This is a genomic window from Streptococcus sp. sy004, from assembly GCF_007859205.1.
Lineage (GTDB): Bacteria > Bacillota > Bacilli > Lactobacillales > Streptococcaceae > Streptococcus.
Genome location: NZ_VOHP01000003.1, coordinates 1 through 57,671, shown reverse-complemented (window position 1 = coordinate 57,671; position 57,671 = coordinate 1). Strand labels below are relative to the sequence as shown.

Annotated in this window: 52 protein-coding genes and 1 tRNA gene (1 of these 53 running past the window's edge); 44 read left to right on the top strand and 9 right to left on the bottom strand. The window is 39.4% G+C overall.

Features of this window, described 5'->3' with window-relative positions; all coding sequences use genetic code 11:
* The 7 genes from FRX54_RS03885 to FRX54_RS03855 form a co-directional block, all read left to right on the top strand.
* Positions 1 to 545 carry the final stretch of a proline--tRNA ligase gene (locus FRX54_RS03885; RefSeq protein ID WP_146461265.1) on the top strand. It extends 1,315 nt beyond the left edge of the window, so 545 of the gene's 1,860 nt are visible here — the last part of the coding sequence; its start codon lies off the left edge, out of view; the stop codon is at positions 543 to 545.
* Between the two features lie 108 nt (positions 546 to 653).
* Positions 654 to 739: transfer RNA gene (locus FRX54_RS03880), tRNA-Leu, on the top strand.
* Positions 740 to 876: 137 nt separating this feature from the next.
* Positions 877 to 1,758, top strand: a complete 882-nt coding sequence (locus tag FRX54_RS03875; RefSeq protein WP_146461263.1) for a class II fructose-bisphosphate aldolase — start codon at positions 877 to 879, stop codon at positions 1,756 to 1,758.
* A gap of 164 nt (positions 1,759 to 1,922) precedes the next feature.
* Positions 1,923 to 2,111, top strand: a complete 189-nt coding sequence (gene rpmB, locus FRX54_RS03870) for a 50S ribosomal protein L28 (protein ID WP_135029489.1) — start codon at positions 1,923 to 1,925, stop codon at positions 2,109 to 2,111.
* A gap of 142 nt (positions 2,112 to 2,253) precedes the next feature.
* Entirely contained in the window at positions 2,254 to 2,616 is a 363-nt protein-coding gene (locus FRX54_RS03865) for an Asp23/Gls24 family envelope stress response protein (protein WP_146461261.1), read from the top strand.
* A gap of 1 nt (position 2,617) precedes the next feature.
* Positions 2,618 to 4,282: a DAK2 domain-containing protein gene (locus tag FRX54_RS03860; protein WP_146461259.1), complete on the top strand. Its 1,665-nt coding sequence runs from the start codon at positions 2,618 to 2,620 to the stop codon at positions 4,280 to 4,282.
* A 95-nt stretch (positions 4,283 to 4,377) separates the two neighbouring features.
* Complete coding sequence (locus FRX54_RS03855; protein ID WP_146461257.1) at positions 4,378 to 5,277, top strand: SPFH domain-containing protein; 900 nt, start codon at positions 4,378 to 4,380, stop codon at positions 5,275 to 5,277.
* Between the two features lie 31 nt (positions 5,278 to 5,308).
* On the opposite strand, the gene FRX54_RS03850 is transcribed toward FRX54_RS03855, so the two are convergent.
* Complete coding sequence (locus FRX54_RS03850) at positions 5,309 to 6,049, bottom strand: amino acid ABC transporter ATP-binding protein (RefSeq protein WP_146461255.1); 741 nt, start codon at positions 6,047 to 6,049, stop codon at positions 5,309 to 5,311.
* Positions 6,049 to 7,602, bottom strand: a complete 1,554-nt coding sequence (locus tag FRX54_RS03845; protein WP_146461253.1) for an ABC transporter substrate-binding protein/permease — start codon at positions 7,600 to 7,602, stop codon at positions 6,049 to 6,051. The genes FRX54_RS03850 and FRX54_RS03845 overlap by 1 nt, the downstream gene beginning before the upstream one ends.
* 155 nt (positions 7,603 to 7,757) lie before the next feature.
* Between FRX54_RS03845 and FRX54_RS03840 the strand changes: the two genes are divergently transcribed.
* The 9 genes from FRX54_RS03840 (at position 7,758) to sufB (ending at position 17,255) form a co-directional block, all read left to right on the top strand.
* A complete protein-coding gene (locus FRX54_RS03840; protein ID WP_146461251.1) occupies positions 7,758 to 8,600 on the top strand; it encodes an undecaprenyl-diphosphate phosphatase in 843 nt (280 codons plus the stop codon).
* A 129-nt stretch (positions 8,601 to 8,729) separates the two neighbouring features.
* On the top strand, positions 8,730 to 9,956 hold the full coding sequence (locus tag FRX54_RS03835; RefSeq protein WP_146461249.1) for an MFS transporter: 1,227 nt from the start codon (positions 8,730 to 8,732) through the stop codon (positions 9,954 to 9,956).
* A gap of 162 nt (positions 9,957 to 10,118) precedes the next feature.
* On the top strand, positions 10,119 to 10,874 hold the full coding sequence (gene mecA, locus FRX54_RS03830) for an adaptor protein MecA (RefSeq protein ID WP_146461247.1): 756 nt from the start codon (positions 10,119 to 10,121) through the stop codon (positions 10,872 to 10,874).
* Between the two features lie 3 nt (positions 10,875 to 10,877).
* Positions 10,878 to 12,038, top strand: a complete 1,161-nt coding sequence (locus FRX54_RS03825; RefSeq protein WP_146461245.1) for a glycosyltransferase family 4 protein — start codon at positions 10,878 to 10,880, stop codon at positions 12,036 to 12,038.
* A 72-nt stretch (positions 12,039 to 12,110) separates the two neighbouring features.
* On the top strand, positions 12,111 to 12,881 hold the full coding sequence (gene sufC / locus FRX54_RS03820) for a Fe-S cluster assembly ATPase SufC (RefSeq protein WP_146461243.1): 771 nt from the start codon (positions 12,111 to 12,113) through the stop codon (positions 12,879 to 12,881).
* A gap of 27 nt (positions 12,882 to 12,908) precedes the next feature.
* Positions 12,909 to 14,171 carry a Fe-S cluster assembly protein SufD gene (gene sufD, locus FRX54_RS03815; protein ID WP_146461241.1) on the top strand — a complete coding sequence of 421 codons (1,263 nt, stop codon included), beginning with the start codon at positions 12,909 to 12,911 and terminating at the stop codon, positions 14,169 to 14,171.
* On the top strand, positions 14,171 to 15,388 hold the full coding sequence (locus FRX54_RS03810) for a cysteine desulfurase (RefSeq protein WP_146461239.1): 1,218 nt from the start codon (positions 14,171 to 14,173) through the stop codon (positions 15,386 to 15,388). The genes sufD and FRX54_RS03810 overlap by 1 nt, the downstream gene beginning before the upstream one ends.
* Positions 15,375 to 15,809 (top strand): Fe-S cluster assembly sulfur transfer protein SufU, encoded by a 435-nt coding sequence (gene sufU / locus FRX54_RS03805; protein WP_146461238.1) that lies wholly within the window; start codon positions 15,375 to 15,377, stop codon positions 15,807 to 15,809. The genes FRX54_RS03810 and sufU overlap by 14 nt, the downstream gene beginning before the upstream one ends.
* A gap of 27 nt (positions 15,810 to 15,836) precedes the next feature.
* Positions 15,837 to 17,255 carry a Fe-S cluster assembly protein SufB gene (gene sufB, locus FRX54_RS03800; RefSeq protein ID WP_146461236.1) on the top strand — a complete coding sequence of 473 codons (1,419 nt, stop codon included), beginning with the start codon at positions 15,837 to 15,839 and terminating at the stop codon, positions 17,253 to 17,255.
* 46 nt (positions 17,256 to 17,301) lie between these two features.
* On the opposite strand, the gene pbp3 is transcribed toward sufB, so the two are convergent.
* Positions 17,302 to 18,543: a D-alanyl-D-alanine carboxypeptidase PBP3 gene (pbp3, locus tag FRX54_RS03795; protein WP_146461234.1), complete on the bottom strand. Its 1,242-nt coding sequence runs from the start codon at positions 18,541 to 18,543 to the stop codon at positions 17,302 to 17,304.
* 196 nt (positions 18,544 to 18,739) lie between these two features.
* On the opposite strand from pbp3, the gene FRX54_RS03790 reads away from it, so the two are divergent.
* The 7 genes from FRX54_RS03790 to FRX54_RS03760 are packed head-to-tail and all read left to right on the top strand — an operon-like array spanning position 18,740 to position 27,441.
* Positions 18,740 to 20,710: a peptide ABC transporter substrate-binding protein gene (locus FRX54_RS03790; protein WP_398586808.1), complete on the top strand. Its 1,971-nt coding sequence runs from the start codon at positions 18,740 to 18,742 to the stop codon at positions 20,708 to 20,710.
* 60 nt (positions 20,711 to 20,770) lie between these two features.
* Positions 20,771 to 22,273, top strand: coding sequence for an ABC transporter permease (locus tag FRX54_RS03785; RefSeq protein ID WP_146461230.1), 1,503 nt, complete (start codon positions 20,771 to 20,773; stop codon positions 22,271 to 22,273).
* Entirely contained in the window at positions 22,273 to 23,199 is a 927-nt protein-coding gene (gene oppC / locus FRX54_RS03780) for an oligopeptide ABC transporter permease OppC (RefSeq protein ID WP_146461228.1), read from the top strand. Before FRX54_RS03785 ends, oppC begins: the two co-directional genes overlap by 1 nt.
* 9 nt (positions 23,200 to 23,208) lie before the next feature.
* Positions 23,209 to 24,270, top strand: a complete 1,062-nt coding sequence (locus FRX54_RS03775; protein WP_146461226.1) for an ABC transporter ATP-binding protein — start codon at positions 23,209 to 23,211, stop codon at positions 24,268 to 24,270.
* Complete coding sequence (locus FRX54_RS03770) at positions 24,267 to 25,190, top strand: ATP-binding cassette domain-containing protein (protein ID WP_146461224.1); 924 nt, start codon at positions 24,267 to 24,269, stop codon at positions 25,188 to 25,190. The genes FRX54_RS03775 and FRX54_RS03770 overlap by 4 nt, the downstream gene beginning before the upstream one ends.
* Positions 25,191 to 25,244: 54 nt before the next feature.
* Complete coding sequence (locus FRX54_RS03765) at positions 25,245 to 26,198, top strand: class I SAM-dependent methyltransferase (RefSeq protein WP_146461221.1); 954 nt, start codon at positions 25,245 to 25,247, stop codon at positions 26,196 to 26,198.
* A 55-nt stretch (positions 26,199 to 26,253) separates the two neighbouring features.
* A complete protein-coding gene (locus tag FRX54_RS03760) occupies positions 26,254 to 27,441 on the top strand; it encodes an acetate kinase (RefSeq protein WP_146461219.1) in 1,188 nt (395 codons plus the stop codon).
* Positions 27,442 to 27,496: 55 nt separating this feature from the next.
* On the opposite strand, the gene pepA is transcribed toward FRX54_RS03760, so the two are convergent.
* Positions 27,497 to 28,555: a glutamyl aminopeptidase gene (pepA, locus tag FRX54_RS03755; RefSeq protein ID WP_146461217.1), complete on the bottom strand. Its 1,059-nt coding sequence runs from the start codon at positions 28,553 to 28,555 to the stop codon at positions 27,497 to 27,499.
* Between the two features lie 91 nt (positions 28,556 to 28,646).
* Between pepA and FRX54_RS03750 the strand changes: the two genes are divergently transcribed.
* The 6 genes from FRX54_RS03750 to groL all read left to right on the top strand — a co-directional run bounded on the left by FRX54_RS03750 (position 28,647) and on the right by groL (position 32,411).
* Positions 28,647 to 28,937 (top strand): DUF4651 domain-containing protein, encoded by a 291-nt coding sequence (locus tag FRX54_RS03750; protein WP_146461215.1) that lies wholly within the window; start codon positions 28,647 to 28,649, stop codon positions 28,935 to 28,937.
* On the top strand, positions 28,924 to 29,238 hold the full coding sequence (locus tag FRX54_RS03745) for a thioredoxin family protein (RefSeq protein ID WP_146461213.1): 315 nt from the start codon (positions 28,924 to 28,926) through the stop codon (positions 29,236 to 29,238). Before FRX54_RS03750 ends, FRX54_RS03745 begins: the two co-directional genes overlap by 14 nt.
* A gap of 15 nt (positions 29,239 to 29,253) precedes the next feature.
* Positions 29,254 to 29,880, top strand: a complete 627-nt coding sequence (ytpR, locus tag FRX54_RS03740) for a YtpR family tRNA-binding protein (protein WP_146461211.1) — start codon at positions 29,254 to 29,256, stop codon at positions 29,878 to 29,880.
* A gap of 69 nt (positions 29,881 to 29,949) precedes the next feature.
* Positions 29,950 to 30,345, top strand: a complete 396-nt coding sequence (locus FRX54_RS03735) for a single-stranded DNA-binding protein (protein ID WP_146461209.1) — start codon at positions 29,950 to 29,952, stop codon at positions 30,343 to 30,345.
* A gap of 149 nt (positions 30,346 to 30,494) precedes the next feature.
* Entirely contained in the window at positions 30,495 to 30,779 is a 285-nt protein-coding gene (groES, locus tag FRX54_RS03730) for a co-chaperone GroES (protein ID WP_146461206.1), read from the top strand.
* Positions 30,780 to 30,794: 15 nt separating this feature from the next.
* On the top strand, positions 30,795 to 32,411 hold the full coding sequence (gene groL, locus FRX54_RS03725; protein ID WP_146461204.1) for a chaperonin GroEL: 1,617 nt from the start codon (positions 30,795 to 30,797) through the stop codon (positions 32,409 to 32,411).
* A gap of 24 nt (positions 32,412 to 32,435) precedes the next feature.
* Here the strand turns inward: groL and FRX54_RS03720 are convergent, their stop codons facing one another.
* Positions 32,436 to 33,311: an RluA family pseudouridine synthase gene (locus tag FRX54_RS03720; RefSeq protein WP_146461202.1), complete on the bottom strand. Its 876-nt coding sequence runs from the start codon at positions 33,309 to 33,311 to the stop codon at positions 32,436 to 32,438.
* Between the two features lie 94 nt (positions 33,312 to 33,405).
* Here FRX54_RS03720 and pbp2a point away from each other — a divergent pair, with 94 nt between their 5' ends.
* From pbp2a to dcm, 3 genes are all read left to right on the top strand, one after another.
* Positions 33,406 to 35,673, top strand: a complete 2,268-nt coding sequence (pbp2a, locus tag FRX54_RS03715) for a penicillin-binding protein PBP2A (RefSeq protein ID WP_146461200.1) — start codon at positions 33,406 to 33,408, stop codon at positions 35,671 to 35,673.
* Between the two features lie 102 nt (positions 35,674 to 35,775).
* Positions 35,776 to 38,277, top strand: a complete 2,502-nt coding sequence (gene leuS, locus FRX54_RS03710; RefSeq protein ID WP_146461198.1) for a leucine--tRNA ligase — start codon at positions 35,776 to 35,778, stop codon at positions 38,275 to 38,277.
* A 154-nt stretch (positions 38,278 to 38,431) separates the two neighbouring features.
* Positions 38,432 to 39,871 carry a DNA (cytosine-5-)-methyltransferase gene (dcm, locus tag FRX54_RS03705; RefSeq protein ID WP_146461196.1) on the top strand — a complete coding sequence of 480 codons (1,440 nt, stop codon included), beginning with the start codon at positions 38,432 to 38,434 and terminating at the stop codon, positions 39,869 to 39,871.
* A gap of 46 nt (positions 39,872 to 39,917) precedes the next feature.
* On the opposite strand, the gene FRX54_RS03700 is transcribed toward dcm, so the two are convergent.
* Positions 39,918 to 40,781 carry a hypothetical protein gene (locus tag FRX54_RS03700; protein WP_146461194.1) on the bottom strand — a complete coding sequence of 288 codons (864 nt, stop codon included), beginning with the start codon at positions 40,779 to 40,781 and terminating at the stop codon, positions 39,918 to 39,920.
* 325 nt (positions 40,782 to 41,106) lie between these two features.
* Between FRX54_RS03700 and FRX54_RS03695 the strand changes: the two genes are divergently transcribed.
* Complete coding sequence (locus FRX54_RS03695; RefSeq protein WP_146461192.1) at positions 41,107 to 41,667, top strand: TIGR01440 family protein; 561 nt, start codon at positions 41,107 to 41,109, stop codon at positions 41,665 to 41,667.
* A gap of 21 nt (positions 41,668 to 41,688) precedes the next feature.
* Here FRX54_RS03695 and FRX54_RS03690 read toward each other — a convergent pair whose 3' ends face one another.
* A complete protein-coding gene (locus FRX54_RS03690) occupies positions 41,689 to 42,246 on the bottom strand; it encodes a TetR/AcrR family transcriptional regulator (RefSeq protein ID WP_146461190.1) in 558 nt (185 codons plus the stop codon).
* A 151-nt stretch (positions 42,247 to 42,397) separates the two neighbouring features.
* Here FRX54_RS03690 and FRX54_RS03685 point away from each other — a divergent pair, with 151 nt between their 5' ends.
* On the top strand, positions 42,398 to 43,069 hold the full coding sequence (locus tag FRX54_RS03685; protein ID WP_222430371.1) for an HXXEE domain-containing protein: 672 nt from the start codon (positions 42,398 to 42,400) through the stop codon (positions 43,067 to 43,069).
* 252 nt (positions 43,070 to 43,321) lie between these two features.
* Here the strand turns inward: FRX54_RS03685 and FRX54_RS03680 are convergent, their stop codons facing one another.
* Entirely contained in the window at positions 43,322 to 44,131 is an 810-nt protein-coding gene (locus tag FRX54_RS03680) for a mechanosensitive ion channel family protein (protein ID WP_146461188.1), read from the bottom strand.
* Positions 44,132 to 44,283: 152 nt separating this feature from the next.
* Here FRX54_RS03680 and tig point away from each other — a divergent pair, with 152 nt between their 5' ends.
* The 8 genes from tig (at position 44,284) to FRX54_RS03640 (ending at position 53,189) form a co-directional block, all read left to right on the top strand.
* Positions 44,284 to 45,567: a trigger factor gene (gene tig / locus FRX54_RS03675; RefSeq protein WP_146461186.1), complete on the top strand. Its 1,284-nt coding sequence runs from the start codon at positions 44,284 to 44,286 to the stop codon at positions 45,565 to 45,567.
* Between the two features lie 136 nt (positions 45,568 to 45,703).
* Entirely contained in the window at positions 45,704 to 46,276 is a 573-nt protein-coding gene (gene rpoE, locus FRX54_RS03670; protein ID WP_146461184.1) for a DNA-directed RNA polymerase subunit delta, read from the top strand.
* Positions 46,277 to 46,399: 123 nt separating this feature from the next.
* Positions 46,400 to 48,007 carry a CTP synthase gene (locus FRX54_RS03665; RefSeq protein ID WP_146461182.1) on the top strand — a complete coding sequence of 536 codons (1,608 nt, stop codon included), beginning with the start codon at positions 46,400 to 46,402 and terminating at the stop codon, positions 48,005 to 48,007.
* 177 nt (positions 48,008 to 48,184) lie between these two features.
* The gene (gene ruvB, locus FRX54_RS03660) at positions 48,185 to 49,189 is read left to right on the top strand and encodes a Holliday junction branch migration DNA helicase RuvB (protein ID WP_146461180.1); all 1,005 of its coding nucleotides are present in this window, start codon (positions 48,185 to 48,187) and stop codon (positions 49,187 to 49,189) included.
* A 1-nt stretch (position 49,190) separates the two neighbouring features.
* Positions 49,191 to 49,637 carry a low molecular weight protein-tyrosine-phosphatase gene (locus FRX54_RS03655; RefSeq protein WP_146461178.1) on the top strand — a complete coding sequence of 149 codons (447 nt, stop codon included), beginning with the start codon at positions 49,191 to 49,193 and terminating at the stop codon, positions 49,635 to 49,637.
* A gap of 44 nt (positions 49,638 to 49,681) precedes the next feature.
* Positions 49,682 to 50,062: a hypothetical protein gene (locus FRX54_RS03650; protein WP_146461177.1), complete on the top strand. Its 381-nt coding sequence runs from the start codon at positions 49,682 to 49,684 to the stop codon at positions 50,060 to 50,062.
* Entirely contained in the window at positions 50,059 to 51,834 is a 1,776-nt protein-coding gene (locus tag FRX54_RS03645) for an acyltransferase family protein (protein WP_146461175.1), read from the top strand. Before FRX54_RS03650 ends, FRX54_RS03645 begins: the two co-directional genes overlap by 4 nt.
* A 101-nt stretch (positions 51,835 to 51,935) precedes the next feature.
* On the top strand, positions 51,936 to 53,189 hold the full coding sequence (locus FRX54_RS03640; protein ID WP_186652459.1) for an MATE family efflux transporter: 1,254 nt from the start codon (positions 51,936 to 51,938) through the stop codon (positions 53,187 to 53,189).
* 61 nt (positions 53,190 to 53,250) lie between these two features.
* On the opposite strand, the gene FRX54_RS03635 is transcribed toward FRX54_RS03640, so the two are convergent.
* Entirely contained in the window at positions 53,251 to 54,699 is a 1,449-nt protein-coding gene (locus FRX54_RS03635; protein ID WP_146461171.1) for a UDP-N-acetylmuramoyl-L-alanyl-D-glutamate--L-lysine ligase, read from the bottom strand.
* An 88-nt stretch (positions 54,700 to 54,787) separates the two neighbouring features.
* Here FRX54_RS03635 and FRX54_RS03630 point away from each other — a divergent pair, with 88 nt between their 5' ends.
* Together FRX54_RS03630 and FRX54_RS03625 are read left to right on the top strand one after the other, a co-directional pair.
* Positions 54,788 to 56,422, top strand: coding sequence for a polysaccharide biosynthesis protein (locus FRX54_RS03630; protein WP_146461169.1), 1,635 nt, complete (start codon positions 54,788 to 54,790; stop codon positions 56,420 to 56,422).
* 124 nt (positions 56,423 to 56,546) lie between these two features.
* A complete protein-coding gene (locus FRX54_RS03625; protein WP_146461167.1) occupies positions 56,547 to 57,395 on the top strand; it encodes a CHAP domain-containing protein in 849 nt (282 codons plus the stop codon).
* Positions 57,396 to 57,671: the final 276 nt, after the last annotated feature.

The following is a 57,671-nucleotide window of genomic DNA, read 5'->3' as shown; positions in this document are numbered from 1 at the left end:
TTGCTCGTGGTATTGAGATTGGTCACATTTTCAAACTCGGAACACGCTATTCAGCTAGCATGGGTGCGAATATCCTTGATGAAAATGGTCGCAGTGTCCCAATGATTATGGGGTGCTATGGTATCGGTGTTAGCCGTATCTTGTCTGCTGTTATCGAGCAACATGCCCGCTTATTTGTCAGCAAGACACCAAAAGGTGATTTCAAATACGCTTGGGGAATCAACTTCCCTAAAGAATTGGCACCGTTTGACGTGCATTTGATTACAGTTAACGTTAAAGATGATGAAGCACAAGCTCTGACAGATAATTTAGAGAAGCAGTTGATGTCAGCAGGTTATGATGTCTTGACAGACGATCGTAATGAACGTGTAGGTTCTAAGTTCTCAGATAGTGATTTGATTGGTTTGCCAATCCGTGTTACTGTTGGTAAGAAAGCCTCAGAAGGCATTGTGGAAGTTAAAATCAAAGAAACTGGTGATAGTATTGAAGTTCATCAAGAAAACCTACTTGAAACCTTGAAGATTTTGACAGAAGAAAAAGCATAAGATAACTAAATAACTCACTTGATTACTGATCAAGTGGGTTTCTTTTTAGAAAATATAAAAACCTATTGACAGAATTTGGGGAGTGTGGTAGAATAGTCTTTGTTGTTAGCGGGGATGGCGGAATTGGCAGACGCGCAGGACTAAGGATCCTGTGACCGCTTTAGGTCGTGTGGGTTCAAGTCCCACTCTCCGCAAAGTAAAAGGCTGAGGTAACTCGGTCTTTTTTATGTTTTCAGTAAAAATATCGGTAAAGACTAGAATTTTTCAAAAAAATGTGATAAAATTAACGTTGTAATGGGGAAACCCAAAATATTAGAGGAGGCCTGATTAAATGGCAATCGTTTCAGCAGAAAAATTTGTCCAAGCAGCCCGTGACAACGGTTATGCTGTTGGTGGATTTAACACAAACAATCTTGAGTGGACGCAAGCAATCTTGCGTGCAGCAGAGGCTAAAAAAGCTCCAGTTCTTATCCAAACATCTATGGGTGCTGCTAAGTACATGGGTGGTTACAAATTGGCTAAAGTGATGATTGAAATTCTTGTAGAATCAATGGGAATCACTGTACCAGTTGCAATCCATCTTGACCATGGTCATTATGAAGATGCACTTGAGTGTATTGAAGTGGGTTACACATCAATCATGTTTGATGGTTCACATCTTCCAATCGAAGAAAACCTTGAAAAAGCTCGTGAAGTAGTAGCTTTGGCACATGCTAAAGGTGTATCAGTTGAGGCTGAAGTTGGAACTATCGGTGGTGAAGAAGACGGTATCGTTGGTAAAGGTGAATTGGCACCAATCGAAGATGCAAAAGCTATGGTTGAAGCAGGTGTTGACTTCTTGGCTGCAGGTATCGGTAACATCCACGGTCCATATCCAGAAAACTGGGAAGGTCTTGACCTTGAGCACTTGAAGAAATTGACAGAAGCTCTTCCAGGTTTCCCAATCGTTCTTCATGGCGGTTCTGGTATTCCAGATGAGCAAATCCAAGAAGCTATCCGTCTTGGTGTTGCAAAAGTTAACGTGAATACTGAAGGACAAATTGCCTTCTCAAACGCAACTCGTCAATTTGCAGCAGATTACAATGCTAATGCAGCAGACTACGACGCTAAAAAATTGTTTGACCCACGTAAATTCTTGGCACCGGGTATCAAGGCTGTTCAAGATGCTATCGAAGATCGTATCGAAGTATTCGGTTCAACAAATAAAGCTTAATTAAGATAAGAAATAAAGGCTTATTCTTTAGAATAAGTCTTTTTTCGTTGTAAAAGCAGGAAAAATAGAAGATTTACTTGCCAAAGTACATAAGGTGTGCTATACTATCTAGGTATGTGGTGCTAGCACATCCCTTATATTTGATCAAATTAGGAGGAAAAACCATGGCTAAAGTATGTTATTTTACTGGTCGTAAGACTGTTTCAGGAAACAACCGTTCACATGCGATGAACCAAACTAAGCGTGCCGTAAAACCAAACCTTCAAAAAGTTACTGTACTGATTGATGGTAAACCAAAAAAAGTTTGGGTTTCAGCTCGTGCTCTTAAATCTGGTAAAGTAGAACGCGTTTAATAAGCAAAGGCTAGGAAATATCTTAGCTTTTTCTTTTGTCATCGACTACTTTTATAACGATAGTGATTTGTATGAGCTCCTTTTTTATAAGTCCTTGATAATATGGTAAAATGAAGTAATAAAAAGATTTGAGGTAGAAAGTATGACTGTAAAAATCAATACCAAAGATGGTCAAATTGAACTATTAGATGAAGTCATTGCAACAGTTGTTGGAGCATCTGCAACTGAGATTTTTGGCGTTGTTGGTATGGCTAGCAAAAGCACTTTGAAAGACAATTTTCAAGCACTTCTACGCAAGGAAAACTATAGTAAAGGTGTCGTTGTTACCTCAACTGAGGCAGGTATCACAGTGGATGTTTATACCATTATGAGCTACGGTGTTAAGATTAGTGAAGTGTCTAAAAATATTCAAGAACGTGTAAAATTTAACCTTGAGCATCAACTAGGCATCTCGGCTGACGTTGTCAATGTTTATGTTCAAGGCATTAAGGTTGTGGGAGAGTAAGATGTCAACGATTACAACAAGTTTATTACAAGAAATGGTACAAGCGGCAGCTACCCGTCTAAGCAAGCAATCTGAGTATGTTAATTCTTTAAATGTCTTTCCCGTTCCAGATGGCGATACTGGAACTAACATGAGCATGACCATGGATAACGGTGCCAAGGAAGTGTCTAATAAACTAGCTACAACAGTTGGTCAGGTTGGTCAGATTCTATCAAAAGGTTTGCTGATGGGAGCGCGTGGCAATTCTGGTGTAATCACATCTCAGTTATTCCGTGGTTTTGGTCAAGCGATTAAAGACAAGGAAGAATTAAACGGTAAAGATTTAGCTCAAGCTTTTCAATCAGGAGTTGAAGTTGCCTATAAGGCAGTGATGAAACCTGTTGAAGGAACCATTCTAACAGTTTCTCGTGGAGCAGCTGTAGGGGCAATGAAAAAAGCAGAAAGTACAGATGATGCGATTGAGGTCATGCGTGCAGCTCTTGACAGTGCTAAAATTGCCTTGGCTAAAACACCAGACCTTTTGCCTGTTCTTAAAGAAGTCGGCGTGGTTGACTCTGGTGGTCAAGGCTTGGTATTTATCTACGAAGGTTTTTTGTCTGCCTTAACAGGTGAATACTTAGTTTCAGAAGATTTCCAAGCAACTCCAGCAACTATGTCTGAGATGATCAACGCAACTCATCATCAATCTGTTGCTGGTCATGTGGCTACTGAAGAGATTACTTTTGGTTACTGTACAGAGATAATGGTTGCCTTAGGTCAAGGCCCAACCTATGCTAAAGAATTTAATTATGAGGAATTTCAAGGTTATTTGAGTGGTTTGGGTGATTCCCTTTTAGTTGTCAACGATGATGAGATTGTCAAAGTCCACGTTCATACTGAAGATCCAGGACTGGTGATGCAAGAAGGTTTGAAATATGGTTCTCTAGTTAAGGTCAAGGTTGACAATATGCGTGAGCAACATGAGGCTCAGGTTGAAAAAGAAAATCAGCAACAACCAGTTCAAGAAGTTAAGGATTACGGTTTAATCGCAGTCGTAGCTGGTGATGGCCTAGCTGACATTTTTAAATCCCAAGGTGTTGATTACATCATCTCTGGTGGTCAAACCATGAACCCATCAACAGAAGATATTGTTACAGCCATTGAAGCAGTTAATGCTAAGCAAGTCATTATCTTGCCAAATAATAAAAATATCTTTATGGCAGCTCAGTCAGCAGCCGATGTTGTTGATTTGCCAGTTGCAGTCGTTGAAACGAAAACGGTCGTACAAGGTTTTACTAGTTTATTAGCCTTTAATCCAACACAGTCTTTAGAAGATAATGTTAAAGCTATGACGGACAGTCTTGCAGACGTGGTCAGTGGTAGCATGACCTTGGCAGTTCGTGACACAACCATTGATGGATTGGAAATTCATGAAAATGATGTCTTGGGTATGGTTGACGGTAAAATCGTTGTATCAATGCCAGATATGGCTCAGGCTTTGCGTGCAACCTTGGATAAGATGATTGATGAAGATAGTGAAATCGTAACACTCTACGTTGGTCAAGATGGTCAAGAAGAGCTTGCTCAAGAGTTGACAGATTATCTTGAAGAAACTTATGAAGATCTTGAAGTTGAAGTTTATCAAGGAGATCAACCAGTTTATCCTTATCTCATGAGTGTTGAATAATGAAAAAGATTGAGGCAAACTTGTCTCAATCTTTTTATATTTTTATTTGCTAATTACTCAATTAAGGAGTATGATAAGAAAAAGGAGGTTTTGCTATGTTCTTGTTAAATTTTCTAGTACCTGTGATACTAATTTTTGTCGTTCTTAGTATTTTATTGAGTTGTTTGTATGTGGTACGTCAACAGACAGTTGCTATTGTTGAACGTTTTGGTAAATATCAAACAACACAACAAAGTGGCATTCATTTTCGTATGCCTTTTGGCATTGATCGGATTGCTGCTCGAGTTCAATTACGTTTACTTCAAACAGAACTTGTCGTTGAAACCAAGACCAAAGATAATGTGTTTGTAACGCTAAATATCGCAACCCAGTATCGTGTCAACGAAGCAAATGTGACAGATGCCTACTACAAATTGATGCGTCCAGAAGATCAGATTAGATCTTATATCGAAGATGCTCTTCGTTCATCTGTGCCTAAATTAACCTTGGATGAATTATTTGAGAAAAAAGATGAAATTGCTCTGGAAGTCCAACATCAAGTGGCTGAAGAAATGACCACTTATGGTTATATCATTGTTAAGACCTTGATCACCAAGGTTGAACCTGATGCTGAAGTTAAGCAGTCAATGAATGAAATCAATGCAGCTCAACGTAAGCGTGTCGCTGCTCAAGAATTAGCTAATGCAGACAAGATTAAAATTGTGACAGCTGCTGAAGCTGAGGCTGAAAAAGATCGTTTACACGGGGTCGGTATTGCCCAACAACGTAAGGCAATAGTGGATGGTTTGGCTGACTCCATTAAGGAACTCAAAGATGCCAATATTAGTCTAGATGAAGAGCAAATCATGTCTATTCTATTAACTAATCAGTATTTGGACACCTTAAATACTTTTGCAAGTAAAGGTAATCAAACGATTTTCCTACCTAACACACCAGATGGTGTAGCCGATATTCGCACACAGGTGCTATCAGCCCTTAAGGCTAATCAGAAATAACAAAAACCAAGTCAAACGACTTGGTTTTTTATTAACGTAAGAAACGTTGCAAGAATTCTTTGGTACGTTCTTCTTGTGGGTTTTCAAAAATCTGTTCAGGGGTTCCTTGTTCTGCAATAACCCCTTTATCCATGAAAATAACACGGTCAGAAACGTCACGAGCAAATTCCATTTCATGAGTCACGATAATCATGGTCAAACCTGATTTTGCTAAATCTTGCATGGTTTTAAGCACTTCACCAACCATTTCTGGATCAAGTGCTGACGTTGGTTCGTCAAAGAGAATAGCTTCTGGATCAACAGATAGAGCACGTGCAATTGCCACACGTTGTTTTTGTCCACCTGATAGTTGGCTTGGTTTTGCTTTCCAATATTGTTGTCCAAGACCAACTTTTTCAAGATTGGCTTTGGCAATTTTTTCTGCTTCAGTTCGGTCACGTTTGAGAACCGTTGTTTGAGCTACAACGGCATTATCTAAAACGTTTAAATTGTTAAAGAGATTAAAGGATTGGAATACCATACCGAGTTTCTCACGATAGGTCGTTAAGTCATAGCCCTTAGCCAGAACGTCTTGACCATGATAGAGAATCTGTCCTTCTGTTGGAGTTTCTAAAAGGTTAATGGAACGTAGAAAGGTTGATTTTCCAGATCCTGAACTACCGATGATAGAGATGACCTCGCCTTTTTTGACTTCTAGGGAGATGTCTTTAAGGACTAAGTTTTGGCCATACGATTTTTTCAAATGTTTGATTTCTAAAATGGTATTGGTCATTAGAGCACCTCCGTTTGCATTTGGTTAGCACCTGTTGTGTAATGATCCGTATCCATGCGGCGTTCAATGTAACGTAGGATACGGGTGACAGTGAAGGTTAAAACGAAGTAGATAATCGCAATGATGGTAAAGGTTTGGAAATATTGATAAGTTTGTGTTGCCACGGTATTTCCAGAGAAGTAAAGTTCAACAACGGAAATCACGTTCAAAACAGAAGTATCTTTGATGTTGATGACAAACTCATTACCAGTTGCGGGTAAGATATTACGAATAACCTGTGGCAGAACAACTTTTTTCATGGTTTGTGAATGTGTCATACCAAGGGCAGTTGCCGCTTCAAATTGTCCTTTATCCACAGCAAAGATACCACCACGAACGATTTCACTCATATAAGCACCTGTATTGATAGAAACAATAAAGATAGCAGCAAGTGTACGGTCAATAGAAATGCCAAAGGCTTGAGCTGTTCCGTAGTAGATAATCATGGCTTGAACGATCATTGGTGTGCCACGGAAAACTTCAATGTAGATATTGATTAACCAGCCAATGACTTGTTGAATAAGAGCAAGTCCTTTATTGGCAGCTTTTGGAGCAGTACGAAAGACACCAATCAAAAGACCAATCATGGTACCAATAACCGTACCCAAGATAGAAATTAAGAGTGTGATACCTGTTCCACGTAGGAATTGCTGCCAGTTTTTTGTCCAAATAGACCAAACTTGGTTGATAAAGTTTGTTTCTTCTGTGCTTTCTTCGACAGGTTGTTTAGCAATCATGTTATCCATCAGTGTTAGACGATCTTGATCTGAAATGGTAGCGAGGAGGTCATTGACTTTTCCTAGGCGATTATCATCTTTACGCATACCGACTGCAATACTGGCATCTGCTTCTGATACTTCAAAGCCAGTTTGAAGGTTAATCATTTTGAATTTGTCATTTGCCATTTCAGCAGACAGGGCTTCTGGGCGTTCAGATACATAGCCATCAATTACTCCTGATAGGAGGGCTTGACGCATTTGAGAGAAATCTCCCATAGCAGTTTGTTGATTGACTTCTTCGATTTGTGAAATGATACCATACAAGAAAGTTCCTTGTTGGGCAGTAATTTTAGCACCTGCAAAGTCAGCTAGGTTTTTAGCATTGGCATAATCACCGTCTTTGTTGACAACGACAACAGGTGAACCAGTGTAATAACTGTTTGAAAAGGCAATTTCTTGCTTACGTTCATCAGTAGGGCTCATACCAGCCACAATCATGTCGATTTTACCAGAAGTTAGGGCAGGGATCAAACCAGTCCAAGATGTCTTGACTACCAAGAGTTCTTTTCCTAAACTATCTGCAATCTTCTTAGCAATTTGGACATCATATCCGTTGGCGTACTGGTTGGTTCCCTCGATAGGAACGGCCCCATTTTCATCAGTTTCTTGAGTCCAGTTAAAAGGTGCATAAGCAGCTTCCATTCCGACTCTGAGAAATTCATCTGCTTGTGCAGGGGTCCAACTTGTAAAGAGGAAAAAGACCGCTGTAAGACAAGCAAGGAGTACTTTTCTCATATTTAATCTCCTATCTATTATAAAAGTATAACTATTTTACAAGAAAAGTTAGAAAATTTCAATACTCCGAGCCAAAAGGTAACGCTTCCATCCGAAAAATCACTAGATTTATGGTACAATGAAAAAAGAGTTTTAATAAAATAGAGGAGTTTATCATGTTTGAACTATTGAAGGCCATATTTTTTGGAATTGTTGAGGGGATTACCGAGTGGCTGCCGATTTCTAGTACAGGTCATTTGATTTTGGTACAAGAATTTATCAATTTCAAGGGTCAGAGTCAAGAGTTTATGGATGTTTTTAATGTCGTCATCCAGTTGGGTGCCATCATGGCAGTTGTGGTCATCTACTTTGACCGTCTAAATCCGTTTCGCTCAGGTAAGACAGAGCAAGAAGTTAAGCAGACTTGGCAATTATGGTTAAAGGTGATTTTGGCTTGTTTACCCGTCATTGTCATGGCCATGTTGTTTGATGATTGGTTTGAAGCTAAGTTTTATAATTTCTTTAGTGTGGCTTTGATGTTGATCATTTATGGGGTAGCATTTATCTGGATTGAAAATCGTCAAGCCAATCGTCAGCCAGAGATTACTGATTTAGCGAGCATGCCTTATGTGACAGCGATGCAAGTTGGCTTGTTTCAAATTCTCAGCTTAATGCCAGGAACTAGCCGTTCAGGTTCAACCATTATCGGTGGGATGTTGATGGGAACCAGTCGTTCAGTGGTGACAGAGTTCACTTTCTTCCTAGGTATTCCAATCATGTTTGGGGCGAGTGCTTGGAAACTTTTGAAGTTTTTCCTGGGTGGTAGTTTATTGACCTTGGAACAAATTTGTTTAATCTTAGTTGGTATGTTAACTGCTTTTGTGGTCAGTCTGTTTGTGATTCGTTTCTTGACAGGCTTTGTCAAACGCCATGATTTCAAGGGCTTTGGTTACTACCGTATTGCCTTGGGGATTTTACTGTTGATGTATTATGTCATCAAAGTACTATTCTTTGCTTAGATTTATCGAATAAAAAGGAGAGGGTAAGCTCTCCTTTTTAGTTGCAGTAAATGACAGATAAATTGATAAGTAAAACAAAATTTGTTATCATTATAATATTCAGAAAAAATAGATTGCAAAGAGAAAATAATGAAACAATACGGTTTATTAGTTAAGGAAAAAAATTTTTTAGTCTTTATCACAGCAATCAGTCTAATTTACCTAGCACAATCCATTGTAGATGTCGCAATCATTTGGTTGGTTTATGAAAAAACGCAGCAACCCTTATTTATTGCCTTATCAGTGTTTATCACACAAGTACCGTCCTTGATTTCTGCTCCATTTTTAGGAGGGGTGATGGATAAGATAGCAGTGTCTAAAGCCATATCATTGGCTAGCTTGGTGAAGGCTTTTGTCTTTATCGTTTTATGTTTACTGTCAACTCATATCAATAACCTTGTGCTAATAGTCCTTGCTCTCTTGCTAATACTAAATAGTGCTGTCAGTCCCTTGATTTCGGCAGGCAGTATTGCAATCGTTAAGGATCTTTTAGAGGACGAGCAATTTCATACTGCCAATGCTCTGGTCAATATTTCATTTGATGTGTGTTATTTGTTAGGGGCTTTTCTTTCAGGGCTAATTATTGCTCAGTTTAATCATCAGCTTATTTTTCTTTGCTCAGCTTTGTTATTCTTTTTGGCAACACTGTTGTTGTCTTTGATTCCATTAAAAAGGCATCAGGAGCAGGAAGAAGACAACGGAAAGAAAAGGCCACTTCTTCACGCTCTTCAATATCTGACATCAACTCCTAAGTTATTGTCACTAGTTTGTTTAACGTCCTTATGGAATCTACTGATATGGGGAGCCTTTCCCATCGTTTTTCCAATTTTCGTAAAGACGATTTTACAAGAAGGTGCAGCAACCTATGGCTTAATCAATGGTGTGCAATCGTTTGGTATCATTATTGGTTCTTTGATTGTAGGTGGTATCCCTAAGCATAAGAATAGCTTTCATTTAACCTTCTTATTTTTGATGGCTCATTGTGTCCTTATTGCGATTTTTTCCTTGCAAAACAATGTGCTATCGTCGATGATTTTGCTGATTGTAGCAGGAGTCATCTCATCTCCTGTTATGATTTATAAATCAACCTTTTTTCAAGAAACAATTCCAGATCAACTAAAAGGGAGAGTTTTTAGTATCATTGGTTTGTTGGGTACAGTGACTTATCCGATTGGTAACTTTTTGACGGCATTGCTACTCAATGGTATTTCTGCTGAAAATGTGGGTACCTTGCTCTTTACTTATGCAATTACTCTATTACTACTTTCGGTTGCCTTATTTGCTGTATTTTATCGTAAAGCTAATCATGAAACCTAAGAAAATAGCACTGTTTGAGTGCTATTTTTGCCTTGGTGGATAATTCAGAAAACATGTAGGCAACAGGAACAGTAAATAACAAGACAGACTAGAGTAAAAATTGTATTTTTTTGGCTTTTTCGATATAATGATAAGAATGATGACTCGTATGAGGTAAATAAAATGGAAATGAAACAAATTAGCGAAACAACGCTAAAAATCACAGTTAGTCTAGATGATTTAGAGCTTTATGGCATGGAGTTGAAAGATTTTCTTGTTCCCAAGGAAAAAACAGAAGAATTTTTCTATACCATGCTAGATGAGGTGGATTTGCCTGACAACTTCAAAAATAGTGGCATGTTGAGTTTTCGTGTGACGCCGCGTAAGGATCGCATTGATGTCTTTGTGACCAAGTCCGAGTTGAAAGAGGATTTGGATTTTGAAGATTTGGCAAACTTGGATGATGTTTCTCAGATGGATCCCGAAGAATTTTTCAAATCAATTGAGAAAAATCTCATGAAAAAAGGAGATACCAAGGCCCACGAGATGCTCAAGCAGGTTGAAGATATGGTGGATGGCATGCTGAATAAGTCAGATAGCCAAGAAGATATGGCATCGGATCATGCGATAGATAAAGATGTTGTGGAACAGTATGTTCACTATGTTTTTCGTTTTGACGATGTTAAAGAGGTGGTCGATTTTGCAACGGCAGTGACCTATGATTTAGAAGCGTCAGAACTGTATAAAGAAGAAAAAACTTATTATCTGACAATCTTACTAGACTTGGAGAATAAACCGAGCTACTATGCTAATCTAATGTATGCTCGTATGTTGGAGCATGCACAGGTCAGCCTAAGAACTAGGGCTTATTTGCAGGAGCATGCGACCTTACTCCTATCTTACCATGCAGTTGATGAGTTAAAACAATTAGGAGAATAAAAAATGGTACCTTTTACCATTGAATACGTCATGATTTTAATTGGGACTTTTCTGCTCTCCCTCATTCTGACCCCTATAGTCAGATTTATAGCCTTTAGGGTGGGAGCTGTTGATCAGCCCAATGCTCGCCGCATCAATCAAGTCCCAATGCCAAGTAGCGGTGGTCTAGCAATCATTTTGTCTTTTCTACTAACTAGCTTGATTATTATGCCGTTTATTGTGCGGTCACTTTTGTCAACGCAATCCTATTTTGATTATATTTTACCAGTGGTAGTGGCTGGTCTTGTAGTTGGTATCACTGGTTTTATTGATGATATTTATGAATTATCTCCTAAATTTAAGATGTTAGGGATTATTCTAGCAGCCATCGTGGTTTGGTATTTTACAGACTTTCGTTTTGATAGTTTTAAGATACCCTTTGGGGGAGCCTTGATTTCATTTGGTCCTGTGCTGACTTGTTTGTTGACGGTTTTGTGGATTATTTCCATAACCAATGCAGTCAATTTGATTGATGGTTTAGATGGTCTAGTTTCTGGGGTATCTATTGTCAGCCTTGGTACTATGGGTTTGGTTTCTTATTTTTTCTTACCCAAGTCAGATCTTTATCTAACCATGACCATTTTTGTTCTACTGGCAGCCATTTTGGGCTTTTTCCCTTATAATTACCATCCAGCCATTATCTATCTCGGAGATACAGGAGCCCTGTTTATTGGCTTTATGATTGGTGTCCTATCTTTACAAGGGTTGAAAAATGCCACGGCTGTGGCAGTAGTGACGCCAGTGATTATCCTAGGTGTACCGATTATGGATACGGTGGTCGCGATTATTCGTCGGAAATTATCAGGTCAAAAAATAACGCAGCCAGATAAACGCCATCTACATCACCGCTTGTTAGCGATGGGCTTTACTCATCGTGGAGCAGTTTTTGTGGTCTATGGGATTGCGATTCTCTTTTCTTTAACCTCTCTTCTCTTAAATGTATCCAGTCGTCTAGGTGGAATTTTGTTGATAATCGGATTAACCTTTGGTCTGGAAATTTTTATTGAGGGTTTGGGCATTTGGGGTATGAATAAAACGCCACTATTTAATCTTCTGAAATTCATTGGTAATAGTGATTTTCGTCAGACTACACTGCTGAAATGGCAAGAAAAATCAAAGAAATAGCAAGCTCTAAACAAAGCCTTACAAGGCTTTTTTTGTTATAATAAAGTCAAACTTAAAATGAAGGAGCCAATCATGTCTGTACTTGAAATTAAAAACTTACATGTCTCAATTGAAGACAAAGAAATTTTGCGTGGAGTTAATCTAACGTTAAAAACAGGAGAGATTGCAGCAATCATGGGACCAAACGGAACAGGAAAATCAACCCTGTCTGCCGCTATTATGGGCAATCCCAACTTTGAAGTGACCGAGGGAGAAATCCTTTTTGACGGTGTTAATCTTTTGGAATTGGAAGTTGACGAACGTGCACGTTTAGGTTTGTTTCTTGCTATGCAATATCCAAGTGAGATTCCAGGAATTACCAATGCAGAATTTATTCGTGCAGCCATGAATGCTGGTAAAGAAGATGAGGATAAGATTTCTGTGCGTGATTTCATCACTAAATTAGATGAAAAAATGGAATTGCTTGGCATGAAAGAAGAAATGGCAGAACGCTATCTCAACGAAGGGTTTTCAGGTGGAGAGAAAAAACGCAATGAAATTCTCCAACTCTTGATGTTAGAGCCTAAATTTGCCTTGCTTGATGAGATTGACTCAGGTCTTGATATTGATGCCTTGAAGGTGGTTTCTAAGGGGGTCAATGCCATGCGTGGAGATGGCTTTGGTGCCATGATTATCACCCACTATCAACGTTTACTCAATTACATCACACCAGATGTGGTGCATGTGATGATGGATGGGCGCGTGGTACTATCAGGTGGTGCAGATTTGGCTAAACGCTTGGAAAATGAAGGTTACGCCAAAATCGCTGAGGAACTGGGCTTGGATTATCAAGAAGAGGCTTAGTCTAAGACTGGATAAAAGGAGAACGAAATGACAAGGGAAAGCATTCTTAATTTTTCACAAGGTCATGCTGAGCCAAAATGGTTACAAGAACGTCGTTTAGCAGCGTTTGACAAGTTAGACGACTTGGATTTTCCTATGATTGAACGGGTTAAGTTTCATCGTTGGAATTTAGGCGATGGCACGGTGACAGATAGTCCAGAAGTTGCTAGTGTACCAGACTTTATCCAGCTAGATGACAATCCTAAGCTGGTGCAAGTAGGAACGCAGACTGTTTTGGAACAATTACCAGCCAAGCTCTTGGAACAAGGTGTGGTTTTGACAGATTTGAGAACTGCCTTGGAAGAAATCCCAGAGCAAATTGAGGCTAATTTTGGTCAAGCAGTTGCTTATGACGCTAATAAATTGGCAGCCTATCACACGGCTTATTTCAATAGCGGTGCCGTGCTTTATGTTCCTGACAATGTTGAGATTGAGCAACCTATCGAAAATATTTTTCTGCAAGATAGCGATAGCGATGTGCCTTTCAACAAGCATGTCTTGATTATCTTAGGTAAAAATGCTAAAGTGACTTATTTGGAACGATTTGAATCAATTGGGCAAAATACTCAACAAGCAACTGCTAATATCTGTGTAGAAGTGATTGCTGGAGCAGGTAGTCAAATTAAATTTGCAGCCATTGATCGCCTAGGTGAGAACGTGACAGCCTATGTCACACGTTGTGGTAGTCATGCCGATGACGCAACGATTGACTGGGCATTGGGTGTCATGAATGAAGGCAATGTAGTTTGTGATTTTGACAGTGAGTTAATTGGTCATGGTAGTCATGCCAACCTAAAAGTAGTAGCCGTTTCAAGTGGTCGTCAAGTACAAGGGATTGATACACGTGTCACCAACTATGGTCGTTCGTCAGTCGGTCATATTTTGCAACACGGGGTTATCTTAGAACGTGCGACCTTGACGTTCAATGGTATCGGCCATATCATCAAAGGGGCTAAAGGAGCAGATGCGCAACAAGAAAGCCGTGTGTTGATGTTGTCAGATAAGGCTCGTTCAGATGCCAATCCGATTCTTTTGATTGATGAAAATGAAGTCACGGCAGGTCATGCTGCCTCAATCGGTCAAGTTGATCCAGAAGACATGTATTATTTGATGAGTCGTGGTATCGATCAAATTACTGCGGAAAAGTTAGTGATTCGTGGCTTCCTAGGGACTGTGATTACGGAAATTCCAGTCAAGTCAGTACGTGAAGACATGATTGCCGTAATTGATGAAAAGTTGGACAAACGCTAATGCAAGCAGAATTTTGGCAAGATTTTCCGATTTTACAAGAGCAGATACAGGGTGAACCTTTGGTTTATCTGGACAATGCAGCGACCAGTCAAAAGCCTCAAATGGTCTTAGATGCTCTCAATCAATACTATCGTACCAGCAATGCTAATGTTCATCGTGGGGTTCACAGTCTAGCTGAAAGAGCAACGACAGCCTATGAGATAGCTCGCGACAAGGTGGCAGATTTTATCGGTGCTAATCGAAAAGAAATCATTTTTACCAAAGGGACTACTGCGGGTTTGAATATTGTTGCTACTTGGGCTGAACGACTCTTAAAACCAGGTGATGAGGTTTTGATCAGTATTATGGAACATCATGCCAATCTCATACCTTGGCAACAGGTTTGTCAACGAACAGGAGCTAAATTAGTCTATGTTTATCTAAAAGACGGACAATTGGATCTGGCTGACTTGAAAACGAAGTTAAATGCAAAAACGAAGTTTGTGAGTATTGCTCATGTGTCAAATGTCCTTGGTTGTGTCAATCCAGTCAAAGAAATTGCTGATTTGGCTCATCAAGTAGGGGCTTATCTTGTCCTTGATGCCGCGCAATCAGCAGGTCATATTGCCTTGAATGTGGCTGATTTAGCTTGTGATTTTATGGTGTTTTCAGGCCACAAGATGTACGCTCCTACTGGGATTGGTGTCTTGTACGGACGAAAAAGTTTGTTGGAACAATTGCCACCTGTCGAATTTGGTGGGGAAATGATTGCCAGTGTGAGTGAGCAAGAAGCTAGTTGGGCTGATTTACCGTATAAGTTTGAGGCTGGAACGCCTCCTATCGCAGAAGCCATTGGTTTGGGTGCTGCCATTGACTACCTTAACCAGATTGGCTTGTCTAAGGTTATCGCACATGAAGCGAATTTGATCGCCTATCTGTTGCCTAAATTGCAGCAAATTGATGGTTTGACCCTTTATGGTCCAAAAGATAGACAAAACAGACTGGGTGTCATTTCCTTTAATCTAGAAGGGCTTCATCCGCATGATGCGGCGACAGCTCTTGATTATCAAGGGATTGCAGTTAGGGCAGGTCACCATTGTGCCCAGCCCTTGATGACTTATCTAGGCACAAATGCCACAGTGCGTGCGAGCTTAGCCTGTTACAATACCAAGGCTGACTGTGACCGGTTGATTTCTGGTATTCAGGCAACAAAGGAGTTTTTCAATGGCCTTATCTAATCTTAATCAACTCTATATGACCTTGATAACTGATCATGCTAAAAGTCCTCATCATTATGGGGCTTTGGCAGATATTGAACCCATAACCTTACATAATCCGAGTTGTGGTGATGTGATTCATCTCTTTGTCAAATGGGGAGATGATAAGGTTGAAGACATCAGTTTTTCTGGTAAAGGATGTAGTATTTCAACGGCGTCAGCCAGTATGATGACAGATTTAGTCAAAGGTGAACGAAAAGATGACATTAACGAACTTTTGGAGTTGTTTTCTCAGCTAATGCAAGGGCAAAAGCTGGCTCAGTCAAAGCGTCTTGGCGATGCTGAATTTCTAGCAGGAGTGACCAAGTTTCCCCAACGGATAAAATGTGCTAATCTCGCTTGGCAAGCCATGACGAAGGTGTTAACAAAACAAGAAAATTGAACGAATAAAAAATATGAGGAGATAATTATGGCAGAAACAAATGAAATCGTTGAGCCAAAGCCGATTGATCTTGGTGAATATAAATTCGGTTTCCATGATGATGTTGATCCCATCTATTCCACAGGTAAGGGCTTGAGTGAAGCGGTGGTTAGGCAGATGTCAGCAGAAAAAAACGAACCTGAGTGGATGTTAGAGTTTCGCTTGAAATCCTTGGAAACCTTCCAAAAAATGCCTATGCAGAATTGGGGGCCAGATTTGTCTGATATTGATTTTGATGATATTATTTACTATCAAAAACCATCAGATAAGCCAGCTCGTTCTTGGGATGATGTTCCTGAAAAGATTAAGGAAACCTTTGAACGCATTGGTATTCCAGAAGCTGAAAGAGCCTATTTGGCAGGAGCAGCGGCACAATATGAGTCTGAAGTGGTTTATCACAACATGAAAGAAGAATTTGAAAAGCTGGGGATTGTTTTTACGGATACAGATTCAGCCTTGCGTGAGTATCCAGACCTATTCAAGCAGTATTTTGCCAAATTAGTCCCACCAACAGATAACAAACTTGCAGCTCTGAACTCAGCAGTGTGGTCAGGTGGTACCTTTATCTATGTGCCTAAGGGTGTCAAGGTCGATATTCCGTTACAGACTTACTTCCGTATCAACAATCAAAACACAGGTCAGTTTGAACGTACGTTGATCATCGTTGATGAAGGGGCTAGTGTACATTATGTTGAAGGTTGTACAGCACCGACCTATTCAACCAATAGTTTACATGCAGCTATTGTGGAAATTTTTGCCCTTGATGGTGCTTATGTTCGCTATACCACGATTCAAAACTGGTCGGACAATGTTTATAACCTAGTAACCAAGCGTGCTAGAGCTACTAAGAATGCTACTGTGGAGTGGATTGATGGCAATTTGGGTGCTAAAACAACCATGAAATACCCGTCAGTTTACTTGGACGGTGAAGGGGCTCGTGGTACCATGTTATCAATCGCCTTTGCCAATACTGGACAAAAGCAAGATACAGGGGCTAAGATGATTCATAATGCTCCTCATACTAGCTCATCTATTGTTTCCAAATCGATTGCCAAGGGTGGTGGCGAGGTTAACTATCGTGGTCAGGTGACCTTTGCTAAAAATTCTAAGAAGTCTGTCAGCCATATCGAATGTGATACCATCATTATGGATGACCAGTCTAAGTCAGACACCATTCCATTTAATGAGATTCACAATTCACAAGTCGCTCTTGAGCATGAAGCCAAAGTTTCAAAAATCTCTGAAGAACAACTTTACTATCTGATGAGCCGTGGGCTGTCTGAGAGTGAAGCGACAGAGATGATTGTCATGGGCTTTGTTGAGCCTTTTACCAAGGAATTGCCAATGGAATATGCTGTTGAACTTAACCGTTTGATTAGTTATGAAATGGAAGGTTCAGTCGGCTAGATAAAACTTTATCATAAAGAAAAACCAGTTAGGAAACTAACTGGTTTTATAATTTTTCATTAACGTAACGAACAAAGTGATTCCACCAAACTTTTAGGAAGAAGCTACGTTTGACTTCGTCAGCCGCGACCAATTCGGCTTGTGGTGGGTTATCAAGGTAGCCGACACCAACCAAGTCTTTGTCCTCAAAAGTAGCAAGAGCAACGACCTCGCCTTTTTTGATCGGAGCAGTGAGTTCATTGTTGGTAGAAATGGTGACGTTTTTGGTCAACTGGTCAGATTTTTTTTGCACGACATTGAAATCTTTTTTGGCAATTGCTAAGACGCTTTTTTGTTTACCATCACTAACAGGAACAGTTTGTTTTTTGAAAGGTTGACCAGCCTCAATGACAGTGGTCATTTCATAGGTGCTTCTGACATAGTCTAGTAGGTTTGTTGTGGCAATAAAGCGAGCAAAGGGATTATTGTCAGGGTTATCAGCGTTCAAAACCACTGTAATGACTCGCATGCCGTTTTCAGTAGATGTTCCCACAAAGGATGGGCCAGCCAACTCGGTTGTTCCTGTTTTCAGACCGTCAACGCCTTCACGACCATAGGTTTGCTGAGGTAGCATGTAATTGAAGGTGTTCATGATAGTACCATCAAAATCGGCTGTACTTTTACTAGTGATTTTGAGAATTTCTGGATAGTCTTGAATGAGATGACGAGCAATGATGGCTACTGACTTAGCAGACATCATGTTTTCGTCGTCATTATTAGACCCTGGATAGATATTGTTGCCAAGGGCACTATTGTTTAGACCAGAAGCATTGACCAATTTGGCATCTGTAATTCCCCACTTTTTCAGTTGTTTTTGCATCATATCGACAAATGCAGGTTCACTACCAGCAATTTTTTCAGCTAGAGCAATGGCAGCACTATTAGCTGAGGCAATCATACTGGCTTCTAAGAGTTGCTTAACGGTATATTGTCTAGCTTCCATAGGGACATTACTGGCTAGGCTGTTAGCAGTGAGTTGATAAGGATAATCAGAAATATCAACCATATCATCCATACTAAGCCTACCGGCATTGACCTCTTGATAGACCATATAAGCGGTCATGATTTTTGTGATAGAAGCAATCCCTGCAATGGTTTCAGCGTCCTTTTCATAGAGAATTTTTCCTGTGCTGGCTTCAACGGCAATGGCATGTTTGGCAGACACATCAAAATTATCTGCTGCCCAGACCTTGACTGATGAAGAGAGAAATGATAATATAATTATTACAAAACAAGCTATTTTTTTCATTTTTATACAAACCTTTCAAACTGCTCTAAAATCATTATACCATAAAGAAAGTCAGTAATAAATGGAAGAATAGCTGAGCAGGATTGAGTTTGTTAAAAATATAATTTTCTAAAAATTTATGGAAAACACTTTCCTTTTAAGAAAACTTTATGGTATAATGTAAAACAAATTATTAGAAAAAGAGGAGTCGCTTATGGTGAATAAGAAAAAATTATTCCAATCAGCAGGTGTGACACTTTTAGCTACATCAGTTCTTGCAGCTTGTGGTAAGAGTGAAAACACTGCTTCAAATCAGTCTATCTATAACTATGTCTATACAGCAGATCCAGATACATTAGACTACATCAAGGCCAATCGTGCCTCAACGGGTGATGTGGTAACCCAAGGGGTTGATGGACTTCTTGAAAACGATGAGTATGGTAACTTGGTTGGTTCCTTGGCTAAGGACTGGAAAGTATCAGCTGATGGTTTGACTTATACTTATACCCTACGCGACGATGCTAAATGGTTTACATCAGATGGTGAAGAGTATGCAGACGTTACTGCACAAGACTTTGTGACTGGTTTGAAACATGCGGCAGACTCTCAATCGGACGCTCTTTATGTCGTGCAAGACTCAATCAAGGGCTTGCAAGACTATCTTGATGGGAAGACAAAAGACTTCTCAACAGTCGGCGTTAAAGCACTTGATGATAAGACGGTTCAATATACTCTAAATAAACCAGAATCTTATTGGAATTCTAAGGTTACTTATAGTATCTTGTTCCCAGTAAATGAAGAATTCTTGAAATCTCAAGGTGAAGACTTTGGTAAGGTTGATCCATCAAGTATCCTTTACAATGGACCATTCATCTTGAAATCATTGACTTCAAAATCTTCTATCGTCATGGAAAAAAATCCAAACTATTTTGATGCAGACAAGGTCAGCTTAGATGGTATCCAATGGACATATTATGATGGTTCAGATTCAGACAGCCTTTATAAAAACTTTGCTGATGGTGTTTACAGTATAGCTCGTCTTTATCCAAATAAACCAAGTTATAAAGAAGCCGTTAAAAACTATGGCGATAACGTCGTTTATGGATTACAAGATGACACGATTTACTTTGCGAGATTTAACCTTGATCGTGGGGACTACAAGTTCACTGCCAAGGAAAGTGACAAGCAAAAAGCTGACACTAAGGCAGCTATCTTGAACAAAGACTTCCGTCAAGCCGTTAACTTTGCCTTAGACCGTGTTGCCTACAACTCACAGTTGGCTGGTGAAGAAGCAGCAACTAAGTCATTGCGTAACCTGCTTGTTCCACCGACTTTTGTATCAAGTGGTGACAAGTCATTTGGTGCCTTGGTCAAAGAGCAACTCTCTACTTATGGTGAGGAGTGGGCTGATGTCAATCTAGATGATGCTCAAGACGGCATGTACAATGCTGAAAAAGCTAAGGCTGAGTTTGCTAAGGCAAAAGAAGCCCTTCAAGCCCAAGGTGTGGAATTCCCAATTCGCTTGGATATTCCTGCTGACCAAGCAAATGAAGTTCAAGTGCAACAAGCTAGTTCAGTGAAACAATCAATCGAAGCAGCACTTGGTAAAGAAAATGTTGTGATTGATGTGAACAAGATGTCAACAGAAGAGTATGAGAATACGACTTACTTTGCTGAGTCAGCAGCTCAACATGATTATGATATCTACCTAGATGGTGGTTGGGGACCAGACTACAAAGATCCATCAACTTACCTTGACGTCTTTAATGTTGAAAATGGTGGTTTGATGAAGACAATCGGTATCGATCCAAAATCAACATCAGCAGCCGTTGCAGCGTCAGGTCTTGATGAGTACACGAAATTACTTAAAGAAGCTAATGCTAACACAACAGACTTGACGGCTCGTTACACAGCCTATGCGAAAGCTCAGGCTTGGTTGACAGATAGTGCTATCACGCTTCCATTGGTATCAAGAGGTGGTTTGGCTACATTGACTAAGGTTGAGCCAGCGTCAGGTTCTTATGGTGCTATCGGTGTCAAAGGAAATGACTACTTCAAATACGTTAAGTTGAGAGATGAGGCGGTCACAACAAAAGAGCGTGATGAAGTCATTGCTAAATGGCAAGAAGAAAAAGCCAAATCTAATGCTGAGTACGAAGCTAATCTAGCTAGTCACGTTGAAAAATAGAAAACGAAAAAGGGAGTGGTAACTTTGAGTCCCACTCTCTTTTGAGTATTGAGGATAGCTATGAAAAAATATATTATTGAACGATTATTGCGGTCGCTAGTTTCTATTTTTCTAGTGACAACCTTGACATATGCCATCGTTTTTTCTTTGGTACCAAGAAAGTTGATTTTCAAGCAGGACGCTAACTATAATAAACTAGCCAAAACCCCTGATATGAAAACCAACTATGAAAATACCATTTTTGAACGCATGGGGTATTTGGAATATTACACCAGTAAAGAATTGCAAGCAAAAGCAGTTAAGACGAATCCTACGGTCACGACAGAAGCTAATGCTAGCAACGAAAAAATCTACCAAGACTACATTAAATCTATTGGACGTGGTTGGCAATTAAAACGCTTTGAAGAAAGCAAGGAATTTTATGCGACACGTGAGATTCCACTATATGAGCGTGTGTGGAACTTCTATGCCAACTTGATTCAGATTGATCACCCATGGCGAGTACAAGATAAGTCTAACCCTGATTTGCCACGTTACATTCGCCTAGAAAATGATAAATCAGTCGGTTGGGCATTGGTTGGTTCAGGAACAATTCATAAATACCTTGTGTATGTCAATGGTCAGTTCCCTTATTTACACCAAAACTTGATTACGCTAAACCTAGGAACGTCTTACCCAACTTATGGCAATATCCCTGTTTTACAGGTCATTACGCAGGGTCAAGGACGAGCTAAGACCGAGCCGATCACTTTCCCAACAGGCGTTACTAAAACGTCTTCTGTCAATATCTATAGTAGAACCTACAAGTCACCAAGTCAGGCTGATGCACGTGACAAGGCTAACTATGGAGCAGACGATCCTTATACAGCGACACAAACCAACTTTACCGATCCATCAATGATTTCAAGTTCTTTTAAGATTGGGATTATCGGTGTGATTATCTCTTATGTTCTAGGCTTGCCACTGGGTCTTTTGATGACTCGTTTCAAGGGGACTTGGTTTGATTCGCTATCAACTAGTGCCATGACTTTCTTACTTGCCTTACCAAGTGTTGCCGTTATCTATATTGTGCGTCAGACAGGGTCTAGTATCTTTGGTTTGCCAAATGCCTTTCCAATCTTGGGAGCAGCAGATATGCGATCTTATATCTTACCTGCTTTTATCCTTGGTTTCTTGGCAGTACCAGGACTGGCTCTATGGTTCAGACGTTACTTGGTGGATCAACAAAGCAGTGATTATGTCCGTTTTGCTCGTGCCAAAGGCTTGTCTGAGGCAGAAATTTCTAAAAAACACCTCTTCAAAAATGCCATGGTACCAATCGTTTCAGGTATTCCAGGGGCAATCATTTTTGCCATTGCTGGAGCGACCTTGACAGAAACCGTTTTTGCCTTTCCAGGTATGGGTAAAATGTTGATTGATTCCATTAGAGCAGCCAACAATGCCATGGTCATCGGTCTTGTCTTTATCTTTACAAGCCTGTCAATTATCTCACTTCTTTTGGGTGATATTTTGATGACCATTATTGACCCACGTATCAAACTAAGTAGTAAAGGAGGAAAATAATGGCTAAGATTGATAAAAGTAAATTTGAATTTGTTGCCTTGGATAACTATGCGTCAGAAACGATTGACGCACCTGCTTATTCTTATTGGAAGTCTGTTTTTCGCCAATTTTTCTCTAAGAAATCAACCTTGCTGATGTTGACGCTCTTGATTGGCATTATTGTCATGAGCTTTGTCTATCCCTTGTTTGCCAATTATGATTTTGAAGATGTCAGCAGTATCAACGATTTTTCAAAACGCTATATTTGGCCAAATGGTCAGTATTGGTTTGGTACCGATGAAAAAGGGCAATCGCTCTTTGACGGGGTTTGGTATGGAGCGAGAAACTCTATTGTCATCTCGATTATTGCGACTGTTATCAATACGGTTTTAGGTGTTGCCATTGGTGGTGTTTGGGGTGTGTCTAAACGTCTAGATAAGATTATGCTAGAAGTTTACAATGTCATTTCCAATATTCCAGAAATGTTAATCATCATTGTGATGACTTACTCTTTGGGTGCTGGTTTTTGGAATTTGATTTTGGCCTTCTGTTTGACAGGTTGGTTGGGTATTGCCTATAGCATTCGTTTGCAGGTCTTGCGTTATCGTGATTTGGAGTATAACTTAGCCAGTCAAACCTTGGGCACACCGATTTTGAAAATTGTCAGCAAGAATCTTTTGCCACAGTTGGTGTCTGTGATTGTGACCATGGTATCGCAAATGCTACCAAGTTATATTTCTTATGAAGCTTTTCTATCATTCTTTGGTCTAGGTCTGCCTGTGACTGAACCAAGTTTGGGACGTTTGATTTCTAAGTATTCGACAGACTTGGTAAGTAATGGTTATTTGTTCTGGATTCCATTGACCGTTTTGATTCTAGTATCCCTACCACTCTTTATCGTTGGGCAAAATTTGGCTGACGCGAGTGACCCACGTTCACATAGATAGGAGATTAGTATGACAGAAAAAAATGTAGTATTAAGTGCCAAAGATGTGGTCGTGGAATTTGCTGTCCGTGATCGTGTCTTAACGGCTATTCGAGGCATTTCGCTTGATCTTTATGAGGGTGAGGTCTTGGCCTTGGTTGGAGAATCAGGGTCAGGTAAGTCTGTGTTGACCAAAACCTTTACTGGTATGTTGGAAGCCAATGGTCGTGTGGCAAAAGGCTCGATTACCTATCGTGGTCAAGATTTGACTCAGTTGACCTCGCATAAGGATTGGGAAAAAATCCGTGGTCAAAAAATTGCGACTATTTTCCAAGATCCGATGACCAGCTTAGATCCGATTAAGAGTATTGGTAGTCAGATTACAGATGTGATTATTAAACATCAAGGCAAGAGCAAGGACGAGGCTAAACAGATCGCCATTGACTATATGACCAAGGTTGGTATTCCTGAAGCAGACAAGCGTTTCAATGACTATCCTTTCCAGTATTCAGGTGGTATGCGTCAACGGATTGTAATCGCGATTGCCCTTGCTTGTAAGCCGGATATTTTGGTCTGTGATGAACCGACAACGGCTCTTGATGTGACCATCCAAGCACAAATCATTGCGCTGCTCAAATCCTTACAAGAAGAATACAATTTCACCACCATCTTTATCACGCATGACTTGGGTGTGGTGGCAAGTATTGCTGATAAAGTTGCTGTCATGTATGCTGGTGATATTGTAGAATATGGTAGTGTTGAGGATATTTTCTACGACCCACGTCACCCTTACACATGGAGTTTGCTGTCAAGCCTACCTCAGTTGGCTGATGATCAAGGTGTTCTCTTTTCAATTCCAGGAACCCCACCGTCTCTTTATAAGGAGATTAAAGGCGACGCCTTTGCAGCCAGATCGCCTTATGCCATGAAAATTGATTTTGAAGAAGATGTGCCTAGATTTGAAGTGAGTCCTAGCCATTGGGCAAAGACTTGGCTTTTGCATCCTGATGCACCAAAGGTGGAAAAACCAGTCTTGATTCAAAATCTACATGAGAAAATTTCACAAAAATACCAAGGAGGACTAAGGAAATGACTGAAAAATTAGTTGAAATTAAGGACTTAGAAATTTCCTTTGGAGAGGGTAAAAAGAAATTTGTCGCCGTGAAAAACGCCAATTTCTTTATCAATAAGGGTGAAACCTTTTCTCTTGTTGGCGAGTCAGGTTCAGGTAAAACAACCATCGGCCGTGCCATTATTGGACTGAATGAAACCAGTGGTGGTGAGATTGTCTATGATGGTAAGGTCATCAACGGCAAGAAAAGTCAAACAGAGCAACAAGAGCTTATCCGTAAAATTCAGATGATTTTCCAAGACCCTGCTGCCAGTCTTAATGAACGGGCAACCGTGGACTATATCATCTCAGAAGGTTTGTATAATTTTAACCTGTTCAAAGATGATCAAGAGCGTCAAGAAAAGGTTAAAGAGATGATGACTCAAGTGGGGTTGTTGGCAGAGCATTTGAGCCGTTACCCACATGAGTTTTCTGGTGGTCAGCGTCAGCGGATTGGGATTGCCAGAGCCTTGGTCATGGAACCAGAGTTTATTATTGCAGATGAGCCGATTTCAGCATTGGACGTTTCTGTTCGTGCCCAAGTCCTTAATCTTTTGAAGAAATTCCAAGAAGAGAAAGGGTTGACTTATCTCTTTATCGCCCATGACTTATCTGTGGTACGTTTTGTTTCTGACCGTATCGCTGTGATTTACAAGGGGGTGATTGTGGAGGTGGCTGAAACTGAAGAACTCTTCCAAAATCCAATCCATCCTTACACGCAGTCGCTCCTATCTGCCGTGCCAATTCCTGATCCGATCTTGGAGCGTCAAAAGGAATTGATTGTTTATGATCCAAGTCAGCATGATTATAGCACTGATAAACCTGAAATGGTTGAGATTAAACCAGGTCACTTTGTTTGGGGCAATAAAAAAGAGATGGCTAACTATCATGCAAAATTATAATTAAAAAGACAGGTCAACCTGTCTTTTTTGATATAATAGACTAAGGAGGACACCATGAATTTTGAGAAAATTGAGCAAGCCTATGACTTGTTGTTAGAGAATATCCAAACCTTGCAAAATGAACTGCACACCCATAGTTATGATGCCTTGATTGAGCAAAATGCTTATTATCTTGGTGCTGAAACCACTCATGAAACCATCTTAAAAAACAATCAAATCTTGCGTGAGTTAGCCTTGACTAAGGAAGAGTGGCGTCGTGCCTTTCAGTTTATTTTTATCAAGGTCAGCCAGACAGAAACCCTGCAAACCAATCATCAGTTTACTCCAGATAGCATTGGTTTTATTTTGTTGTTTTTACTTGAGAGTCTAAGTTCATCACAAGAGTTGAGCGTCTTGGAAATTGGCAGTGGGACAGGCAATTTGGCTCAGACCTTAGTTAATAACAGTCAGAAAGAGTTAGACTATATGGGTCTAGAAGTTGATGATTTGTTGATTGATTTATCAGCTAGTATTGCTGATGTTATGGATTCAAGCGTTAGCTTTGTCCAAGAAGATGCGGTACGTCCTCAGTTGATTAAACCAAGCGATGTGATTATCAGTGATTTGCCAGTTGGCTATTATCCCAATGATGAGATTGCCAGTCGCTACCAAGTGGCAGCCAGCGATGAGCATACCTATGCCCATCATCTCTTGCTAGAACAATCTTTGAAGTATCTAAAACCTGACGGTCTGGCAATTTTTCTTGCCCCTGTTAATCTCTTAACCAGTCCTCAAAGCGACTTGTTGAAGAATTGGTTGAGCAAGGAAGCTAGTATTTTAGCCGTGATTACCCTACCAGAAGATCTTTTTGGTTATTCAGCTAATGCTAAGTCAATTTTTGTCTTGCAAAAACGCACGGAACAGCCAGTCGAAACCTTGGTTTACCCACTAAGAAGTCTGCAAGATCGTGCTCACTTGTCGGATTTTATGGAAAATGTAAAAAAATGGGTATCAAAGCAAGCCATTTAGATAAAATTTTGGTATAATAAAGATAATAACGCAAACGATTTCAGGAGAGGTGTTTATGTCAAAAACAATTGCAATTAACGCAGGTAGTTCAAGCCTTAAATGGCAACTTTATAAGATGCCAGAAGAAGAGGTTTTGGCACAAGGAATTATTGAACGTATTGGCTTGGGAGATTCAATCTCAACAGTAAAATTCAATGGTAAAAAAGAATCACAAACGCTTGATGTGGTTGACCATGTTCAAGCCGTTAAGTTGGTTTTAGATGATTTGATTCGTTTTGAAATCATTGCTGCTTACGATGAAATCACAGGTGTCGGTCATCGTGTCGTAGCTGGTGGTGAACTGTTCAAAGAATCTGTTTTGATTGATGACAAGGTTTTAGAACAGATCGAAGAGTTGTCATCTCTAGCACCACTACACAACCCAGCTAACGCAGCAGGAATTCGTGCCTTCAAGGATATTTTGCCAGATATTACTAGTGTGGCTGTCTTTGATACAGCCTTCCACACAACGATGCCAGAAGTCGCTTACCGCTATCCACTAGCTGAAAAATATTATACTGACTACAAAGTGCGTAAATATGGAGCACACGGAACCAGCCACTACTATGTTGCTCACGAAGCGGCTAAAATGCTAGGTAAACCAATTGAGGAGTTGAAGATTATTACTGCTCATATTGGTAACGGTGTATCAATTACTGCCAACCTACACGGTAAGTCTATCGACACCTCAATGGGCTTCACACCACTAGCTGGTTTGATGATGGGAACACGCACAGGAGATATTGATCCGGCTATCATTCCTTATTTGGTTGAACATGTTCCAGAACTGAAAGATGCCGCTGATGTGGTTAATGTTTTGAACAAAGAATCAGGGTTAGCAAGTGTATCAGGTCTGTCAAGTGACATGCGTGACATTGAAAATGCCATGGAAGAAGGTCACCAAGGTGCTATTCTTGCTTATAACATGTTTGTTGATCGCGTTAAGAAATTTATCGGTCAATATCTTGCAGTGCTTGATGGTGCAGACGCTATTGTCTTTACTGCTGGTATGGGTGAAAACGGCTGGATGATTCGTCGTGATGTGATTAACGGCATGAGTTGGTTTGGTATGGGTGTTGACCCAGAGAAGAATGTTTTTGGCTTCAAGGGTGACATTTCAAGTGCTGATTCTAAAGTTAAGATTTTGGTTATCCCAACGGACGAAGAATTAGTGATTGCTCGTGATGTTGAGCGTTTGAAATAACATTTTATTTGACGATTAAAAAAGGTATGATGACAATCATACCTTTTATGTTTGCTTAATAAGATTTAATCAAGTCTAGAGTGCTTTTATCCAGTTTTTTAATCAAAGCCTGTAAAAACGCTTGAGCTTCTAGGAAGTCATCAAGGGCATACAGGGTTTGATGGGAGTGGATATAACGAGCACAGACACCAATAGTTGTTGATGGAACTCCTGCATTTTGTAAATGAGAAGCCCCAGCGTCAGTTCCTCCCTTACCACAATAATATTGGTATTTAATCCCAGCCTCTTCAGCCGTATTAAGCAGGAAGTCTTTGAGATTTGGTAGCAATAGATGGCCTGGATCGTAGAAACGAATGAGGGTGCCATCGCCAACTTTGCCTTGGTCGCCATAGACATCACCAGCAGGTGAACAATCCACAGCAAAAAAGAGATCTGGATCAAATTGATTGGTAGCAACCTTGGCACCACGCAGGCCGACTTCTTCTTGAACGGTTGCCCCTGCGATTAGCTGATTGGGAAGTGGGGTATCTTGCAGTTTTTCTAGCAGTTCAGTTACCATCAAGATGCCAAAGCGATTGTCCCAACTTTTACCCATAACATATTTTTGATTAGCAGATAGGATGGTTTCGCTTTGTGGAATGATAACATCACCAGGTCGAATGCCAAAGGCTTCTGCTTCAGCCTTATCAGTAAATCCACCGTCAAAAATAATATCAGAAATAGCTGGCAAGCTAGCAGTTCCTTTGATTAAATGTGGTGGCATGGCACCAGAAATCACTGGGATTTTGTTTCCCTGTCTCGTATAAAGAGTGAAACGTTGAGAGCTGACTGTCAAAGGATTCCAGCCACCAATTTCCACCACACGGAGTGTGCCATCTGCTTGGATATGGCTCACCATAAACCCAACCTCGTCCATGTGGGCTGCCACCATTACCTTGGGAGCATCTGCTAACTGACTATTTTTAATGCCAAACACTCCACCCAATCCATCAGTTTCTACTCGGTCAACAAAAGGTTGCATTTTGCAACGTAAGTGATTTCTCACTGGAGCTTCATGACCTGAAATGGCTTGTAATTCGGTTACTTCTTTAATCTTTGAAAATAAATCTGACATAGCTGCCTCCTTTTCTTCATTATAGCAAAAATTTGTTAGAGTATCAGATAAAGCAGGGTCTTTTAGATTGATTTATGATAAAATAGAGAGTATGAAACAAAAAAAGATAGCCTTACTAGGTCTAACCGGTCTAGCTGCTTGGTTAGTTTATCATAATTGGCAAAAACAAACGACCCAACAAGTTGAAGAAAAAGAAATGACGGATTACCTTCGTCAGTTTTTCAGTCAATTTGGTCAAATCGAGGTGCTTTACTTTAATGATTATCAGCTAGATGATGAAGCACGAACAGGTGGTGTAGTGATGGCAACTGGTCAAAGTTATGAATTTAGCTATTATCAAGGAGACTTTACCTATCAGGAGGTGGCAGATGTTACAACCTAAGACCTTGGAAGAATTGACGAGCTATTTGGCTAGTGAGCAAAAAACAGTTTTTCTCTTTACGGCAGATTGGTGTCCAGATTGCCAAGTGCTGTATCCGAGCTTGCCAGAGATTGAGGCAGAAAATACAGCTTTTAGATTTGTTCAAGTTGATCGTGATCGTTATCTAGACTTGGCTAGAGAATGGGATATTTTTGGCATTCCTAGCTTAGTGGTACGTCAAAATGGACAAGAATTGGCTCGTCTGGTAAATAAACAACGTAAGAGTAAGGCTGAAATCAATCAATTTTTAGCAGAGATTTAAGATAAGGAAGTAGATATGATTTATACCTATAATAAAGAACAAGTCGGAGATGTGTTAATGGTGATTGTGGCTGATGACCAAGGTCAGCTAGTAGCGGTTGAGAAAAAGGGCAAGATTGCTAGAGTATTTCAAGTTGACGGTGGTCAAACGGTTGCTTGGAATATTTTTGAAGTATCTAGTCTGATTGATATAGAAGGAAATGGTCAAGTTTTTCTTAGCGATGAGAAAATCGCAAAATTAAATCAAGAATTAACCTCTCAAGGTTTTACCGAAGTCTTGGTTAATGATTTAAGCCCCAAATTTGTAGTTGGTGAAATTGTCGCCATGGAAGCACATCCAGATAGTGACCACTTAAATATCTGTCAAGTAGCGATTGGCCAAGATCAGATTGTACAGATTGTGGCAGGGGCTCCAAATGCAGCGAAAGGTTTGAAAACGATTGTGGCTCTGCCAGGAGCGATGATGCCAAAGGGTAGTCTGATTTTCCCAGGTAGCTTGCGTGGTGTGGCAAGTCATGGCATGATGTGTTCGCCTAGAGAACTCGCACTTCCTAATGCTCCAGAAAAACGAGGGATTATCGAGTTAGCACCAAGCACACCAGTTGGTCAGGCCTTTGATGCTAAGATTCATTGGCAGGGATAAAATTAAAGAGCAAGTTAGCTTGCTCTTTTTTATTATATTTGTCGAATAATAAGATAAGGAGGTAAGAAAATGTATAATAAAGTGATTTTAATTGGGCGCTTGACGGCTAGTCCAGAATTGATTAAGACGCCAACAGATAAATACCTAACACGAGTGAGTTTGGCAGTCAATCGCCGATTTAAGAATCAAGAAGGGGAACGACAAGCTGATTTTATCAATCTAGTAATTTGGGGTCGCTTGGCTGAAACCTTAGCTAGCTATGCCAATAAAGGTAGTTTAATTTCTGTTGATGGTGAATTGCGTACCCGTAAGTATGAAAAAAATGGCTCTACCCATTATATGACAGAAGTGTTAGTGACAGCTTTACAATTATTGGAGAGTCGTGCTCAGCGAGCTATTCGTGAAAACAACCAATCGAATGACTTGACCGATTTAGTTTTAGATGAAGAACCCCTACCTTTTTAATAAATTTAAGCAGCTAAATTTAGCTGTCTTCGTTTTTTTGAAAACGTTACAAAAAAGAAGACTTTATTCTTGACTAATTCTGACTAAGTGATAAAATAGAAGTATCAATTAGCACTCTATATAAAAGAGTGCTAAAAATGGAGGTAGTTATGTTAAAACCCTTAGGCGATCGTGTTATCGTAAAAGTATTAGAAGAAAAAGAAGAAATGATTGGCGGCTTTGTTATGGCAACAAAATCGACCAACAAACCTAAAAAAGCCGAAATTTTAGCCGTTGGAGAAGGGCCACGCACCATCAATGGTGACTTGGTTACTCCTAGCGTAGCCGTAGGTCAAGTGGTTTTGTTTGAGCAAATGGCAGGTATCGATGTCAAAGATGGAGATGAGGATCTTCTCATCATTCGTGAGGCAGATATTCTAGCGATTGTAGAGTAAAAGGAGTAGATGATAATGGCAAAAGAAATTAAATTTTCGTCAGATGCACGAACTAGCATGGTTCGTGGTGTAGATATTTTGGCTGATACAGTCAAGGTAACCTTAGGGCCTAAAGGTCGTAATGTGGTTTTAGAAAAATCTTTTGGGTCACCTTTGATTACTAATGATGGGGTAACCATTGCCAAAGAGATTGAGTTAGAAGATCATTTTGAAAATATGGGTGCAAAATTGGTGTCAGAAGTAGCGTCAAAAACTAATGACATCGCAGGTGACGGGACAACCACAGCAACTGTTTTGACTCAGGCTATTGTGCGTGAGGGCTTGAAAAACGTTACTGCTGGAGCTAATCCAATCGGTATCCGTCGTGGGATTGAGATGGCAGTTTCAACTGCTGTCGATGAATTAAAAGCCATTGCCCAACCAGTTGCGAATAAGGAAGCCATTGCCCAAGTTGCTGCTGTATCATCTCGTAGTCAAAAAGTTGGTGAGTACATCAGTGAAGCTATGGAGCGTGTTGGTAAGGATGGCGTTATCACCATCGAAGAATCTCGTGGTATGGAAACTGAGCTTGACGTGGTTGAAGGGATGCAATTTGAGCGTGGTTACCTATCACAATACATGGTGACAGACAACGAGAAAATGGTAGCAGATCTTGAAAATCCATTCATCCTGATTACAGACAAAAAGATTTCTAATATCCAAGATATTCTGCCACTTTTGGAAGAAGTGTTGAAAACCAGTCGTCCGCTTTTGATTGTTGCTGACGATGTTGACGGTGAGGCTCTACCAACCCTTGTTTTGAACAAGATTCGTGGAACGTTCAATGTTGTTGCGGTTAAGGCACCTGGTTTTGGTGATCGTCGTAAAGCTATGTTGGAAGACATTGCTATCCTAACTGGTGGTACAGTCTTGACAGAAGACCTTGGTTTGGACTTGAAAGATGCTAATTTGACTCATTTGGGACAAGCTGCGCGTGTTACTGTTGATAAAGACAAGACTGTTATTGTTGAGGGTGCAGGTCAAGAGGCAGATATTCTTAACCGTGTGAATTTGATTAAATCACATATCGAAACAACAACGTCAGATTTTGACCGTGAAAAATTACAAGAACGCTTGGCTAAATTGTCAGGTGGTGTCGCAGTGATTAAGGTCGGTGCGGCAACAGAAACTGAACTGAAAGAGATGAAACTTCGTATTGAAGATGCTCTTAATGCAACGCGTGCAGCAGTTGAAGAAGGTATTGTTTCTGGTGGTGGAACAGCCTTTGTTAATGTGATTGCTAAGGTAGGCGAATTGGATCTTGAAGGTGATGAGGCGACAGGTCGCAATATCGTTCTTCGTGCCTTGGAAGAGCCAGTTCGTCAGATTGCGCTTAACGCAGGTTATGAAGGATCAGTGATTATTGATCGTTTGAAAAATAGCCCAGCAGGTACAGGATTTAATGCAGCTAATGGTGAGTGGGTTAACATGGTGGAAACAGGTATTATCGACCCTGTCAAAGTTAGTCGTTCAGCCCTTCAAAATGCAGCGTCTGTAGCGAGCTTGATTTTAACAACAGAAGCTGTTGTTGCCAATAAACCAGAGCCAGCAGCACCTGCTATGCCAGCCATGGATCCATCAATGATGATGTAAGAAATGATAAAAGAGAGTAGTTGACTACTCTCTTTTTGATGTCGTTTTAAAATGTGCTTCAAAAGTTTTGGACGTGGTGGTTAGGGTGATTTTTTCTCTGGTTAGGGGGTGGGTAAATGCTAGTTTATGGGCATGTAGCATGAGTCGCTTGCTTTCTTTTCCATAAAGGGGGTCGCCAACCAAGGCGAAGCCATGATGACTAAGGTGCACTCTAATTTGGTGGGTACGACCAGATTCAAGTTGGCAGTTAACTAAGCAGCTTTTTTCAAACTGTTTTAGTCTGCTAACATGGGTTTTAGCTGTTTGCCCATGTTTTTTATCGACTAGACGCTTACGCCTGTCATGACGGTCACGTCCGATTTTGTCAGTGTAAGTTATGGTTTTATGTGGAAATTGTCCTTCAACTAATGCCCAATATTGCCTAGAAATCTGTCGTTTTTCTAAGAGCTGATTGAGAATTGGTAGAATAAAGGGATTTTTGGCAAAAAGAATCAGTCCACTGGTTTCACTATCTAAGCGATGAACAACATAACAGGTCTGTCCAGCATAAGCTGACACATGGTTAAGTAGGGCCAGTTCATCAGGTTGATTGGCATGGGTTTTCATCTTTTCAGGTTTATTGACCACGATCAAATGCTCATCTTGGTAAACACAATCAACTAATTTCTTATCTCCAAACAGGATATTTTTTTGAGGGTAATCTTCTTCATCAAATGTTAATGTAATCACATCTCCCATCTGAACAGGGCTTTGCCAGTTGATTTGTTGTCCATTGATAAGCAAGTGCTTTTTGGTGCGAAGAAAATGTCGAATCTTACGTGGAACTAGCAGATGGTTCTCTAGCAATTCTTTGACAGTGCAGGTGGGAAATGGACTGGTTAGTGTTACTGTAAATGTCATGTTTTTATTATAGCACGATTGTGCCTATCGTCCTATATTTTGTCCAGAATGGTTTTCTTCTGCTGATTTTAAGGAAACTTGGTATAATGTAAACATGAAAATAATGCAATTACTTAGAAAAAAATCAACAAAACAAGTTTCAGATATTGAAGAAAGGCAAATTGAAGATGCTTCTTATCAAGACAGAGAGCAAGAAAACGATGTGACGTCTTCGGCTTATCAACGTAGCCAGTCTTATCAAGAAAAGGAAATGCATCAACCAGCGTGGTTTAAACGATTCAAACGTTTAATGCCATCTCCTCGTCACCCACTTCGTCGCTTTTGGCGACGTTATCGCTTAGGTAAGATATTGCTGATTTTTACGGTCAGTTTTGCTCTTTTGGCAGGTAGTTACCTCTTTTATCTGGCTAAAACAGCCAATGTGCGTGACTTACAAGAAGCACTTAAAGCGACAACACTTATCTATGATAAAAACGGTGAGCAGGCAGGAACGCTTTATGGACAGAAGGGGAGTTATGTTGAGTTAGATGCGATTTCTGATGATTTGGAAAATGCGGTTATTGCAACAGAAGACCGTAGTTTTTATCAGAATGATGGCATTAACTACAAGCGAACCCTTCTTGCCTTATTGACCTTGGGACGTTCAGGTGGTGGGTCAACCATCACGCAACAGCTAGCTAAAAATGCCTATCTAACCCAAGACCAAACTATCAAACGTAAGGCGAGAGAGTTCTTTTTAGCTTTGGAGTTGACCAAAAAATATACCAAGCAAGAAATCTTAACCATGTATCTGAATAATGCTTACTTTGGTAATGGTGTTTGGGGTGTTGAAGATGCCAGTCAAAAGTACTTTGGCACAAGTGCAGCCAATTTGAGCTTAGATGAAGCAGCTACTTTGGCAGGTATGCTCAAAGGGCCTGAGATTTTCAATCCCTACTATTCTCTGGAAAGGTCAACCAACCGTCGTAACACCGTTTTACAAAACATGGTAGCTGCTGGTATGATTGGGCAGGAAGTGGCAGATCAGTCGGCAGAAGTTGGCATGGACAGTCGCCTTGCTGATACCTATACAGGTAAGGCTGATAATTACCAATACCCATCTTATTTTGATGCCGTAATCAATGAAGCCATCTCAGTATATGGCTTGAAAGAAGAAGATATTGTTAATAATGGCTATAAGATTTATACTGAGTTAGATCAGAACTATCAAGTGGGCATGCAAACAACCTTTAATAATACGAGTTTGTTCCCAGTGGCTGCTGATGGTAGTAGTGCTCAAGCAGCCAGTGTTGCCCTTGATCCTAAAACAGGTGGTGTTCGTGGTCTAGTTGGTCGTGTTAATTCGACAATTGATCCGACCTTTAGGAGTTTTAACTATGCCACTCAATCAGCAAGAAGTCCTGGCTCAACCATTAAGCCCTTGGTCGTTTATAGTCCTGCCATAGCAACAGGTTGGTCGATGACGACGGAATTACCTAATAGCCCAATAGATTTTAATGGTTATCAACCCAATAACTATGGTGGCTATACCAGTGACGATGTACCGATGTATCAAGCTCTGGCCAATTCCTACAATATTCCAGCCGTTTATTTGGCCAATCAACTGGGAGTTGATCAGATGTTCAGTTATGGGAAAAAGTTCGGCCTTGATTTTAGTCAGACTCAGAAAGAGCTAGGAGTTGCTCTTGGTGGTAGCGTGACCACTAACCCACTAGAAATGGCTCAAGCCTATGCTGCCTTTGCTAATGATGGGGTCATGAACAAGGCTCATTTGATTACACGAATTGAAACCGCCAGTGGCGAGTTGCTTAAAGAGTATAAACCAAGTGCTAAGCGAGTGATGAGTAAATCAGTTGCAGATAAGATGACTAGCATGTTGCTTGGAACCTTCTCTAATGGTACAGCAGTCAATGCTAATGCTTATGGCTATACCTTGGCTGGTAAGACAGGAACGACAGAAACGGATTTCAATCCTGACTTGGCGAGTGACCAGTGGGTGATTGGTTACACACCAGATGTGGTAATTAGCCAATGGGTCGGTTTTAGTGAAACCGATGAGAGCCATTATTTGAGCGATTCAAGTGCCGGAACGGCATCCTATATTTTCAGTAATCTAGCAAGCTATATTCTACCTTACACCGATGGCACGTCCTTTAGTGTGAGAAATGTCTATGAGCAAAATGGGATTTCGCCTGTTTACAGTATTGATACAGAAACAGAAAGCAATTCACAATCTATTATTGATAGTTTGAGAGATTCAGCCAAGCAAGCTCAAGAACAAATCAGCCAAGCTGTTGAAGAAGCCAATCTTCCACAGAAAGCTCAAGACTTGTGGAATCGTGTGCTGAATTATTTACAATAGCTCCCTACTCTTTTCAAGTAAAACATGTTATAATAAAAGATATTTTAGCCCTAATGACCGTTTAGGGCTATTTAGATAAAGACCAAGTCACAGGAGAAATTTATGTCTTACTACAATCACAAATCTGTCGAGCCTAAGTGGCAGGCTTTTTGGGCAGAAAACCAAACCTTTAAGACCACCAATGACCCCAATAAACCAAATTTTTATGCCTTGGATATGTTTCCGTACCCAAGTGGAGCAGGGCTTCATGTTGGGCATCCAGAAGGCTATACGGCAACGGATATTTTAAGTCGTTATAAACGTGCTAAGGGGTATAATGTGCTTCATCCTATGGGATGGGACGCTTTTGGCTTACCTGCTGAACAGTATGCTATGGATACAGGAAATGACCCAGCAGAGTTTACCGCTCAAAATATTGCCAACTTCAAGCGTCAAATCAATGCCCTTGGTTTTTCTTACGATTGGGAGCGTGAAATCAACACAACTGATCCCAACTACTATAAGTGGACGCAGTGGATTTTTACTAAACTTTATGAAAAAGGCTTGGCCTATGAAGCAGAAGTTCCTGTTAACTGGGTTGAGGAGCTAGGCACTGCTATTGCCAATGAAGAAGTCTTGCCAGATGGCACTTCTGAGCGTGGTGGCTACCCTGTGGTGCGTAAGCCAATGCGTCAATGGATGTTGAAAATCACTGCCTATGCGGAGCGTTTGTTAGAAGATTTAGAAGACCTTGACTGGCCAGAATCAATCAAAGACATGCAACGCAACTGGATTGGGAAATCAACAGGGGCGAACGTTACCTTTAAGATTAAAGACACCGATCATAGCTTTACCGTCTTTACAACTCGTCCTGACACCCTATTTGGTGTGAGTTATGCGGTCTTGTCACCAGAGCATGAATTGGTAGATATCATCACCAGTCCAGAGCAAAAAGAATTGGTTGCTGACTACAAGCATCAAGCCAGCTTAAAATCTGACTTGGCGCGTACCGATCTTGCTAAGGATAAGACAGGTGTTTGGACAGGAGCTTATGCTATCAACCCAGCCAATAATCAAGCAGTGCCAGTTTGGATTTCAGACTATGTACTGGCTAGTTATGGAACAGGGGCAGTTATGGGGGTACCAGCCCATGATGAGCGTGATTGGCAGTTTGCCAATCAATTTGACCTACCAATCCTTCCAGTGATTGAGGGTGGCGATATTAGCCAAGGAGCTTACACTGAAGATGGTATCCATATCAATTCAGATTTCCTAAATGGATTGGATAAGGCAGCAGCGATTGATAGCATGTTGACTTGGTTGGAAGAAAAAGGTCTTGGTCAAAAACAAGTCACTTATCGCTTGCGTGATTGGCTCTTCAGTCGTCAACGCTATTGGGGTGAACCAATTCCAATTGTTCATTGGGAAGATGGGACAAGTACTGCCCTATCAGAAGATGAACTACCACTTGTTTTGCCAAAAACAGATAATATCAAACCGTCAGGTACAGGAGAAAGCCCACTAGCCAATCTGACTGACTGGTTGAGTGTGACGCGTGCAGACGGTGTTAAGGGTCGTCGTGAAACCAACACCATGCCACAGTGGGCTGGTTCAAGCTGGTATTATTTGCGTTATATTGATCCAAAAAATAATGACAAACTAGCTGACGAGGACTTGCTCAAGGCATGGTTGCCAGTTGATGTTTATATTGGTGGTGCAGAACATGCAGTCCTTCATCTCTTGTATGCTCGTTTCTGGCATAAATTCCTTTATGATTTGGGAGTTGTGCCTACTAAAGAGCCGTTCCAAAAACTCTTTAACCAAGGGATGATTTTGGGAACAAGCTATCGTGATGGTCGTGGTGCCTTGGTCGCTACGGACAAGGTTGAAAAACGCGAGGGTGCCTTCTTCCATGTTGAAACTGGCGAAGCACTAGAGCAGGCACCAGCTAAGATGTCGAAGTCCTTGAAAAATGTCGTCAATCCAGATGATGTCATTGAAGCCTATGGTGCTGACACCCTTCGTGTCTATGAGATGTTTATGGGACCACTTGATGCGTCGATTGCTTGGTCAGAAGAAGGGTTAGAAGGTGCTCGTAAGTTCCTTGATCGTGTCTATCGTTTGATTATGACCAAGGAAACCACAACTGAAAACAATGGAAAACTTGACAAGGTTTATCATGAAACCGTTAAAGCAGTAACCGAGCAGGTTGAAACCCTTAAATTTAACACGGCGATTGCTCAGATGATGATTTTTGTCAATGCTGCAAACAAGGAAGACAAGCTCTACCTTGACTATGCCAAAGGTTTTGTGCAGTTGATTGCTCCATTTGCCCCTCACTTGGGTGAAGAGTTGTGGCAGGCTCTGACGTCTTCAGGTCAGTCTATTTCTTATGAACCGTTTCCTGTTTGGGATGACAAGTACTTAGTCGAAGATGAGATTGAGATTGTCGTTCAACTCAATGGTAAGGTAAAAACCAAGTTGATTGTAGCAAAAGACATGGAGCGTGATGCCCTTATCGAGCTAGCTCAAACAGATGACAAGGTACAAGAAACTCTTGCAGGTAAGACTATCGTCAAAGCTATTGCCGTACCAAACAAGTTGGTTAATATCGTTGTGAAGTAGTCTTGTAGAGAAAGCAGATAATAACAATCAACTCCCAGCTAGTTTTCTAGTTGGGAGTTTTTCCTAGTTTTAAAAAGAAAAATAAAAAATGAAGTGTTCCTTTTAGAGTACTTTTATGTTATAATAATAAAAACTAAAATCAGTGAGGAAAACAATGCAAATAGATTATAGTCCACTTTGGGAATTATTAATATTAAAAAAGATTTCAAAGAAAGAATTTAGAAATAGAACCAAAATTGCTTCAAGTACCTATTCAAAACTCATTAATAATCAAAATGTAACAATAGAAACTATAAGCAATATTTGTGGAACTTTAGAATGTAATATTGAAGATGTTGTAAAAATTGCTACATATAAAAAGAAAAGAGTACTTTCATTATTTAGTGGATGTGGAGGGATGGATATAGGGTTCGAGGGTGGTTTTGAATGTTTTAAAAAGTCAATTAATGAAACTATGCATCCTAATTGGATTAAAGTAGACTCAGAAAAATGGGTTAAGTTAGAAGAAACAGGATTTGAAACAGTATTTGCAAATGATATTAGACCAGATGCAAAAGCAGCATGGGTATCATATTTTAATAAAAAATATGATAATGCTAATGATATTTATCATGTAGAAAGTATAGTTGACATTGTAAAAAAAGCTAAAGCAGAAAATAATATTTTTCCTAATAATATTGATGTAGTTACAGGAGGGTTTCCATGTCAAGATTTTTCTATAGCAGGTAAACGAAAAGGTTTTAATTCTGAGAAAAGCCATGATGGTGGTAAATGGGAGATTGAAAAACCAACAGTAGAAAATAGAGGACAACTTTACATTTGGATGAAAGAAGTTATAAATTTAGTAAAACCAAAGATCTTTATTGCTGAAAATGTTAAGGGATTAGTAATGTTGGAAGATGTAAAAGAAATAATTGAAAATGATTTTTCAACAGCTGCTGAAGGAGGATATATAGTTTTACCTGCAAGAGTTTTACACTCAGCTAATTACGGGGTACCACAATCTCGTGAACGTGTGTTTTTTTATGGTTTTAAGAAGAGTGCATTAAAACCAGAAGCTATTTTAGCACTAGAAAATATTCAATTTTTTCCAGACTATGACCCATATCCATATCCTACGCATAATTATAATGTAGGTATAGATAATTTATATGATTTTGTAACAAATAGAGAAATTTTAGACGATTTATTAGAGCCTGATAAGACAAATGATTTATCTCAAATGAAATATTCGAAAGCAAAATATTTATCAAAAGGACAAGGTAATACTGAGATTAAACTTGATAATATTGCTCCAACAATAAGAGCAGAGCATCATGGAAATATAGAATTCAGAAGATTGAGTAAAGAAAATGGTGGATTAAATTTTGATGAATTAGACTTAGGAATGCATCAAAGAAGATTGACAATAAGAGAGTGTGCTAGAATACAAACTTTCCCAAATGACTATCAATTTATTTTAGATAAAACAAAAAATAATGTTGCAGTAAGCGCAAGTTCAGCTTATAAGCTTATTGGTAACGCAGTTCCATGCGTTTTAGCTTATAATATTGCAATGAGATTATCTAAAAATTGGAATAAATATTTTAAATAGCATTAAATTTTACTTATTAATAATGAAAATTGTTTTTGAGATTGTGTTATTTTTTTATTAAATTTTTAACTTTGTTTTTAAAGTTACTTTGTTGTTCTTTAGAAAGCGACTCATATTTATCTAAGAATAAAAGAATAAATTTTCTAAGATTATTATTGAACCATGGTTCGTTATCTTTTACTCTAGAGGAAGTAAAAAGAATATCAATCCAATTATTTGAAAGAAAACTTTGCCAATCATAGATAATACTTTGTTTTGATATTAAATCATTATCTTGATTAAATCTTAAATTATCATTGCTAACAATTCTATGCTTCTTGTTCCAATTACATAATGAGTCAAAAGAAACTTCTGGTCTAGGACTTCTATCAGGAAATGGTATTTTAGTAGTAATAGCATTGATATATTGTCCAGTTGTAATATTTATAGTTGATGAGCGTTTAATAAATATTACCCATTCATTTGGATCAATTTGTTGGACACTAGATCCAGGAATAGTATTTTTTTTGGTTGATTTTAGTTCAATAGGTATATATTCAATACTATTATTTATATTTAATTCAAAACATAGGTCAGGATTAGTATAAATTGACTGCTTTTTTTCTTTAATATTTTGTTTTACTTCGTCGGATATTTCGTCAGGTAATAAAACAGAGTTTATTGATATGTTTTTAAGGGATTTCACATTATAATTATTAGTATTTGTAGTGACAGTAGCAATATCAAATGTTTCTGGAATTGAAGAAAAGTTAGATTCAATTTCTTGTTTTAAATACTCTTTTAGTGGTCTATCAGTATTTGCTTCATCTGATTGAAATGGAATTTCAGCTATTTCCTCTTTTTTCGACTGCAAATGCTTTTCTAATGCAAACATATATACTCTCATAAAATTTTCAATAGGTGAATTCATAATTAGCTCCATATGATACTCTTTACATTTTGTGAAAAGGGCTATTGATAGAAAAAATAAAGTGATCTTTACTATCTTTTTAATAATTCTATTATATCATAAAAGGTTTGAGTTTTATTTTTTAGGAATAAGCTAAAAAACCTTGTGAGCAGGTCAATTCCTTTTGGGATTCATCACTCTTGTGAGGACGTCAGCCTTTTTTGGGCAAACTAGACCAAGCTAGTTAGACAGGTTAATTTCTTTTGGGCTTGAGAGTATTAGTAAAAATCATCGCAGGAACTCTTTTTTTGTTATAATAAACAGAACATAGGTTGGAGGGGATTTGATGGAAAAAGAACAGCTAATCGCAGATACGAGATTGGTTATCAGAGATATTTTGGAGCAAAGTGGATTAAAAAAGGGGCAGATTTTTGTGCTAGGTCTGTCAAGTAGTGAGGTTGTTGGTGGTGTGATTGGTCAGGAGTCCAGTAAAGAAGTAGGGCAGTGGCTTGTGGCGACCATTTTAGAAGAAGTGACAAAGATAGGTGCTCATCTGGCGGTACAGGGATGTGAACACCTCAATCGTGCCTTGGTAGTCGAGCGTGATCTTGTCCACACCTACGGTTTGGAAGAAGTCAATGTCATTCCCCAACTTCATGCAGGGGGCAGTGGCATGTTGGCAGCCTACGAATTGATGAAAGATCCAGTGGTGGTTGAAGAAATTGTGACCCACGCAGGTCTAGATATTGGCGACACGTCTATCGGCATGCACGTCAGGCGAGTTCAGGTGCCTTTACGTCCCTGTCTGCGTGAACTAGGACAGGCCCATATCACCGCCCTAACCAGTCGCCCAAAACTGATAGGTGGTGAGCGTGCCGTTTATCATCCTAATCAGATAAAAAAATAACAGGTAGTTATTAACTACCTGTTATTTTTGTTTGAAATCATCTAGTAGATTTTCCATGAGAAGTTTAATCTCTTCCAAGGTTAAGATTTGCTGAGTTTCAACCATATCAATCAGAACAGTCAAAATGATACTGGCAAATAATTTTGCTTTTAGTGCTTGATGTGATTGGTTTTGAGAAGAAATCGTTTTGTAGTAGTCCTTTTCAATAGTTGTTAATAAGTCTTGCTTGAGATTGATTTCTTCTGTTTGAATGGTTAGTAAGGCTAAAAATAATGTTCGATGTTGAGCAAAAATATCTAGCTGCTGATTAACCGTCTCAAAAAGATTAATTTTGTCAGATGTTTGATGGTATCTAGCATCCAATAATTGCTTGATTTGTTCAATCAGTTGTTGATTAAGTTGTTGTGCCAAGTCATATTTATCTAAATAATGACGATAAAAGGTCGCACGATTGATTAAGGCCCTATCTAGAATATCTTGGATAGTAATTTTAGAAAATGGTTTTTCGTTTAATAGGACAATAAAGCTGTCAATAATATTTTTTTTGGTTTTTATGACTCGTAAATCCTGATTATTCATAGGTCACATTATGACAAAAATAAAAAATACTGTCAATATAAAACAAAATTAGGCAAACTGTTGCATAAGCAATAATTTGGATCGTTTTATTGATTGAAAGAGTGAAAAAAGTCTCGTATAATGCCATTATCTTATGAAAGAAGGTATCATTATGATTCGTTTATTTATCCGTCGTTGGTATGATTTTGGTTTTGTTGCAGGACTTTTGACCATTGTTTTTTTAGTCTTTAATTGGTCACAGTTGGATGTCATGGTGCGTATTCAATTACTAAGTTTTATGGCTTTATGTTTTCATCAGTTTGAAGAATATCATTTCCCTGGTGGTGAACCAGCGATTATCAATCGTGTCTTTCAACATAAAAATACGATTCCAGGATTAGAGGATCGTTATCCTTTAAATCAATTTTCAGCCATGTTGGTGAACTCTTTATATACGTTTGTTCTCTATTTTCTACCAGCTTTTATTCCAAACGTGATATGGTTTGGAATGATGCCTATTCTTTTGGGCTTGGCTCAGTGTTTACTTCATGGTATTGTTGCTAATAAGCTCTTGAAAACTTACTATAATCCAGGTCTTGCAGCCTGTTTATTGCTTCATTTACCGATTGGTATCTATTATATTTATTATGTAACGAGTAACCATTTAGCAACAGGTTGGGATTGGTTTTTTGGCTTTACTTATACGATTTCAGCATTTTTAATTTTATTAAATTGGATGACCTATAAAGTCCTACCAAATACAGCAACCAAATATCCTTTTGAAGCTAAAGAAATGCAACGCTTCAATATGGATCAACGTGTTAAGAAGCTGTTCAATAAATGAAATGGTATCTAATATAATTGGTATTACTTTGGTGGCTTTCCATCAGCTTAGGAATATAGGTATGTCTGGAGAAGTAGAAAAAGGCGATCGCTATCCGTTATTTATCAGTGGTATTTTATTTAGTTAAACCATTATGTTAGATTGATTTATCACTTATTTTAATCTAGCCCAAGTCATTGTTCATGGTTTTATCATGAACAGAAAGATGATAATGCTTCCGCTCAGACGCTAGTAAGTAAAAACAGATGATACTCAATCATCTGTTTTTATTTTAGTCAAGGCTTGCTGATATTTTGGGAAAAAGTGGAAATAAATGCTGTCATGTTGGTCAAGTCTTGCCCAAAACTCGACACGAAAAACCAAGTGACTGAGTGGGTTCAGACAAGCACCTTTAATATCAGGAGTTAGAGAATGCTGACGCAGAAAATGTTGTTCCTTGTCATGGATTGCCAAAACAGCTTGCCTTAATTGTGCGACATCTGTTTCCAGAGAGATAGGAAGATCCACTTGTAATCGGATAGCTTGTAAGGAGCGATTGCTCACTAGAGTGACTTGACGATTGGGCAGGGTGTGGAGCGTGCCATCCTTATCAAGAATTTGTGTGGTACGAATGCCGATTTGCTTGACCGTACCAGAAATCGTGTTGATTGTTACTCGGTCACCGACATCGTATTGCCTTTCCAAAAGGATGAAAAAGCCGTTGATCACATCGGTTAAAAACCCCTGTGCCCCTAGCCCAAAAGCCAAACCAGCCAGTCCAGCCCCTGCTAGTAAACTTGAGATTGGCACTCCCAAGATAGCTAATGCCCAGTAACCTGTAAAGAAATAAAGCAAATAATCCAAACTATTGGTCAGCAGTGATGCTAGGGTCTGTTGTCGGTTAATGTCTTGTTGGGTGACACGAAGGGATTTCCAAATGAAACGGTGAGCTATTGCATGAATGAGCTTTTTAAGTAACCAACAAGCCAAGGCTAAACTGACAAGAGCTAGGCATTTTTGCCCCACCAGATTGATGACACTTGACCACTCAACTGTCTTTAGATAAGAATTAAATGGAATCATGAGGCTAGTCTAACAAAAAAAGTTAAGGAAATCTAGTGACAAAAGTAGGAGATTTCCTGACAAATAAAAATTATAGCGATAAAATCTTTGAAAATCCGTTGAAATATGATAGAATGAATAGAAATATAAAATGTAATAAGGAGAAAGACGCGATGTCTGTATCATTTGAAAATAAAGAAACTAACCGTGGTGTGATGACGTTCACGATTAGCCAAGAAACCATCAAACCAGCCTTGGATGCTGCTTTTAACAAAGTTAAAAAAGAAATCAACGTGCCAGGTTTCCGTAAAGGTCACATGCCACGCGCCGTTTTCAATCAAAAATTTGGTGAAGAAGCACTTTATGAAGATGCTTTGAACCGTGTCTTGCCAACAGCTTATGAAGCAGCAGTTAAAGAACTAGACTTGGATGTTGTTGCGCAACCAAAAATTGACGTGACATCAATGGAAAAAGGTCAAGACTGGGTTATTACTGCTGAAGTAGTGACAAAACCTGAAGTAAAATTGGGTGATTACAAAAATCTAGCAGTATCAGTTGAAGCGTCTAAAGAAGTGACTGATGAAGAAGTTGATGCTAAGGTTGAACGTGAGCGTCAAAACTTGGCGGAATTAGTCATCAAAGAAGATGCAGCAGCTAAGGGTGATACAGTTGTTATCGACTTTGTTGGTTCAGTTGACGGTATTGAATTTGACGGTGGTAAAGGTGATAACTTCTCACTTGAACTTGGTTCTGGTCAATTCATCCCAGGTTTTGAAGACCAATTGGTTGGTGCTAAAGCTGGTGAAACGGTCAATGTTAACGTAACATTCCCAGAAGATTATCAAGCAGCTGATTTGGCTGGCAAGGATGCTCTTTTTGTGACAACAGTTCATGAAGTGAAAACAAAAGAAGTTCCAGCTCTTGATGATGAATTGGCTAAAGACATCGATGAAGAAGTAGAAACTTTGGCTGATTTGAAAGCTAAATACCGTAAGGAATTAGAAGCAGCTAAAGCGATTGCTTTTGATGACGCAGTAGAAGCAGCAGCTCTTGAATTAGCTGTAGAAAATGCTGAGATTGTTGAACTTCCAGAAGAAATGCTTGAAGCAGAAACTCATCGTGCGATGAATGAGTTCATGAGCAACATGCAACGTCAAGGAATTTCACCAGAAATGTACTTCCAATTGACAGGTACTAACCAAGACGACCTTCACAACCAATACGCAGCAGAGGCAGAAAAACGTGTTCGAACTAACCTTGTGATCGAAGCGATTGCTAAGGCAGAAGGTTTTGAAGTATCTGATGCTGAAGTTGAAAAAGAAATCACTGACTTGGCAACAGAATATAACATGGAAGCAGATCAAGTGCGTAACCTTCTATCAGCAGATATGTTGAAACATGACATCTCAATGAAAAAAGCTGTTGAAGTGATTACTAGTTCAGCAAGCGTGAAATAATTGACTTAAAAGAGCAGAAGGTAGCTTTACCTTTTGTTCTTTTTACTTGATTAAGCCTGAAACCGTCATAAATCCTTTGACGAAATGCCTTTTTTAGCGTAAAATAGAAAAGAACGATAATGTAAGGAGAAATGCTTTGGAATTAGCAGTATTTGCAGGTCAAGAAAAAAGTGAATTATCTTTGATTGAAGTAGCACGTGCCATTTTGGAAAGTCGTGGACGTGACAAGGAAATGTATTTTAGTGATTTGGTAAACGAGGTTCAGATTTTTCTTGAGAAATCAGATGCCGATATTCGTGAAGCATTGCCAGATTTTTACACTGAATTAAATACCGACGGTAGTTTTATTCCACTTGGTGAAAATAAGTGGGGGCTTCGTTCATGGTATGCGATTGATGAAATTGATGAAGAGATTATCACTTTAGAAGATGAAGAAGAAGGTCAGCCAAAACGCAAGAAGAAACGCGTGAATGCCTTTATGGTTAATGAAGACGATATTGACTATTCAGATGATGATCCAGAAGATGAAGCCTATGATTTACCAGCAGGTATTGAGTACGATGCTGAAAATCCTGATGATGAAAAATCAGAAGTGGAATCTTACGATTCAGAATTGAATGAGATTGTGCCAGATGCGGATTTGGATGAAGAAGTCGAACTCAATGAAGAAGATGAAGATTATTCAGATGAGACGGAAGAGGAAGTCTAACAGTTGTTTCTTGACCGATTGTATGGGATAGGCTATAATAACTAGTGGGCGTCTCTTTTTGAGACAAGACGGAAGCTCCTCTATCATGGGGAGCATTTTTTGTTTTTAGTAAAAGGAGTTTATATGACTAAGTATATCTTTGTCACAGGTGGTGTTGTCAGTTCGATTGGTAAAGGTATTGTTGCAGCCAGTCTTGGTCGTCTATTGAAAAATCGTGGCTTGAAAGTCACCATTCAAAAGTTTGACCCTTATATCAATATTGACCCAGGAACCATGAGTCCTTATCAACACGGGGAAGTCTATGTCACAGATGATGGGGCAGAAACTGATTTGGACCTTGGTCACTATGAACGTTTTATTGACATTAACCTCAATCAATATTCAAATGTCACAACAGGTAAGATTTATAGTGAGGTTTTGCGTAAGGAACGTAAAGGTGAGTATCTAGGAGCAACGGTTCAGGTGATTCCTCATATTACGGATGCCCTTAAAGAAAAAATCAAACGTGCGGCAGTAACGACTGATTCAGATGTTGTCATTACTGAAGTTGGGGGAACAGTAGGTGATATTGAAAGCCTACCATTTCTTGAAGCCCTACGTCAGATGAAGGCTGATGTGGGTTCTGATAATGTGATGTATATCCATACTACCTTGTTGCCGTATTTGAAAGCAGCAGGTGAGATGAAAACCAAGCCAACGCAACACTCGGTTAAAGAATTGCGTGGTCTAGGAATTCAGCCTAACATGTTGGTCATTCGTACGGAGCAACCAGTTGAGCAAGGGGTGAAAAACAAACTGGCTCAATTTTGTGATGTGCAACCAGAAGCGGTTATTGAGTCGATGGATGTGGAGCATATCTATCAAGTGCCTTTGAACTTGCAAGCACAGGGCATGGATCAAATTGTTTGTGACCATCTTAAACTAGATGTGCCATCAGCTGATATGACAGAATGGTCTAATATGGTAGATAAGGTACTCAACCTTAAAAAGACGGTCAAAATTGCCTTGGTTGGTAAGTATGTGGAATTGCCAGATGCCTATCTGTCAGTGGTTGAAGCCTTGAAACATTCAGGTTACGTTAACGATGCAGCCCTAGATCTTGATTGGGTTAATGCCAATGATTTGACGGCAGACAATGTTGCTGAACGTCTAGCAGGTGCTGATGGGATTATTGTACCAGGTGGCTTTGGTCATAGAGGAACAGAGGGTAAGATTCAAGCCATTCGTTATGCGCGTGAAAATGACGTGCCAATGCTAGGTGTTTGTCTGGGTATGCAACTAACTTGTGTCGAGTTTGCCCGTCATGTGCTTGGTTTAGAAAATGCTAATTCAGCAGAATTAAATCCAGAAACACCGTATCCAATCATTGACATCATGCGTGATCAGATTGATATTGAGGACATGGGTGGGACGCTTCGTCTTGGTCTTTATCCATGTAAACTTAAACCAGGTAGTAAGGCGGCAGCAGCTTATAATAATCAAGAAGTCGTTCAACGCCGCCATCGCCATCGCTATGAAGTCAACACGACATTCCGTACTCAGATGGAAGAGGCAGGTTTAGTCTTTTCAGGAGTTTCTCCGGATAATCGTTTAATGGAGATTGTGGAACTTCCTGATAAGAAATTTTTTGTGGCAGCTCAATACCATCCAGAGCTATCAAGTCGTCCAAACCGTTCAGAAGAACTTTACACTGCTTTTGTGACGGCTGCCGTAGCAAATCAATCGAACTAATTTGAGTAAGAAAAGAACCTAGTATTAACTGGGTTCTTATTTGATACCGAAAAGATTGTTGTGATTTGATAGAAATCATGGGGCATTCAGGGTGTAAATGTCAGAAAAAATGGGCAAAATAGTAGTCAATATGGCATTCTCACCGAAATTGTGTTAATTTTTTGCTATAATAGAAACATGAATAGACTTGTAGATAAAGACCTTTTGCCAGATGAGGAACAGATAGAACGTAGTTTACGACCTCAGCGTTTCAAAGAATACATCGGTCAAGATAAGGTTAAAGATCAATTACAAATATTTATTGAAGCAGCCAAATTACGAGATGAAGCATTAGATCATGTTTTGTTGTTTGGGCCTCCCGGTTTGGGTAAGACCACTATGGCTTTTGTGATTGCCAATGAACTGGGTGTGAATCTGAAACAAACTTCTGGGCCAGCTATTGAGAAAGCTGGCGACTTGGTTGCCATTCTCAATGATCTAGAACCTGGGGACGTACTTTTTATTGATGAAATCCATCGTATGCCAATGGCGGTTGAAGAAGTGCTTTATAGTGCCATGGAAGACTTTTATATTGATATCATGATTGGGTCTGGTGAAACCAGTCGCAGTGTTCATTTGGAGCTTCCTCCCTTTACCTTGATTGGGGCAACAACACGAGCAGGTATGTTGAGTAATCCTTTACGAGCTCGTTTTGGGATCAATGGCCATATGGAATATTATGAATTGGCTGATTTGACGGAGATTGTTGAACGGACAGCTACCATTTTTGACACTGCAATTAGTCATGAAGCAGCTATTGAGTTAGCTCGTCGTAGCAGAGGAACACCAAGGATTGCCAATCGTTTGTTGAAACGAGTGCGAGATTATGCTCAAATCATGGGCGATGGTCAGATAGATCGTGAATTGACCATTAAAGGTTTGGCTCTACTTGATGTTGATAATGAAGGTTTGGATTATATTGACCAAAAAATCCTGAAAACCATGATTGAGGTTTATGGAGGAGGTCCAGTTGGTCTAGGAACTTTGGCTATCAATATTGCTGAAGAACGAGAAACCGTAGAGGACATGTACGAACCTTATTTGATTCAAAAAGGTTTTATCATGCGAACACGTTCTGGTCGAGTGGCGACTCAGAAAGCCTATGAACATTTAGGTTATGCCCCTATAGGAGAAGGAGAATAGGATGACAAGGATTTGTTTTGTGTGTTTAGGTAACATTTGTCGCAGTCCTATGGCAGAATTTGTCATGAAAGATTTGTTGGCAGATAGGGATGATGTCGTGGTTGAAAGCCGTGCAACGTCTTCTTGGGAGCATGGTAATTCGATTCATCAAGGGACACAGGCTATCTTAAAGAAGCATGCGATTACTTTTGATCAAGCCAAAACGTCCCAACAGATTAGTGTGAAAGATTTAGCTGATTTTGACCTTGTGGTAGCCATGGATGAGCAAAATGTCAAAGACCTTAAAGCCTTGTCAGGTGGACGTTTTGATGATAAAATTAGTTTGCTTGTACCAGATGGTGTGCCAGATCCTTGGTACACAGGGGACTTCGATCAAACTTATGATTTGGTGAGTCAAGGTTGCAAGGATTTGCTTGCTCAGCTTTCAGATGAGGTGGTGACCAACTAAGTCAGTTGAGAAACATGAGCCAATTAAACAGGAGATGTTAAGGAATGAAAAAGCAAAAGATTAGTAGAGGGATGCTGGAAATTTTAGCTTGTCTAATCATTTTGATATTGGGAGCAGCGACTTTTTTCATCCCAATTAAAAGTCAAGCAGCATTGACGTATGATGAGGGACGCTTGATTTACTCAGGTCAGGTCATCAATAGCCGTTTCAATGGTCAAGGAAAACTAACTTATGATAATGGTGATGTCTATGAGGGGCATTTTATCAATGGTGTTTTTAATGGTCAAGGTAAGTTTGTAGCGTCAACAGGCTGGAGCTATGAAGGGATGTTCAAGGCTGGACAACCTGAGGGTCAAGGTGTTTTGACAACAAAGGACAAGAAGGTTTATAAGGGAACGTTTAAGCAGGGGATTTATCAAAAATGAGAATAAAATGGTTTTCTTTGGTTAGGATAGTTGGACTGCTTTTAGTTCTTCTCTATCACTTTTATAAGACCAGATATACAGGTGGTTTTATTGGTGTAGATGTCTTTTATACCTTTTCAGGCTATCTGATTACTGGACTTTTGTTGGACCAGTATGCCAACAAGCAGCGAATTGATTTGTTAGAGTTTTATCGACGCCGATTTTATCGGATTGTTCCTCCTTTAGTCTTGATGATTTTAGTGGTTCTACCCTTTACCTTCTTGGTCAAGCAAGATTTCGTGGCTGATATTGGTCAACAGATAGGAGCGGCTCTAGGTTTTACTACTAACTTTTATGAAATTTTCACAGGTAGTAGTTACGAGAGTCAGTTTATCCCTCATCTCTTTGTGCATACATGGAGCTTGGCGATTGAAGTTCAATTCTATTTACTTTGGGCTTTTATCTTGTGGCTATTGGCTAAGAAAAAACTAAGCACACAAAAGTTTCGTGGAACTGTATTTGTTGTTTCAAGTATTCTGTTTGTGGTTGGCTTTCTGAGCATGTTTGTCCGTGCCTTTTTCGTTGATAATTTTTCAACCATCTATTTTTCTAGTGTCAATCATAGTTTTGCCTTTTTCTTAGGCGCCATGTTTGCTACTTTGACAGGAATTAAAGAAACGACAGTTCGTTTTAGAAAGAATGTTGAACGTTGGCCTAAGAGTCGAACACTCTTTTATTTTATTGGTTCAGCTTCTTTACTCTTTCTTTTGAGTGTGGTTTTAGACTTTAATCAACTGTTGACCTATCTGTTTGGTTTTGTCTTGGCTAGTCTTTTTAGTGCCGTGATGATTTATTCGGCACGTGTTTTGAATGATCAAACGCCAACTATTAAAGAGCCTGTTTTTGTGACTTATTTGGCTGACATTAGTTATGGCATGTATCTTTTCCATTGGCCGTTTTATGTGATCTTTACTCAGCTCATGCCAAATAATCTAGCAGTTTTCTTGACTATTTTGTTTTCTGCTATTTTTTCAAGCCTGTCATTCTATGTTTTAGAGCCTTTTATTGCAGGGAAGCCCGTTGTGCTTTTTGATTATGAACTTGATTTGCAAGGCTTCAAGAAATGGTTGTACGGTTTAGCTGGTTTGCTAGTGCTAGTGATGATGGTGATTGTCATTAGAGCTCCTAAAATAGGTGATTTTGAAAAAAATCTTTTGGTCAACTCACTTAATCAAGCTCAAGCCAATGTCAATCGAACTCATACACTAATTGCAGGTGATGCCAATGCCATGAGTGATGTCATGGTGATTGGTGATTCGGTTGCCTTACGTTCTAGTGATACCTTTACTGAATTGTTACCAGAGGTGCAGTTGGATGCGGCAGTAAGTCGTAATTTCACGGATGCCTACAGTATTTTCCAAAATCATGTGAAAAATAATACCCTTTCTAAAACAGTTGTTTTAGCGGTTGGTGTGAACTCTGTTGATGGTTATGCTAGTGCGATTCAGCCCTTCATTGATGAGTTACCCAAAGGCTATCGTCTTGTCTTGGTAACAGCTTATAATGCCAAAGATAGTCGTGTGGCAAGTATGCGTGACTATGAATTGACTCTTGCTAAAAAATACAAGTATGTCACCGTTGCTGACTGGTATAAAACAGCAGTTGAAAATCCAACGATTTGGCGTGGTACTGATGGTGTTCACTACTCAGATACAGGAACAGACGGAGCTAAACTGTATGTGGAAACCATTCAAAAAGCCATTAAAAAAGCGGCTAAAAATCCAGCCAAATAATGACTTGTTGAGAGAAACAAATGATGATTTTATAGATAAGAGAGCAACTGTGCTCTCTTTCTTAATGTAGAAAGGAGCTGAGAACAATACAAAAACGCTTGTTGACAATTGCCTTACCAGTTGTTTTAGAAAATTTTTTACAGGCTGCTCTGGGTCTGGTTGACGGTTATTTGGTCGCTCAAATAGGCTTAGTTGCTATTTCAGGTGTTGCAGTGGCCAATCAAATCATGATCCTTTATCAAGCTGTATTTATGGCTTTAGTAGGCGTCTTTTCAGGTTTATTAGCTCAAGCCAAGGGACAACACCAGTCAAGCAAGGAAGATGACTTGATTCGACAAGGCGTGATGTTGACCCTTATCTTAGGTCTGTTTTTTGGTCTTTTATCTGTTTTTGCAGGCGATGCCTTGTTAGGTTTATTAGGGACAACTAGTGAGGTTAAACAGTTGGGAAGAACTTATCTGCTTTACGTTGGTGGTTCTAGCGTGTTATTAGGGCTAAATTTAACTTTGTCAGCGATTGCTCGGGTTAGGGGCTTGGTCAATTTTCCTTTATGGGTTAGCTTTTTAACTAACTTTATCAATTTATTCTTATCATCTTGGGCGATTTTTGGATTGAAGCAGGGAGTGATTGGTGTTGCCTTGGCAACGATGCTGGCTCGCATTTTGGGTTTAGTCCTAATGTTAAGAAAACTAGATTTAACACTTAATTGGTTATTTTGTAAACCAGTAATAACTCGACAGTTACTCTCCCAGTTTCTCCCAGCTTTAGCAGAACGATTGATGATGCGTTTTGGTGATGTGGTTACTTTAGCAATGGTCACAAGTCTTGGCACAAAAACTCTTGCTGCCAGTAGTTTAGGTGAAACGCTTAGCCAATTTAATTATTTGCCAGCTTTAGGGCTATCAACGGCTGTTTTGATTTTGGTGGCCGAAGAAAATCAGGATAAACAAAATCAATCAGACTACTTGAAACAGGGGTATTTTCTAGCGGCTGCTGCCATGCTAGTTATGAGTGGTAGTATCTACGTTTTTGGAAATTTTCTCCTTGGGTTATTTACGCAAGACCGACAGGTTTTAACTGAGGGTAAGATTGTTCTTCTATATTCATTTTTAGGTAGTCCAATTACGGCAGGAGTTCTAGTACTCACAGGATTTTGGCAAGCTCTTAGTCAAAGTCAGCTTCCTTTTTATGCAACAAGTATAGGGATGTGGTTGATTCGGATAGGATTAGGCTATCTTTTTATTTACCATTATGGGCTAGGTTTGACAGGTTTGTGGTTAGCGACCTTGTTGGATAATTCTTGGCGACTGGCTTATCTCCTGTTTTATTATCGTTATCGTTTTATGAAGACATAAAACTGCTAGACCGTATTAGTCTAGCAGTTTCATTTATTAGTGATGTTAAAATAACAGAGATTTAGCGGTATTTTTTAGCAAGTGCCAAATCACCAGCGTATGCCGTACGTTCTCCTTTAACAATTTGAAAAGCGTCAGCTCCCTTACCAGCAATAATCACTGCATCTTCTTCGCCTGTAGTCAAAGAAAGGGCTTGTTTAATGGCTTCTTCACGATCGATGATCATATCGACCGCCCTAGTAATTGGTTTGGCAATTTCTTGACAAATTGCTAAGGGGTCTTCAAAATTGGGATCATCTGCTGTTAGAATAACGGTTAAATCAGAGTAATCGTTAATGACTTGAGCAAAATCTGCTCGCCTACTTTCCCCCTTGTTACCCGGAGCACCAAGGATGAGAATAATTTTTCCTTTTTGGTAGGTTTTGACCACCTGAATTAATTTTGTTAGGCTATCTTGATTATGGGCGTAATCGACAAAAACCTTGGCACCATTTGTTTGGGTGAGAACCTCCATGCGACCAGGAACATGGGCTTTGGCAATTCCTGTTTGGATTGCTGCTTGACTAGCTCTCAGACGTAAGCAGGCCAATCCAGCAGCCAGAGCATTTTCTTGGTTAAACTCACCAAGTAATTGACAGTCATAAGAGCCAGTTAGTTTACCACTCAATTCGAAAGAAAAGGCTTGACTATTGATGATTTGGTTATCACTATTAGCACCATAAAAATCGTAATCTTGATTTTCAACTTGCTCTTTAATCAGTTCAAAATGCATCATTTGGCTATTGATGACAACGGCTCGGCTATTAGCCAATAATTGTCTTTTATGGTAAAAGTAATCCTCGAAAGTAGGGTGTTCGATCGGTCCGATATGGTCAGGGCTGATGTTTAGAAAAACTCCAACATCAAAGGTTAGACCATAAACCCGCTTAACCAAATAGGCTTGGCTAGATACTTCCATGACAAGATGTGTCATGCCATTTTGCACTGCTTCAGCCATCATTCGCATGAGGTCTAGGCTTTCAGGCGTGCTAAGAGTAGATTTGAAAAAGGTTTTGCCATCGAGGGTAGTATTCATAGTCGATAGCATAGCTGTTGGAAATTCTTGAGAAAGAATGCTGTAAGCAAAATAAGCAGCGGTTGTTTTCCCTTTGGTGCCAGTAAAGGCAAGAAGTTTTAATTTCTCTTGAGGGTTATCGTAGAAGGCCATGGCCACTAGACTCATTGCTTGCTTGACACAATTAACTAAAATAACAGGAATATCGACACCATAGTCGATTTCTGAAATATAAAAAGTAAGACCATTGTCCAAGGCATGTGCTAAAAATTCTTTTTTGAACTGTTGACCCTTGGCAAAAAAGAGTGTGTCAGCGTCTGTCTGTCTGCTATCATAACTCAATTTGGAAAAGCTAGGATTTTCTAGCCAATTCCAAGCGTAAGTTTCCTGATGATTGATACTGCGAAAATTATTATCCTGTTTAAGAATATCTAAAACTTGTTTTAATGTAATCATATTTCTATTTTATATCTAACGTTCTCATTTTACAAGTGGCAGGGAAAAGTTTATAATAAAGTGGTAAAAAATCTTGAAAGAACAAATTATGACAAAAAAACAAAAACAATTGACTCAACAAGAACAATTAGTTCAAGGAACTGCTTGGTTAACAGCAGGTAATTTTATCAGTCGTCTTTTGGGAGCGCTTTATATTATTCCTTGGTATGCTTGGATGGGACGTTTTGCACCAGAAGCTAATGCTCTTTTTGGTATGGGCTATGAAATTTATGCCCTATTTTTATTGATTTCAACCGTCGGGATTCCTGTTGCAGTAGCCAAGCAAATTGCCAAATACAATACTTTAGATCAGATGGAAATGAGTTTTTATCTGGTGCGAAAAGTTTTGCAACTCATGCTCATCTTAGGTTTTATTTTTGCCAGCCTAATGTTTGGTTTAGCTCCTGTTTTAGCGGATATGAGTGGTGGTGGTGCTGCACTAATTCCTGTCATGCGTAGTTTAACTTTGGCAGTGTTGGTCTTTCCATCAATGAGTGTCTTGCGTGGCTTCTTTCAAGGTTTTAATAAACTTTATCCAAGTGCTGTCAGTCAAGTGGCAGAGCAGTTGATTCGTGTGGTATGGATGCTATTAACGGCATTTCTAATCATGAAAATGGGTTCTGGTAACTATGTGGAAGCTGTCACTCAATCCACCTTTGCTGCCTTTGTCGGTATGCTGGCTAGTTTTGCCACCCTCTTTTATTTCTTATGGCGAGAAGATTTTCTATTCCCCCTTTTTCGTTCCACTCCTGAAAAAATAACGATTTCGACAACAGCTCTCTTGTTAGAGACTGTCAAGGAAGCCATTCCCTTTATTATCATGGGTTCAGCCGTTCAAATTTTCCGTTTAATTGACCAAATGACCTATATCAATACCATGTCTTTGTTCACGGATTTTTCTCCAACAGAGCTAACCGTCCAGTTTGCCTATTTTGCTTCTAATCCTGGAAAATTAACCATGATTATTATTGCTGTAGCGACTTCTATTGGAGCAACGTCGATTCCTCTACTGACCGAAAGTTTTATTAAGAAAAATCGTCAAGAAACAGCTAGTCTAGTGATTGACAATCTAGTCATGCTCATGTTATTTATGACACCAGCTGTTATTGGAGGAATTGTCTTAGCCAAACCACTATATGAGGTTTTCTATGGTCAAACAGAAAATTTAGCCTTGGGCTTGTTTATCGCCTCTCTCTTACAAACCTTGATTTTGGCACTTTATACGGTCTTATCTCCGATTTTGCAGGCATTTTTTGAAACCAAACGTTCCATTTTGTACTTTGTTTATGGTTTAATTGCAAAAATAATTCTACAAGTACCATTTATTTACCAATTTCAGGCTTATGGACCGATTTGGTCAACAACCATTGGTTTGTTAGTTCCTATTGTCCTAAGTTATCGTCGTATTCACCAAGTATCATCATTTAATCGTCGTTTGGTGATGACAAAGATTTTACAAATCAACCTAATGACCATGATCATGTTCTGTATCATCGCACCACTAACAGTAGCTTGGTATTTGTTTTTGCCAACAAATGGTCGCCTATATGCTTTCGTAATAATTGCAATGATTGGTGGTTTGGGGTTGTTAGTTTACGCTTATCTTGCCCTAAAAACTCGTCTTGTTGATAGTATGATCGGCAATAAAGCAAATACACTTCGTCAGCGTTTCCGTATTGAGTAATCTAGTTATTAGTGATGACCTGTTCAGTGTGAACAGGTTTTTCATTTGATGACAAGAAGGAAGTCTTGATTACAAAAGATGACTACGAATAGATAAATGTAACAATTATTAAGGAGGATTTTTAATGAACAAAATCAAGTTTCATTTATTACCACTGTTAGTTGTCTTATCTTTTGTCTTGGTGAATCCAGTTTCTGCAACTAGCAAAACCAATGTGATTACTTGGGCTGAAAATCTAGCTCGTAGTGGTCAAGGTGTTGATTATGATGGTGTTTATGGTTGGCAGTGTGTCGATATTGTTAATTGGGTCTTAGGACGCCAATTTGGCAAGCCCATATGGGGTAATGCCATCAATTTATTGGACTCTGCCCAACAGGCAGGTTACACCGTTATAAGGAATAATGGAAAAGTTAAACCTCAAGCAGGTGACTTGTTTGTGATGCAAACATTCGCCCATAGTTATGGGCATGCAGGTTTAGTGGTCGCAGATAATGGAAATGGCACCTATCGTACCATTGAGCAAAATGTTGATGGTGGAGCAACGGCTCTAACCTTGGGTGGTCCAGCCCGTCAACTTAATCGCAGTCTATCTAGTCAATATGGCAATATCATCGGTTGGATTCGTCCTCCTTATACTGATAGTAGTCAAGCTAGTCCGTCGTTAAATGCTAGTACAACAAGTATTCAAAGCACGGAAAGTTACCCTATATCAACAACTTATAAAAAAGTTCGTAACGAAAGCGGTCGTTTTACAGTAACAGTCAGTCAACTAAATGTTCGTAATAGTCCAAGTACATCAGGTTCACCTGTTGCTACTTACAGCAGTGGTCAATATTTTAATTACGATAGTGTGTATCAAGGTGACGGTTATTTGTGGCTATCTTATGTTTCTCATAGTGGTGTTCGTCGCTATGTTGCCCAAGGGCCAGAACAAAATGGTGTTCTAATGTCTAGCTACGGTAAAATCAATTAGGTTTTAGGCTTTCCTTCATGTCGAGGGAAAGTCTATTTTTCATGATAATCCAAGGTCTTAAAACCTTTTTTAAAAAACCTTAATTTTTTTTGACAAAGTAGTTGACAGTGTGTGTATAGTTTGATAGAATGTAATAGTTGTCGCCTGATGGTGACGTTAAGACCTTTGAGAACTGAATAAGACGAACCAAGTGCGGGTTATGAAAATAACCTGTTAATAAACAATAAGTCAGTGAAAACTGAGCATCAAATTTAAATGAGAGTTTGATCCTGGCTC

Bases quoted from the DNA above. Each gene is read 5' to 3' on its own strand.
- FRX54_RS03775 (WP_146461226.1), top strand. From the start codon at position 23,209: ATGACAGAAAAAAATGTAGTATTAAGTGCCAAAGATGTGGTCGTGGAA.
- FRX54_RS03665 (WP_146461182.1), top strand. From the start codon at position 46,400: ATGACTAAGTATATCTTTGTCACAGGTGGTGTTGTCAGTTCGATTGGT.
- FRX54_RS03735 (WP_146461209.1), top strand. From the start codon at position 29,950: ATGTATAATAAAGTGATTTTAATTGGGCGCTTGACGGCTAGTCCAGAA.
- FRX54_RS03695 (WP_146461192.1), top strand. From the start codon at position 41,107: ATGGAAAAAGAACAGCTAATCGCAGATACGAGATTGGTTATCAGAGAT.
- FRX54_RS03810 (WP_146461239.1), top strand. From the start codon at position 14,171: ATGCAAGCAGAATTTTGGCAAGATTTTCCGATTTTACAAGAGCAGATA.
- sufB (WP_146461236.1), top strand. From the start codon at position 15,837: ATGGCAGAAACAAATGAAATCGTTGAGCCAAAGCCGATTGATCTTGGT.
- pbp2a (WP_146461200.1), top strand. From the start codon at position 33,406: ATGAAAATAATGCAATTACTTAGAAAAAAATCAACAAAACAAGTTTCA.
- FRX54_RS03765 (WP_146461221.1), top strand. From the start codon at position 25,245: ATGAATTTTGAGAAAATTGAGCAAGCCTATGACTTGTTGTTAGAGAAT.
- FRX54_RS03690 (WP_146461190.1), bottom strand. From the start codon at position 42,246: ATGAATAATCAGGATTTACGAGTCATAAAAACCAAAAAAAATATTATT.
- sufD (WP_146461241.1), top strand. From the start codon at position 12,909: ATGACAAGGGAAAGCATTCTTAATTTTTCACAAGGTCATGCTGAGCCA.
- FRX54_RS03770 (WP_146461224.1), top strand. From the start codon at position 24,267: ATGACTGAAAAATTAGTTGAAATTAAGGACTTAGAAATTTCCTTTGGA.
- FRX54_RS03680 (WP_146461188.1), bottom strand. From the start codon at position 44,131: ATGATTCCATTTAATTCTTATCTAAAGACAGTTGAGTGGTCAAGTGTC.
- groES (WP_146461206.1), top strand. From the start codon at position 30,495: ATGTTAAAACCCTTAGGCGATCGTGTTATCGTAAAAGTATTAGAAGAA.
- FRX54_RS03625 (WP_146461167.1), top strand. From the start codon at position 56,547: ATGAACAAAATCAAGTTTCATTTATTACCACTGTTAGTTGTCTTATCT.
- FRX54_RS03855 (WP_146461257.1), top strand. From the start codon at position 4,378: ATGTTCTTGTTAAATTTTCTAGTACCTGTGATACTAATTTTTGTCGTT.
- tig (WP_146461186.1), top strand. From the start codon at position 44,284: ATGTCTGTATCATTTGAAAATAAAGAAACTAACCGTGGTGTGATGACG.
- pbp3 (WP_146461234.1), bottom strand. From the start codon at position 18,543: ATGAAAAAAATAGCTTGTTTTGTAATAATTATATTATCATTTCTCTCT.
- sufU (WP_146461238.1), top strand. From the start codon at position 15,375: ATGGCCTTATCTAATCTTAATCAACTCTATATGACCTTGATAACTGAT.
- FRX54_RS03720 (WP_146461202.1), bottom strand. From the start codon at position 33,311: ATGACATTTACAGTAACACTAACCAGTCCATTTCCCACCTGCACTGTC.
- FRX54_RS03860 (WP_146461259.1), top strand. From the start codon at position 2,618: ATGTCAACGATTACAACAAGTTTATTACAAGAAATGGTACAAGCGGCA.
- groL (WP_146461204.1), top strand. From the start codon at position 30,795: ATGGCAAAAGAAATTAAATTTTCGTCAGATGCACGAACTAGCATGGTT.
- dcm (WP_146461196.1), top strand. From the start codon at position 38,432: ATGCAAATAGATTATAGTCCACTTTGGGAATTATTAATATTAAAAAAG.
- pepA (WP_146461217.1), bottom strand. From the start codon at position 28,555: ATGTCAGATTTATTTTCAAAGATTAAAGAAGTAACCGAATTACAAGCC.
- sufC (WP_146461243.1), top strand. From the start codon at position 12,111: ATGTCTGTACTTGAAATTAAAAACTTACATGTCTCAATTGAAGACAAA.
- FRX54_RS03655 (WP_146461178.1), top strand. From the start codon at position 49,191: ATGACAAGGATTTGTTTTGTGTGTTTAGGTAACATTTGTCGCAGTCCT.
- FRX54_RS03700 (WP_146461194.1), bottom strand. From the start codon at position 40,781: ATGAATTCACCTATTGAAAATTTTATGAGAGTATATATGTTTGCATTA.
- FRX54_RS03865 (WP_146461261.1), top strand. From the start codon at position 2,254: ATGACTGTAAAAATCAATACCAAAGATGGTCAAATTGAACTATTAGAT.
- FRX54_RS03630 (WP_146461169.1), top strand. From the start codon at position 54,788: ATGACAAAAAAACAAAAACAATTGACTCAACAAGAACAATTAGTTCAA.
- oppC (WP_146461228.1), top strand. From the start codon at position 22,273: ATGGCTAAGATTGATAAAAGTAAATTTGAATTTGTTGCCTTGGATAAC.
- FRX54_RS03650 (WP_146461177.1), top strand. From the start codon at position 49,682: ATGAAAAAGCAAAAGATTAGTAGAGGGATGCTGGAAATTTTAGCTTGT.
- FRX54_RS03760 (WP_146461219.1), top strand. From the start codon at position 26,254: ATGTCAAAAACAATTGCAATTAACGCAGGTAGTTCAAGCCTTAAATGG.
- FRX54_RS03845 (WP_146461253.1), bottom strand. From the start codon at position 7,602: ATGAGAAAAGTACTCCTTGCTTGTCTTACAGCGGTCTTTTTCCTCTTT.
- FRX54_RS03840 (WP_146461251.1), top strand. From the start codon at position 7,758: ATGTTTGAACTATTGAAGGCCATATTTTTTGGAATTGTTGAGGGGATT.
- FRX54_RS03645 (WP_146461175.1), top strand. From the start codon at position 50,059: ATGAGAATAAAATGGTTTTCTTTGGTTAGGATAGTTGGACTGCTTTTA.
- FRX54_RS03685 (WP_222430371.1), top strand. From the start codon at position 42,398: ATGATTCGTTTATTTATCCGTCGTTGGTATGATTTTGGTTTTGTTGCA.
- FRX54_RS03875 (WP_146461263.1), top strand. From the start codon at position 877: ATGGCAATCGTTTCAGCAGAAAAATTTGTCCAAGCAGCCCGTGACAAC.
- FRX54_RS03635 (WP_146461171.1), bottom strand. From the start codon at position 54,699: ATGATTACATTAAAACAAGTTTTAGATATTCTTAAACAGGATAATAAT.
- FRX54_RS03850 (WP_146461255.1), bottom strand. From the start codon at position 6,049: ATGACCAATACCATTTTAGAAATCAAACATTTGAAAAAATCGTATGGC.
- rpmB (WP_135029489.1), top strand. From the start codon at position 1,923: ATGGCTAAAGTATGTTATTTTACTGGTCGTAAGACTGTTTCAGGAAAC.
- FRX54_RS03825 (WP_146461245.1), top strand. From the start codon at position 10,878: ATGGTACCTTTTACCATTGAATACGTCATGATTTTAATTGGGACTTTT.
- ytpR (WP_146461211.1), top strand. From the start codon at position 29,254: ATGATTTATACCTATAATAAAGAACAAGTCGGAGATGTGTTAATGGTG.
- FRX54_RS03785 (WP_146461230.1), top strand. From the start codon at position 20,771: ATGAAAAAATATATTATTGAACGATTATTGCGGTCGCTAGTTTCTATT.
- leuS (WP_146461198.1), top strand. From the start codon at position 35,776: ATGTCTTACTACAATCACAAATCTGTCGAGCCTAAGTGGCAGGCTTTT.
- ruvB (WP_146461180.1), top strand. From the start codon at position 48,185: ATGAATAGACTTGTAGATAAAGACCTTTTGCCAGATGAGGAACAGATA.
- FRX54_RS03750 (WP_146461215.1), top strand. From the start codon at position 28,647: ATGAAACAAAAAAAGATAGCCTTACTAGGTCTAACCGGTCTAGCTGCT.
- mecA (WP_146461247.1), top strand. From the start codon at position 10,119: ATGGAAATGAAACAAATTAGCGAAACAACGCTAAAAATCACAGTTAGT.
- FRX54_RS03745 (WP_146461213.1), top strand. From the start codon at position 28,924: ATGTTACAACCTAAGACCTTGGAAGAATTGACGAGCTATTTGGCTAGT.
- FRX54_RS03835 (WP_146461249.1), top strand. From the start codon at position 8,730: ATGAAACAATACGGTTTATTAGTTAAGGAAAAAAATTTTTTAGTCTTT.